Source organism: Mycobacterium colombiense (assembly GCF_001672755.1).
Lineage (GTDB): Bacteria > Actinomycetota > Actinomycetes > Mycobacteriales > Mycobacteriaceae > Mycobacterium > Mycobacterium colombiense_C.
Map to the genome: position 1 here is coordinate 54,688 of NZ_LZKI01000132.1, position 57,671 is coordinate 112,358.

General features: G+C 68.2%; 46 protein-coding genes, 3 tRNA genes and 1 pseudogene (2 of these 50 only partly in view). 20 read left to right on the forward strand and 30 right to left on the reverse strand.

The features are described 5' to 3' along the window. The 4 genes from A5708_RS18215 to A5708_RS18230 all read right to left on the reverse strand — a co-directional run. Positions 1 to 3,837 carry the 5' portion of a DNA-directed RNA polymerase subunit beta' gene (locus A5708_RS18215; RefSeq protein WP_065029956.1) on the reverse strand. 114 nt of this gene lie to the left of the window's left edge, so 3,837 of the gene's 3,951 nt are visible here — the first part of the coding sequence; its start codon is at positions 3,835 to 3,837; its stop codon lies beyond the left edge, outside the window. Positions 3,838 to 3,905: 68 nt separating this feature from the next. Beyond that, positions 3,906 to 7,424: a DNA-directed RNA polymerase subunit beta gene (locus A5708_RS18220; protein ID WP_155766065.1), complete on the reverse strand. Its 3,519-nt coding sequence runs from the start codon at positions 7,422 to 7,424 to the stop codon at positions 3,906 to 3,908. A 391-nt stretch (positions 7,425 to 7,815) separates the two neighbouring features. After that, complete coding sequence (locus tag A5708_RS18225; protein WP_065029958.1) at positions 7,816 to 8,826, reverse strand: ABC transporter ATP-binding protein; 1,011 nt, start codon at positions 8,824 to 8,826, stop codon at positions 7,816 to 7,818. A 182-nt stretch (positions 8,827 to 9,008) separates the two neighbouring features. Continuing rightward, positions 9,009 to 10,511, reverse strand: a complete 1,503-nt coding sequence (locus tag A5708_RS18230) for a carotenoid oxygenase family protein (protein WP_065029959.1) — start codon at positions 10,509 to 10,511, stop codon at positions 9,009 to 9,011. A 71-nt stretch (positions 10,512 to 10,582) separates the two neighbouring features. On the opposite strand from A5708_RS18230, the gene A5708_RS18235 reads away from it, so the two are divergent. After that, positions 10,583 to 11,266: a TetR/AcrR family transcriptional regulator gene (locus A5708_RS18235; protein WP_065030066.1), complete on the forward strand. Its 684-nt coding sequence runs from the start codon at positions 10,583 to 10,585 to the stop codon at positions 11,264 to 11,266. 48 nt (positions 11,267 to 11,314) lie between these two features. On the opposite strand, the gene rplL is transcribed toward A5708_RS18235, so the two are convergent. From rplL to A5708_RS18250, 3 genes are all read right to left on the reverse strand, one after another. Next, positions 11,315 to 11,710 (reverse strand): 50S ribosomal protein L7/L12, encoded by a 396-nt coding sequence (rplL, locus tag A5708_RS18240; protein ID WP_007767831.1) that lies wholly within the window; start codon positions 11,708 to 11,710, stop codon positions 11,315 to 11,317. Positions 11,711 to 11,752: 42 nt separating this feature from the next. Next, complete coding sequence (gene rplJ, locus A5708_RS18245; RefSeq protein WP_065029960.1) at positions 11,753 to 12,394, reverse strand: 50S ribosomal protein L10; 642 nt, start codon at positions 12,392 to 12,394, stop codon at positions 11,753 to 11,755. 248 nt (positions 12,395 to 12,642) lie between these two features. Beyond that, a complete protein-coding gene (locus tag A5708_RS18250; protein ID WP_065029961.1) occupies positions 12,643 to 13,083 on the reverse strand; it encodes a DUF1772 domain-containing protein in 441 nt (146 codons plus the stop codon). A gap of 65 nt (positions 13,084 to 13,148) precedes the next feature. Here A5708_RS18250 and A5708_RS18255 point away from each other — a divergent pair, with 65 nt between their 5' ends. Continuing rightward, complete coding sequence (locus A5708_RS18255; RefSeq protein WP_065029962.1) at positions 13,149 to 13,478, forward strand: winged helix-turn-helix transcriptional regulator; 330 nt, start codon at positions 13,149 to 13,151, stop codon at positions 13,476 to 13,478. On the opposite strand, the gene A5708_RS18260 is transcribed toward A5708_RS18255, so the two are convergent. Genes A5708_RS18260 through A5708_RS18270 form a run of 3 tightly spaced genes read right to left on the reverse strand, consistent with a single transcriptional unit; the run spans position 13,471 to position 19,188 of the window. Then, positions 13,471 to 14,391 (reverse strand): ROK family protein, encoded by a 921-nt coding sequence (locus tag A5708_RS18260; RefSeq protein WP_065029963.1) that lies wholly within the window; start codon positions 14,389 to 14,391, stop codon positions 13,471 to 13,473. The genes A5708_RS18255 and A5708_RS18260 overlap by 8 nt on opposite strands. A 4-nt stretch (positions 14,392 to 14,395) precedes the next feature. After that, the gene (locus A5708_RS18265; RefSeq protein WP_065029964.1) at positions 14,396 to 15,013 is read right to left on the reverse strand and encodes a DUF7158 domain-containing protein; all 618 of its coding nucleotides are present in this window, start codon (positions 15,011 to 15,013) and stop codon (positions 14,396 to 14,398) included. Further along, the gene (locus A5708_RS18270) at positions 15,010 to 19,188 is read right to left on the reverse strand and encodes an NEW3 domain-containing protein (RefSeq protein ID WP_065029965.1); all 4,179 of its coding nucleotides are present in this window, start codon (positions 19,186 to 19,188) and stop codon (positions 15,010 to 15,012) included. Before A5708_RS18270 ends, A5708_RS18265 begins: the two co-directional genes overlap by 4 nt. Before the next feature lie 55 nt (positions 19,189 to 19,243). Here A5708_RS18270 and A5708_RS18275 point away from each other — a divergent pair, with 55 nt between their 5' ends. The 7 genes from A5708_RS18275 to A5708_RS18305 all read left to right on the forward strand — a co-directional run bounded on the left by A5708_RS18275 (position 19,244) and on the right by A5708_RS18305 (position 26,237). Further along, complete coding sequence (locus tag A5708_RS18275; RefSeq protein WP_065029966.1) at positions 19,244 to 19,858, forward strand: DinB family protein; 615 nt, start codon at positions 19,244 to 19,246, stop codon at positions 19,856 to 19,858. Positions 19,859 to 19,899: 41 nt separating this feature from the next. Continuing rightward, complete coding sequence (locus A5708_RS18280) at positions 19,900 to 21,246, forward strand: ABC1 kinase family protein (RefSeq protein WP_065029967.1); 1,347 nt, start codon at positions 19,900 to 19,902, stop codon at positions 21,244 to 21,246. A gap of 68 nt (positions 21,247 to 21,314) precedes the next feature. Further along, positions 21,315 to 22,163: an alpha/beta fold hydrolase gene (locus A5708_RS18285; protein WP_419538337.1), complete on the forward strand. Its 849-nt coding sequence runs from the start codon at positions 21,315 to 21,317 to the stop codon at positions 22,161 to 22,163. An 88-nt stretch (positions 22,164 to 22,251) separates the two neighbouring features. After that, positions 22,252 to 23,112, forward strand: a complete 861-nt coding sequence (locus A5708_RS18290; protein WP_065029969.1) for a cyclopropane mycolic acid synthase family methyltransferase — start codon at positions 22,252 to 22,254, stop codon at positions 23,110 to 23,112. A 197-nt stretch (positions 23,113 to 23,309) separates the two neighbouring features. After that, on the forward strand, positions 23,310 to 24,206 hold the full coding sequence (gene mmaA4, locus A5708_RS18295; protein WP_065029970.1) for a hydroxymycolate synthase MmaA4: 897 nt from the start codon (positions 23,310 to 23,312) through the stop codon (positions 24,204 to 24,206). A 102-nt stretch (positions 24,207 to 24,308) separates the two neighbouring features. Continuing rightward, complete coding sequence (locus A5708_RS18300) at positions 24,309 to 25,007, forward strand: YciI family protein (protein WP_065030067.1); 699 nt, start codon at positions 24,309 to 24,311, stop codon at positions 25,005 to 25,007. Positions 25,008 to 25,010: 3 nt separating this feature from the next. Next, on the forward strand, positions 25,011 to 26,237 hold the full coding sequence (locus tag A5708_RS18305) for an RNA polymerase sigma factor (RefSeq protein WP_065029971.1): 1,227 nt from the start codon (positions 25,011 to 25,013) through the stop codon (positions 26,235 to 26,237). On the opposite strand, the gene rplA is transcribed toward A5708_RS18305, so the two are convergent. The 11 genes from rplA to A5708_RS18360 all read right to left on the reverse strand — a co-directional run bounded on the left by rplA (position 26,234) and on the right by A5708_RS18360 (position 30,933). After that, the gene (gene rplA / locus A5708_RS18310; protein WP_064951092.1) at positions 26,234 to 26,941 is read right to left on the reverse strand and encodes a 50S ribosomal protein L1; all 708 of its coding nucleotides are present in this window, start codon (positions 26,939 to 26,941) and stop codon (positions 26,234 to 26,236) included. The two genes, A5708_RS18305 and rplA, sit on opposite strands and share 4 nt — an antisense overlap. Positions 26,942 to 27,015: 74 nt before the next feature. Next, complete coding sequence (gene rplK / locus A5708_RS18315; protein WP_007767860.1) at positions 27,016 to 27,444, reverse strand: 50S ribosomal protein L11; 429 nt, start codon at positions 27,442 to 27,444, stop codon at positions 27,016 to 27,018. Positions 27,445 to 27,491: 47 nt separating this feature from the next. Continuing rightward, positions 27,492 to 28,289, reverse strand: a complete 798-nt coding sequence (nusG, locus tag A5708_RS18320; RefSeq protein ID WP_065029972.1) for a transcription termination/antitermination protein NusG — start codon at positions 28,287 to 28,289, stop codon at positions 27,492 to 27,494. A gap of 25 nt (positions 28,290 to 28,314) precedes the next feature. Continuing rightward, positions 28,315 to 28,761 (reverse strand): preprotein translocase subunit SecE, encoded by a 447-nt coding sequence (gene secE / locus A5708_RS18325; protein WP_065029973.1) that lies wholly within the window; start codon positions 28,759 to 28,761, stop codon positions 28,315 to 28,317. 95 nt (positions 28,762 to 28,856) lie between these two features. Continuing rightward, positions 28,857 to 28,929: transfer RNA gene (locus A5708_RS18330), tRNA-Trp, on the reverse strand. A 144-nt stretch (positions 28,930 to 29,073) separates the two neighbouring features. Further along, positions 29,074 to 29,574: a (3R)-hydroxyacyl-ACP dehydratase subunit HadC gene (hadC, locus tag A5708_RS18335; RefSeq protein ID WP_065029974.1), complete on the reverse strand. Its 501-nt coding sequence runs from the start codon at positions 29,572 to 29,574 to the stop codon at positions 29,074 to 29,076. Positions 29,575 to 29,577: 3 nt separating this feature from the next. After that, positions 29,578 to 30,006: a (3R)-hydroxyacyl-ACP dehydratase subunit HadB gene (hadB, locus tag A5708_RS18340; RefSeq protein ID WP_065029975.1), complete on the reverse strand. Its 429-nt coding sequence runs from the start codon at positions 30,004 to 30,006 to the stop codon at positions 29,578 to 29,580. Continuing rightward, positions 29,993 to 30,472: a (3R)-hydroxyacyl-ACP dehydratase subunit HadA gene (gene hadA, locus A5708_RS18345; RefSeq protein ID WP_065029976.1), complete on the reverse strand. Its 480-nt coding sequence runs from the start codon at positions 30,470 to 30,472 to the stop codon at positions 29,993 to 29,995. The genes hadB and hadA overlap by 14 nt, the downstream gene beginning before the upstream one ends. Before the next feature lie 48 nt (positions 30,473 to 30,520). Then, the gene (rpmG, locus tag A5708_RS18350; RefSeq protein WP_003898538.1) at positions 30,521 to 30,688 is read right to left on the reverse strand and encodes a 50S ribosomal protein L33; all 168 of its coding nucleotides are present in this window, start codon (positions 30,686 to 30,688) and stop codon (positions 30,521 to 30,523) included. Positions 30,689 to 30,734: 46 nt separating this feature from the next. Beyond that, positions 30,735 to 30,808 (reverse strand) — tRNA-Met (locus A5708_RS18355). Positions 30,809 to 30,860: 52 nt separating this feature from the next. After that, a tRNA-Thr gene (locus A5708_RS18360) sits at positions 30,861 to 30,933 on the reverse strand. A 199-nt stretch (positions 30,934 to 31,132) separates the two neighbouring features. Between A5708_RS18360 and A5708_RS18365 the strand changes: the two genes are divergently transcribed. From A5708_RS18365 to A5708_RS18385, 5 genes and pseudogenes are all read left to right on the forward strand, one after another. Next, a complete protein-coding gene (locus A5708_RS18365) occupies positions 31,133 to 31,846 on the forward strand; it encodes an MBL fold metallo-hydrolase (protein WP_065029977.1) in 714 nt (237 codons plus the stop codon). A gap of 69 nt (positions 31,847 to 31,915) precedes the next feature. Further along, positions 31,916 to 32,769: pseudogene (locus A5708_RS18370) on the forward strand (hypothetical protein). Further along, on the forward strand, positions 32,766 to 33,461 hold the full coding sequence (locus A5708_RS18375) for a crotonase/enoyl-CoA hydratase family protein (RefSeq protein WP_065029978.1): 696 nt from the start codon (positions 32,766 to 32,768) through the stop codon (positions 33,459 to 33,461). Before A5708_RS18370 ends, A5708_RS18375 begins: the two are co-directional and overlap by 4 nt. Before the next feature lie 59 nt (positions 33,462 to 33,520). Beyond that, entirely contained in the window at positions 33,521 to 35,962 is a 2,442-nt protein-coding gene (locus A5708_RS18380) for a molybdopterin oxidoreductase family protein (protein ID WP_065029979.1), read from the forward strand. Beyond that, complete coding sequence (locus A5708_RS18385; RefSeq protein WP_065029980.1) at positions 35,959 to 36,438, forward strand: hypothetical protein; 480 nt, start codon at positions 35,959 to 35,961, stop codon at positions 36,436 to 36,438. The genes A5708_RS18380 and A5708_RS18385 overlap by 4 nt, the downstream gene beginning before the upstream one ends. Positions 36,439 to 36,548: 110 nt before the next feature. Here A5708_RS18385 and cynS read toward each other — a convergent pair whose 3' ends face one another. From cynS to A5708_RS18400, 3 genes are read right to left on the reverse strand one after another with little or no spacing between them, the layout of a single operon-like run. Then, positions 36,549 to 37,016 (reverse strand): cyanase, encoded by a 468-nt coding sequence (gene cynS / locus A5708_RS18390; RefSeq protein WP_065029981.1) that lies wholly within the window; start codon positions 37,014 to 37,016, stop codon positions 36,549 to 36,551. 12 nt (positions 37,017 to 37,028) lie between these two features. Beyond that, complete coding sequence (locus tag A5708_RS18395) at positions 37,029 to 37,778, reverse strand: class I SAM-dependent methyltransferase (protein WP_065030069.1); 750 nt, start codon at positions 37,776 to 37,778, stop codon at positions 37,029 to 37,031. A gap of 51 nt (positions 37,779 to 37,829) precedes the next feature. Next, positions 37,830 to 38,345, reverse strand: a complete 516-nt coding sequence (locus A5708_RS18400) for a nitroreductase family protein (RefSeq protein ID WP_065029982.1) — start codon at positions 38,343 to 38,345, stop codon at positions 37,830 to 37,832. Positions 38,346 to 38,678: 333 nt separating this feature from the next. Here A5708_RS18400 and A5708_RS18405 point away from each other — a divergent pair, with 333 nt between their 5' ends. The 6 genes from A5708_RS18405 to A5708_RS18430 all read left to right on the forward strand — a co-directional run bounded on the left by A5708_RS18405 (position 38,679) and on the right by A5708_RS18430 (position 49,991). Beyond that, the gene (locus A5708_RS18405; protein ID WP_065029983.1) at positions 38,679 to 39,545 is read left to right on the forward strand and encodes a cyclopropane mycolic acid synthase family methyltransferase; all 867 of its coding nucleotides are present in this window, start codon (positions 38,679 to 38,681) and stop codon (positions 39,543 to 39,545) included. Positions 39,546 to 39,627: 82 nt separating this feature from the next. Continuing rightward, positions 39,628 to 42,930, forward strand: coding sequence for an exodeoxyribonuclease V subunit gamma (recC, locus tag A5708_RS18410; protein ID WP_065029984.1), 3,303 nt, complete (start codon positions 39,628 to 39,630; stop codon positions 42,928 to 42,930). Then, positions 42,930 to 46,232, forward strand: coding sequence for an exodeoxyribonuclease V subunit beta (gene recB / locus A5708_RS18415; protein ID WP_065029985.1), 3,303 nt, complete (start codon positions 42,930 to 42,932; stop codon positions 46,230 to 46,232). Before recC ends, recB begins: the two co-directional genes overlap by 1 nt. Positions 46,233 to 46,243: 11 nt before the next feature. Further along, on the forward strand, positions 46,244 to 47,944 hold the full coding sequence (gene recD, locus A5708_RS18420; protein ID WP_065030070.1) for an exodeoxyribonuclease V subunit alpha: 1,701 nt from the start codon (positions 46,244 to 46,246) through the stop codon (positions 47,942 to 47,944). 8 nt (positions 47,945 to 47,952) lie between these two features. Further along, positions 47,953 to 48,726 (forward strand): TVP38/TMEM64 family protein, encoded by a 774-nt coding sequence (locus tag A5708_RS18425; protein ID WP_065029986.1) that lies wholly within the window; start codon positions 47,953 to 47,955, stop codon positions 48,724 to 48,726. 20 nt (positions 48,727 to 48,746) lie between these two features. Then, positions 48,747 to 49,991, forward strand: coding sequence for an HNH endonuclease signature motif containing protein (locus tag A5708_RS18430; protein ID WP_065029987.1), 1,245 nt, complete (start codon positions 48,747 to 48,749; stop codon positions 49,989 to 49,991). A 119-nt stretch (positions 49,992 to 50,110) separates the two neighbouring features. Here the strand turns inward: A5708_RS18430 and A5708_RS18435 are convergent, their stop codons facing one another. The 6 genes in view from A5708_RS18435 to A5708_RS18460 are tightly spaced (at most 8 nt apart) and all read right to left on the reverse strand, a layout consistent with a single transcriptional unit that may run on beyond the window. Beyond that, positions 50,111 to 51,661: an MCE family protein gene (locus A5708_RS18435; RefSeq protein WP_065029988.1), complete on the reverse strand. Its 1,551-nt coding sequence runs from the start codon at positions 51,659 to 51,661 to the stop codon at positions 50,111 to 50,113. 3 nt (positions 51,662 to 51,664) lie between these two features. Continuing rightward, positions 51,665 to 52,798 (reverse strand): virulence factor Mce family protein, encoded by a 1,134-nt coding sequence (locus A5708_RS18440; RefSeq protein WP_155766074.1) that lies wholly within the window; start codon positions 52,796 to 52,798, stop codon positions 51,665 to 51,667. 8 nt (positions 52,799 to 52,806) lie between these two features. Next, positions 52,807 to 54,306, reverse strand: coding sequence for a virulence factor Mce family protein (locus A5708_RS18445; protein WP_065029990.1), 1,500 nt, complete (start codon positions 54,304 to 54,306; stop codon positions 52,807 to 52,809). Continuing rightward, the gene (locus A5708_RS18450; protein WP_065029991.1) at positions 54,303 to 55,853 is read right to left on the reverse strand and encodes a virulence factor Mce family protein; all 1,551 of its coding nucleotides are present in this window, start codon (positions 55,851 to 55,853) and stop codon (positions 54,303 to 54,305) included. The genes A5708_RS18445 and A5708_RS18450 overlap by 4 nt, the downstream gene beginning before the upstream one ends. Then, on the reverse strand, positions 55,850 to 56,881 hold the full coding sequence (locus A5708_RS18455; protein ID WP_065029992.1) for a virulence factor Mce family protein: 1,032 nt from the start codon (positions 56,879 to 56,881) through the stop codon (positions 55,850 to 55,852). Before A5708_RS18455 ends, A5708_RS18450 begins: the two co-directional genes overlap by 4 nt. Beyond that, positions 56,878 to 57,671, reverse strand: partial view of an MCE family protein gene (locus A5708_RS18460; protein ID WP_065029993.1) — the 3' portion only. 421 nt of this gene lie beyond the right edge of the window; the window shows 794 of its 1,215 coding nt (coding positions 422–1,215); its start codon lies beyond the right edge, outside the window; its stop codon occupies positions 56,878 to 56,880. Before A5708_RS18460 ends, A5708_RS18455 begins: the two co-directional genes overlap by 4 nt.

Here is a 57,671-nt window from a genome sequence, read left to right on the forward strand (position 1 = left end):
CCGGGCCTCCTCGGTCGGCTGCACCTGGATGTTGCGGTACCGGTTGATACCGGTACCGGCCGGGATCAGCTTTCCGATGATCACGTTCTCCTTCAGACCGTTGAGCTTGTCGCTGCGGCAGTTGATCGCCGCATCGGTCAGCACTCGCGTGGTCTCCTGGAACGACGCCGCACTCAGCCACGAGTCGGTGGCCAGCGACGCCTTCGTGATACCCATCAGCACCGGACGTCCGGCGGCGGGCTCGCCGCCCTCGGCAACCACCCGGCGGTTCTCCGCCTCGAACTCCGCACGGTCGATCAGCGAGCCGGGCAGGAACTCCGTCGAGCCCGAGTCGATGATGGTGACGCGGCGCAGCATCTGGCGGACGATCACCTCGATGTGCTTGTCGTGGATCGACACACCCTGTGCGCGGTAGACCTCCTGGACCTCGCGGACCAGGTGGATCTGCACCTCGCGGGGGCCCTGCACGCGCAGCACCTCGTGCGGGTCGGCCGAGCCTTCCATCAGCTGCTGACCCACCTCGACGTGGTCGCCATCGGACAGCACCCGCTCGGAACCGTCCTCGTGCTTGAACACACGCAGCCGCTGCCGCTTGGAGAGCTTGTCGTACACGACCTCTTCGCTGCCGTCGTCGGGAACGATGGTGATCTTGTAGAAGCGCTCACCGTCCTCGAGACGGACCCGCCCGGTGACGTCGGCGATCGGCGCCTTACCGCGCGGGATACGGGCCTCGAACAGCTCCTGCACCCGGGGCAGACCGCCGGTGATGTCCTCACCGACACCACCCTGGTGGAAGGTACGCATGGTCAGCTGGGTACCGGGCTCACCGATGGACTGCGCGGCGACGATACCGACCGCCTCGCCGATGTCGACCAGCTTTCCGGTCGCCATGGAGCGTCCGTAACAGGTCGCGCACACACCGGTACCGGTGGTGCACGTCAGCACCGAGCGCACCTTGACCGACGTGATGCCCGCGGCCAGCAGGGCCTCGATCTCGGGGTCACCCAGGTCCTCACCGCGCGGAACGACGACGTTGCCGGCCTCGTCGACCGCGTCGGCACCCAGAGTCCGTGCGTACGCCGAGGTTTCGATGTACGGGTCGCGGATCACGGTGCCGTCCGCCTGGCGCTCGGCCAGCTCGACGATGATGCCCCGCTCGGTCTCGCAGTCGTGCTCGCGGACGATGACGTCCTGGCTGACGTCCACCAGACGACGGGTCAGGTAACCCGAGTCGGCGGTACGCAACGCGGTGTCCGCCAAGCCTTTTCGAGCGCCGTGCGTGTTGATGAAGTACTCCAGCACGGTCAGGCCCTCACGGAACGAGGACTTGACCGGACGTGGGATGAACTCACCCTTCGGGTTGGTCACCAGACCCTTCATGCCGGCCAGCGTTCGCGTCTGGGTGAAGTTACCCGTGGCGCCCGAGTCGACGATCGTGATGATCGGGTTGTCGGCCGGGTAGTGCTCACGCAGCGCCTGGCCGACCTCGTCGGTGGCTTCCTTCCAGATCTCCACCAGCGCCTCGTTGCGCTCGTCGTGGTTCAAAGCACCACGCTGGAACTGCTTTTCGACCTTCTCGGCCCGCTCCTCGTACTGGTCGAGGATCTCCTTCTTGCGCGGCGGGACGAGCACGTCGGCCATCGAGACCGTGACACCGCTGCGGGTCGCCCAGTAGAAACCGGCGTCCTTGAGCTTGTCCACGGTCTGCGCGACCACGATCATCGGGTAGCGCTCGGCCAGATCGTTGATGATCGACGCCTGGACCTTCTTGTGCATCTGCTTGTTCACGAACGGGTAGCCCACCGGCAGCAGTTCGTTGAAAAGCACACGGCCCAAAGTGGTCTCGGCCATCCAGGCGTCGCCCGGCTGCCAGCCGTTGGCGCCGAACAGCTCGGCCTCGATCTCGGTCGGCGGACGCAACTGGGTCAGCCGCACCTTGATCTTGGCCCGCACCGACAGCACGCCGCGGTCGGACGCCATGATCGCCTCGGCCGGCGAGGAGTACACCCCGACCTCGGGCTCGTCCTTGGCGGCCGCCTTGAATTCGCCTTTGTCACCCTCGACCTCGGTGGTCAGGAAGTACAGGCCGGTCACCATGTCCAGACGCGGCATGGCGAGCGGGCGGCCCGACGCAGGCGACAGGATGTTGTTACTCGACAGCATCAGGATGCGGGCCTCGGCCTGCGCCTCGGCGCTCAGCGGCAGGTGCACCGCCATCTGGTCACCGTCGAAGTCGGCGTTGAACGCCTCACACACCAGCGGGTGCAGCTGGATCGCCTTGCCTTCCACCAGCATCGGCTCGAAAGCCTGGATACCCAGCCGGTGCAGGGTGGGTGCGCGGTTCAGCAGCACCGGGTGCTCGGCGATGACCTCCTCGAGGACATCCCACACCTGGGGACGCTGACGCTCCACCATCCGCTTGGCGCTCTTGATGTTCTGCGCGTGGTTGAGGTCGACCAGCCGCTTCATCACGAACGGCTTGAACAGCTCCAGCGCCATCAGCTTGGGCAGACCGCACTGGTGCAGCTTGAGCTGCGGACCGACCACGATGACCGAACGGCCCGAGTAGTCGACGCGCTTACCGAGCAGGTTCTGGCGGAACCGGCCCTGCTTACCCTTGAGCAGATCGCTCAGCGACTTCAGCGGGCGGTTACCCGGACCGGTGACCGGGCGGCCGCGACGGCCGTTGTCGAACAGCGCGTCCACGGACTCCTGCAGCATCCGCTTCTCGTTGTTGACGATGATCTCGGGCGCGCCGAGGTCGATCAGCCTCTTGAGGCGGTTGTTGCGGTTGATCACGCGGCGGTACAGGTCGTTCAGGTCCGACGTGGCGAACCGGCCACCGTCGAGCTGCACCATCGGGCGCAGTTCCGGCGGGATCACCGGCACCGCGTCGAGCACCATGCCCATCGGGGAGTTACCCGACTGCTGGAAGGCGGCGACCACCTTGAGCCGCTTGAGGGCGCGAAGCTTCTTCTGCCCCTTGCCGTTCCGGATGACGTCGCGCAGGATCTCGGCCTCGGCGTCGATGTCGAAGTTCTCGATCAGCTTCTGGATCGACTCCGCACCCATGGCGCCGGTGAAGTACTCACCGAAGCGGTCGATCAGCTCGCGGTAGAGGTTCTCGTCGACGATCAGCTGCTTGGGGGCCAGCTTGGTGAAGGTCGTCCAGATCTCCTCGAGCCGGTCCAGCTCGCGCTGGGCCCGGTCGCGCAGCTGACGCATCTCGCGCTCGCCGCCGTCGCGGACCTTGCGGCGGGCGTCGGCCTTGGCGCCCTCGGCCTCCAGCTCGGCCAGGTCGGCCTCGAGCTTCTGGGCGCGGGCCTCCAGGTCGGCGTCGCGCTGGTCCTCAATGGCCTTGCGCTCCACCATCATTTCGGCCTCGAGCGTCGAGAGCTCGTTGTGCCGCATCTCGTCGTCGACCGAGGTGATGACGTAGGCGGCGAAGTAGATGATCTTCTCGAGATCCTTCGGCGCCAGGTCGAGCAGGTAGCCCAGCCGCGACGGCACACCCTTGAAGTACCAGATGTGCGTGACGGGCGCCGCCAGCTCGATGTGGCCCATCCGCTCGCGACGCACCTTGGCGCGGGTTACCTCGACGCCACAGCGCTCACAGATGATGCCCTTGAACCGGACGCGCTTGTACTTGCCGCAGTAGCACTCCCAGTCGCGAGTCGGTCCGAAGATCTTCTCGCAGAACAGGCCGTCCTTCTCCGGCTTCAGCGTGCGGTAGTTGATCGTCTCCGGCTTCTTGACCTCGCCGTAAGACCATTGCCTGATGTCCTCCGCGGTGGCCAGGCCGATACGGAGTTCATCGAAGAAGTTGACGTCGAGCACGTAACTCCCTTTCCCCTTGCGGGTTTAGTTACCAATAAGAGGCTGGCTTGGCTGCAATAGGTTTGCCGCTAAGCCAGGTCCTCAACAGACGCAGATTCGTTGCGGGACAGGTTGATTCCCAGGTTCGCCGCCGCCCGCTCGAGGTCCTCGTCCTCGCCTTCGCGCAGCTCGATCGCCGCACCGTCCGAGGAGAGCACCTCGACGTTGAGGCAGAGCGACTGCAGTTCCTTGAGCAACACCTTGAAGGACTCGGGAATGCCCGGCTCCGGGATGTTCTCACCCTTGACGATCGCCTCGTACACCTTGACCCGGCCGACGGTGTCGTCGGACTTGATGGTCAACAGCTCCTGCAGCGTGTACGCCGCGCCGTAGGCCTGCATGGCCCAGCACTCCATCTCACCGAAGCGCTGGCCACCGAACTGCGCCTTACCACCCAGCGGCTGCTGCGTGATCATCGAGTACGGGCCGGTGGAGCGGGCGTGGATCTTGTCGTCCACCAGGTGGTGCAGCTTCATGATGTACATGTAGCCGACGGTCACCGGGTACGGGAACGGCTCACCGCTGCGGCCGTCGAACAGCACCGCCTTGCCGTCGCCGTTGACCATGACCTCACCGTCGCGGTTGGGCAGCGTGCAGGACAGCATGCCCTGCAGCTCCTCCTCCTTGGCGCCATCGAACACCGGCGTGGACACGATCTGGTCCGGCTGCGCGTGCCGCAGCTGCTCGGGCAGGTTGACCGCCCACTCGGGCGAACCGTCGATGTTCCAGCCGGACTTGGCCACCCACCCGAGGTGGGTCTCCAGGATCTGGCCGATGTTCATCCGTCGCGGCACACCGTGCGTGTTCAGGATGATGTCCACCGGGGTGCCGTCCGGCAGGAACGGCATGTCCTCGGCCGGCAGGATCTTGCCGATGACGCCCTTGTTGCCGTGGCGCCCGGCGAGCTTGTCGCCGTCGGAGATCTTGCGCTTCTGGGCCACGTAGACGCGCACCAGCTCGTTGACGCCGGCCGGCAGCTCGTCGTCGTCCTCGCGGGAGAACACCCGGATGCCGATGACCTTGCCGGACTCGCCGTGCGGCACCTTCAGGGAGGTGTCGCGGACCTCGCGAGCCTTCTCACCGAAGATCGCGCGCAGCAGCCGCTCCTCCGGCGTCAGCTCGGTCTCACCCTTCGGGGTGACCTTGCCGACCAGGATGTCACCGTCGCGGACCTCGGCACCGATGCGCACGATGCCGCGCTCGTCCAGGTCGGCCAGCACCTCGTCGGAGACGTTCGGGATGTCCCGGGTGATCTCCTCGGCGCCCAGCTTGGTGTCGCGGGCGTCGATCTCGTGCTCCTCGATGTGGATCGAGGTGAGCACGTCCTCCTCAACCAGCCGGTTGGAGAGGATGATCGCGTCCTCGTAGTTGTGGCCTTCCCACGGCATGATCGCCACGAGCAGGTTCTTGCCCAGCGCCATCTCACCGTTCTCGGTGCAGGGACCGTCGGCGATGACCTGGCCGGCCTCCACCCGCTCCCCCGCGTCGACGATCGGCGACTGGTTGGCGCAGGTGCCGTGGTTGGACCGCTCGAACTTGCGCATCCGGTAGGTGTGCCGGGTGCCGTCGTCGGCCATCACGGTGATGTAGTCGGCGGAGACCTCCTCGATCACACCGGCCTTGTCGGCCACGACCACGTCGCCGGCGTCGATCGCCGCGCGCAGCTCCATGCCGGTACCCACCAGCGGCGCCTCGCTGCGCACCAGCGGAACCGCCTGGCGCTGCATGTTGGCGCCCATCAGGGCACGGTTGGCGTCGTCGTGCTCGAGGAACGGGATCATGGCCGTGGCCACCGACACCATCTGGCGCGGCGACACGTCCATGTAGTCCACCTCGGACGAGGGCACGTACTCGACCTCGCCCGCCTTCCGGCGGACCAGGACGCGGGACTCCTCGAACCGGCCCTTGTCGTCGATCGGCGAGTTGGCCTGCGCCACGACGTGGCGGTCCTCCTCGTCGGCGGTCAGGTAGTGGATCTCGTCGGAGACCACACCGTCGACGACCTTGCGGTACGGCGTCTCGATGAAGCCGAACGGGTTGACCCGCGCGTACACCGACAGCGAGCCGATCAGACCGATGTTCGGACCCTCCGGGGTCTCGATCGGGCACATGCGGCCGTAGTGCGACGGGTGGACGTCACGGACCTCCAGGCCGGCGCGCTCACGGGACAGACCGCCGGGGCCCAGCGCCGACAGGCGGCGCTTGTGGGTCAGCCCGGACAGCGGGTTGTTCTGGTCCATGAACTGCGACAGCTGGCTGGTGCCGAAGAACTCCTTGATCGCGGCGACGACCGGCCGGATGTTGATCAGGGTCTGCGGCGTGATGGCCTCGACGTCCTGCGTGGTCATCCGCTCCCGGACCACGCGCTCCATGCGCGACATGCCGACCCGGATCTGGTTCTGGATCAGCTCGCCCACGGTGCGCAGCCGGCGGTTGCCGAAGTGGTCGATGTCGTCGGTCTCCACCGGCACCTCGGTGCCGCCGGGGACGGTCATCGTGGCCTGGCCCTCGTGCAGGCGCACCAGGTACTCGATGGTGGCGACGACGTCTTCCTCGGTCAGCGTCGAGCTGGTGATCGGCTCGCCCGCGTGCAGGCCGAGCTTTTTGTTGACCTTGTAGCGGCCGACGCGGGCCAGGTCGTAGCGCTTCTCCTTGAAGAACAGGTTCTCCAGCAGCGTCTGCGCGGACTCCTTGGTCGGCGGCTCGCCCGGACGCAACTTGCGGTAGATGTCCAGCAGCGCCTCGTCGGTGCCGGCGGTGTTGTCCTTCTCCAGCGTCGACATCATGATCTCGGAGAAGCCGAACCGCTCGGTGATCTGCTCGTTGGTCCAGCCCAGCGCCTTGAGCAGCACGGTGACCGGCTGGCGGCGCTTGCGGTCGATACGGACGCCGACGGTGTCGCGCTTGTCGACGTCGAACTCCAGCCACGCACCGCGGCTCGGGATCACCTTGACGCTGTGCAGCAGCTTCTCGGTCGACTTGTCGATGGTCTCGTCGAAGTACACGCCCGGCGAGCGGACCAGCTGGCTGACCACCACACGCTCGGTCCCGTTGATGATGAAGGTGCCCTTTTCGGTCATCATCGGGAAGTCACCCATGAAGACCGTTTGGCTCTTGATCTCGCCGGTGTTGTTGTTGATGAACTCGGCCGTGACGAACAGCGGGGCCGCGTACGTCATGTCCTTGTCTTTGCACTCGTCGACCGGCGCCTTGACCTCGTCGAAACGCGGGTCGGAGAACGACAGCGACATCGAGCCGGAAAAGTCCTCGATCGGCGAGAGCTCGTAGAGCACCTCTTCCAGGCCACCCACCGGAGTCGCTCCCGCCGCGGTCTCGCCGCGCGCGGCGGCGGCCTCACGCCACCGCGGCGCGCCGATCAACCACTCGAAGGAGTCGATCTGCACGTCAAGCAGACCCGGAACCTCGAGCGGTTCGCGGAGCTTGGCGAAGGAAACTCGGTTGGGCGCTCCAGGCACGGAGCCGTTTGAGGAACTTCCGTTAGAGGAACTTTGTGGGCGATCCGTCTTGCTCTGGCGGAAATCTGCCAAGATGCATCCTTCCAGCACCTCGTGCGACTCACGAAGACCGGGACCACCGGCCAGCTCGCCGCGAATTGTGTCGGTTCGGCCGGCGAACGATCTGTCCGGATCTCACGCGCAACTAGAACTAAGCCGCTTGAGGGGGCTCAGGCTTAGACCACGGTGTCAGGTGGCGGGTGAGGTGGGCAGGAGGTAGCCAGCGCAACGTCCAACAATAGCGCAGGACGGCGCATTCCTCAACTTCCCACTATCAGCAGTCCAGGGACATCGGCGCTGGCTGGCGTTTCGACTTTCCGCTGGATACATGCTGCCCAACAGACTGGCCCGTTTACGGCCCGCCGTCAAGAGGGCGGGCCGTCGTGTTACGCGGAGTTATCGCGAAACACGACGGGCCGGCCGGCTAGTCGCCGAACTCGTGGGTGCGGTACTTGTGGGTCCCTTCGAGGTCGTCGAGGATGGCGGCCTGAGCGTTCTTGGGCAGGGTGTGCAGGATCTCGCGGACGCGGGCCTGGCGGCGGCCGACGGCCTTGCGCTCGGGCATGCCGGGCGTCGCGGTGATCTGCGGCGGCACTCCCTCGATCTCCTCGACACCGCCGGCGTGGTGACCGGCGTCGAGCAGGGCCTGCTCTTCGGCCATGGTGGCCTCGTCCTTTTCCTCCGACATGCCGATCGGCCCGATCCGGCGACCGTTGAGGAACTGCCGCACCACCGGCTCGTCGCTGGTCAGCAGCACCTCGCGCGGGCCGAACATGACCAGCTTGCGACGGAACAGCATGCCCATGTTGTCCGGCACGGTGCGAGCGATGTTGATGTTGTGCGTCACGATCAGCACGGTGGCGTCGATCTGGGCGTTGATGTCGAGGATCAACTGGCTCAGGTACGCGGTACGGACGGGGTCCAGACCGGAGTCGGGCTCGTCGCACAGGATGATCTGCGGGTCCATCACCAGGGCACGGGCCAGGCTGGCGCGCTTGCGCATACCGCCGGAGATCTCGCCGGGGAACTTCTTCTCGTCGCCACCGAGACCGACGAGGGTCAGCTTCTCCATGACGATGTCACGGATCTCGCCTTCCTTCTTCTTGGTGTGCTCGCGCAGCGGGAAGGCCGCGTTGTCGAACAGGTTCATCGAACCGAACAGGGCACCGTCCTGGAACATCACGCCGAACAGCGTGCGGATCTCGTAGAGCTCCTTGGCCGAGCACTGCAGGATGTCGGTGCCGTCGATGACCACCGAGCCACGCTCGGGCCGCAACAGACCGATCAAGGACTTCAAGAACACCGATTTGCCGGTACCCGACGGCCCCAGCAGAACGCTGACCTCCCCGGCGGGGATTTCCAGCGTCACGTCTTCCCAAATCCTCGAGGAGCCGAAGGACTTCGTGAGTCCATTCACCTCGATAGCGACGCCCATGGGAAATCCTTCCGTCGAAACTCGTGCCCGCCACCTGCCCTTTTGTGTGGCATGAGTCACTGTAGCGCACGCCTGCCACACGGCAGCAGGGATGCGGGCGACAGCGGGGAAAAATTGACGGTCCTGAGATCAGCCGGAAGCCCGCACGGCACAACTTATTTGACGCGCGTGTTAGCCGAACGTTAGCCAGTTGGCGCCCAGTTGCCGTGGAAGCCCATCGGCACCCGCTGCGGCAGGTGCACGGTGGCCACCCGCTCGAGCGTCTGCGCGTCCAGCAAGAGCAATTGGCCCTCGTCGCTGCCGCGGTGATAGCCGAAGCCCATCAGGACACCGTCGTCTTCTGCACGGGCGGCGGGGTTTGGCACAAAGCACATCTCGCCGAGTAAAAGGCCCGCATCGAGGGCCGCGGCCGTACTCGATCCGGTCGCATAGTCGTGCTTGTAGAGCGCGGTGGACATCTGGGACGCCCCGTTCGACAAGTAGCCGCCGTCGGTGCCGATGGTGTAGCCGAATCGGTGCCGCCCGCCCAGCAGGCCCTCGTTGATGCGCGGGAACTCCTGCGGGCGATCGTCGCGGCGTTCGCTGGACACCGCCCCGGTCGTGAGGTTGACGGTCCAGCGGTCCAGCGTCGGCCGGCTGTCGCCGGGACCGCGCAGGTCGCGGTCGAACATCCGCGAGTAGCGGACCACGTCGAGCACCAAAACCTCAGCGCCACCGCGCATCTCGGAGTAGGCGTTGAGCGGGTGGTAGAGATAGCAGGGTTCGATGTCGAACCAGCGGACGTCCTTGTTGCCGCCCTCGCGCGGCATGACTCCGATGCGCGCCCGGTAGTCAGGATTCCAGCGGTACGGCATCCGATTGATCGGTTCGCGATTGCGGTTGATCATCGTGGTCATTGGACCGGGGACCCGGACGCGTCCGATCAACGACTGCATCACGAGCCGGGCGGGCAGACCCAGCCAACGCGGCACGTTCGCCGGCATCACCTGCACGGGATCGAACGTCACCGGCAGGTCGTAGATCACCACGTATTTATCGGTCAGCGAGAAGTCGTGCATCATCGGCGACCCTGCCACCTCGATGTCGACGGTGCGGCGGGCGCGGCCGGCGGTGTCGATCACCGAGTACTGCACGGTGCGCCCGCGGGTGAACGCGTAAGACACCGCGTGCAATTCGCCGGTGCGGGGATCGCGGTGCGGATGGGCGGTATAGCCCCCGAACAGGGTGCCGTCGAAATCGCACGGCCCCTCGGTGTCCAGTTCGTCGGTAAGCCGGTAATTCGCCCCGCCCCCCTCGACGAGCGCCAGCGTTTGCCCGGCATGGCTCAGCACATTGGTGTTCGGGCCGACGGAGAGCATCCCGGCGCGCGGGTTCAGCCCTTGCGGCCCCGCCTCGGCCAGCGCCCTGCAGACGTGCGCGGTGCGCACCCAGCGGTTGCGGTACCAGCGGGCCTGCCCGTCGCGCAGTGCCACCCCGTGCACCATGCCGTCGCCGCTGAACCAGTGGTAGACGGCCGGGTCCACCTCGGCCACCGGATTGGGCCCATTGCGCAGATAGCGGCCGTCGAGGTGTTCGGGAATGCGTCCGGTGACGCGCAGATCGTGCGCGGTGACTTCCGCGCTCACCGGCGCCAGAAAGTCCTCGAGGTAGGGGTTGCCGGGTTTGGCGGTTTCTGTAGTCACCATCGCTGAGCTCCTATAACATTGTTATTGCAGCGTTATTGGCACGGTACGCCGCCGATGAGAAGATGGCAACGATGACTTCAGAGGTTCAGCGCAGCGTTCGCGACGAAATGCTGCACGCCGCGGTCGGCCTGCTCGACGAGCACGGGCCCGACGCCCTGCAGACGCGCAAGGTGGCCGGCGTCGCGGGCACCTCCACGATGGCGGTGTACACGCACTTCGGCGGGATGCGGGGGCTGATCGCGGAGGTGGCCGAGGAGGGCCTGCGGCAGTTCGACGCCGCGCTGACGGTGCCGCGGACCGCCGATCCCGTCGCCGATCTGTTCGTCACCGGCGCGGCGTACCGGCGCTACGCCATCAGGCGCCCGCACATGTACCGGCTGATGTTCGGCAGCACCAGCGCACACGGCATCAACGCGCCCACCCACAACGTGCTGACGTTGACGGTCGCCGAGATCGAGCGGAGCTACCCCAGCTTCGCGCACGTGGTGCGCGGGGTGCACCGGTGCATGCTGGCCGGCCGGATCGAAGCCGGGGGCGGTGTGGAAAACGGTGTCGACGACGCGTCCGTCGTGGCCACCGCGGCCCAGTTCTGGGCGTTGATCCACGGGTTCGTCATGCTGGAGCTGGCCGGCTATTACGGCACCGACGACTCGGCAGTCGCACCGGTGCTTGGTGCGATGACTACGAATTTACTTGTCGCCCTTGGGGATTCACCCGAGCGGGTGGCGCAGTCGCTGCAGTCGGCCCGGCACTGAACGCACGAAACCCCCGGGACGGTGATCCCGGGGGTTTGCGCTTGCGACTTACTTGACGGTGACGGTGGCGCCGGCGGCCTCGAGCTTGGTCTTGGCCTCGTCGGCGGCCTCCTTGGCCACCTTCTCCAGCAGCGGCTTGGGGGCGCCGTCGACCAGGTCCTTGGCCTCCTTGAGGCCCAGGCCGGAGACGATCTCGCGGACCACCTTGATGACGCCGATCTTCTTGTCACCGGCGGCCTCGAGGATGACGTCGAACTCCGACTGCTCCTCGGCGGCCTCGGCGGGCGCACCACCGGCGGCGCCACCACCGGCGGCGGCAACGGCGACCGGGGCGGCCGCGGTGACCTCGAAGGTCTCCTCGAACTTCTTCACGAAGTCGGAGAGCTCCAGCAGGGTCATTTCCTTGAAAGCGTCGAGCAGGTCGTCAGTAGACATCTTTGCCATGGGTATGGGTCCTTCCTTGTTTTTCCAGGTTCGGGTTGGTTGTTATTCGGCTTCGGCCGGGGTTTCCGGCGCCTCAGCGGGTGCTTCCGAAGCGGGTTCCGGGGTGGCGTCCGCGGCGGGCTCCGCGGCTGCCGCGGGTTCTGCAGCAGCGGCGGGGCCTGCCGGAGCTTCGGCGGCCTTCTTCTCCTGCAGGGCGGCCGCGAGCCGGGCGACCTGCGAAGCGGGAGCGTTGAACAGCCCCGCCGCCTTGGCGAGGTTGCCCTTCATCGCGCCGGCCAGCTTGGCCAGCAGCACCTCGCGCGACTCGAGGTCCGCGATGCGCTCGACTTCGGCGACCGTGAGCGCACGGCCGTCCATGTAGCCGCCCTTGATGACCAGCGCCTTGTGGTCCTTGGCGAAGGTCTTGATGGCCTTGGCGGCATCGACCGGTTCCCCGGTGACGAATGCGATCGCCGTCGGGCCGGCGAACAGCTCGTCGAGCCCCTCCACCCCGGCCTCCGAAGCCGCACGCTTGACCAGCGTGTTCTTGGCCACCGAGTAGGTGGCCGCCCCGTTGAGCGAGCGCCGCAGCTCGGCCAGGTTGGCGACGGTCAGACCGCGGTACTCCGTGATCAGGGTTGCGGTCGACTCCTTGAACTGCTCGGCGATGTCTGCAACGGCGGTGGCCTTGTCAGCCCTGGCCATGCCTACCTCCTGAAGTGAAAGTCAATGCGACGTGTCGTCTCGATGCCCCCGAAGAACGACGAAAGCCCCGGCGCAGAAGCGGCCGGGGCGTAAAAGTACGCCGGCGCGAGCCGGCGCTGATGCCTCGTCCTCCTGCGTGGGCCGCCGGGATGCTCCCGGACCTTCAACCGATTGCTCGGTGACCGACGGTCTTCGGTGGATCGGCTAACAGAATAGCGTGGCCCGCGCGATCAGCCAAAACGGCGGGCTCAGGTGACGGCCAGGACCAGCAGGACGAACACCGCCAGCAGCAGGATCACCCGCACCCGGTGCCGTCGATCCCAGCGGGCGGCGAGCTCGCGGGAGAGCTCACCGGTGCTCGGCCACTTCGCGATGCGGTTGTTGATCGGCACCAGCAGGGCGAGGGTCAGCAGGATCACCGCGGCCATCAGTGCCGCGGCGATGCCGCAGAGCCAGTCGCGCTGCTCGCCGCGCTCCTGGATGGCGAGCGAGGCCACCAGCAGCAGGGTGACGGCATACCAGAACGGCATCGTCGTGCCCAGCGCCCGGGCGGCTCCGCCGCGGGCCGCCCGGAAGCCGTCGTCGGGCAGCCGGGCGATGAGCGGGTTGAAGAAGACCGCGACCGCCAGCTCCACGCCGACCATCAGTCCGGTAACCACGACCGCGACCGCGTCGATGCTGTTGTTCATGGCAACGACCTTGGCGGTTATGCTGACAAATATCAAGGTACTGACAAATTAGTCAGCGAGGTGTCGTGGCCGTATCCAAGAAGGAACTCAGCGACTGCCCGATCGATGCCGCGCTGTCGGTGATCGACGGCCGCTGGAAGGGCACCATCCTGTGGCGACTGTGCGACGGCCCGATGCGCACCGCCGAACTGCGGCGCAGCATCCCCGGCATCACCGAACGCATGCTCATCCGGCACCTGCACGAACTGGTCGACGCCGGGATCATCGAGCGCCACGACGCGCGCACGGTGCCGCCGTGCGTGCACTATTCGATTTCCGAATACGGCATGACGCTGGGGCCGGTGCTGGCGAGCCTGTGCGACTGGGGCCGAAAGCACATGCAACGGGTCAGCTGAGCATCGCGAGCCGGGCCGCGCCGATCAGGCCGGCCGCACCGCCGAGCTGGCCCGGCAGGACCCGCAGCCCGGACAAGAAGTCCAGGCCGGCGTATTCGGCGAGCTTCGCCCGCAGCGGGTCGAAGAGCAGCGGCCCGGATCTGGCGACACCTCCCCCGATCACCACGAGATCCAGATCGCACACCGCGCCGACCGACGCGATCATCGCGGCGAGCGCGTTGGCGCCCCGGTGAAATGCCTGCTCGGCCAACGGGTCTCCGGCCGCCGCCGCGGCCGCCAGGTCGCTCGCGCCGGCCTCGGGCGGCGCGGCCCAGCCGCTCTCCCGCGCCCGGCGCACCATCCACGGCCCGGATGCGACGGTCTCCACGCAGCCGTGACCGCCGCAGGTGCAGGGCCGACCGTCCAGTTCGACCACCACGTGCCCGACGTGACCGGCGTTGCCGGTGCGCCCCGAGTAGGGCACGCCGTCGAGCACCAGTCCACCGCCCACCCCGGTGGAGACCACCATGCCCAGCAGGAACCGGGCGTCCGGGGCCGCGTTCTTTCCCGCCCCGATCCACTGCTCCCCCAGGGCCATACAGACGCCGTCACCGGCCAGCACCACCGGCAGTCCCGGCACCGCCGCGGCGACCTTGTCGCGCAACGGGAACCGGTCCCAGCTGTGGATGTTGATCGGGCTGACGGATCCGCTGGGCAGATCGATGGGTCCGGCCGAGGCGATCCCGACGGCGCCGACCGGAGCGTCCGCCGCCTGCAGCGCGTCGGCGATCATCGCTTCGACGACGGCCCACACGTCGCCGGCGGCGGGGGTGACGGGGGTAGGCCGGATGGCGGTGTACACCAGTTTTCCGCCCGGATCCGCCAGCGCGGCGGCGATTTTGGTGCCGCCGATGTCCAGGCAGAGGGTGAGCATGGGCTCAGTGCCGGTGGGTGTTGTCGTGTTGGCGGGGGTCGCCGGGATGCTCGTAGCCGGGCGCCAGCTTCACCAGCGCGGCGCGGCGCGCGTCCAGCCACAACCGGAAGGCGCGCCGCCGTGCGGCGCCGCGCAGGTGCTCCTCGATCGCCGATCGCACCTCATCCAGCGGTGGAGCCGCCGATGCCGTTGTGCACCAGCCATCTTCGACCTGTTGCGTCGCGGCGAAGCGCAGCGGGTTGCGGGCGTGATAGGCGGCCACATCGGAGTCGGTCACCCGCACCTCGGCGGTGACGTCGGCGAACAGCGCCCGGGCGCGCGGATCGGCCAGCACGGCGGCGGCGACGCTGCCGATCTCGAGCCGGGCGGTGACGTCGGGCAGCAGTTCGGCCTCGGACGGCGCGCCGCGCGCGCTCAGGCCGCGCGCCTCGGCCTCCGCGGCGACCACCCGCTCGGTGACGATGAGCTGGGTCAGCCACCGCCGCAGCTGGCGGCCCTCGCTGGTGCCGCTGACGGGCAGGGCGGCCGCTCCCCGGCCGGCGCGCAGCCGCGCCTCGGCGGCGTCCAGGACGCCGGGCGAAACGGGCACGCCGGCAACGGTCGCTATCGGATGGATGCTCATGTCACCGTCACCTTCACCGCCGGCGAGTAGAGGAGTCGGCCGGCGCAGCCGATTCGCACCAGCGCCCACCACTGGCCGGGTTCCAGCCAGGCCGGCGGGGTCAGCTGGAAGCCTAGGTCGACCGTGCCGCGGGCGGGTAGCACCGCGCCGAGGGCGCCCGGACCCATCCATTCCCAGGTGCCCCAGGGGCTGATCAGGTGCGCCTCCAGCGCCAACTCGGCGCCGGCATGGCTGCCGACCGTGATGGTCACGGCGCCTACCTCGCCGGGTGCGAGCGTGACCTCGGTGGGTCCGTCGACGAGGTAGACCAGCTCGCCCGCTGCCCCGCCCACGGTCACCACGCAGACGTCCTCGACGGGCTGGCGCCAGGACACCGGGACCTCGTCGCCGGTGACGCGGAGTTCGGCGCGGACCGGGTAGCAGCCGGGTTCGGCGCCATCCGGGACCGACACCAGTACGTCTTTGTATAAGAAGTCGCCGCCGCCGAGGGTGACGGGCAACTCGGCGGGCCTGGCCTTCCAGCCGTCCGGACACCGGAGGGTGACGGCGCCGCGCAGCGCGGCGTCGGTGCTGTCGCAGGCCGCGGTGAGGCGCAGCGTCACCGCGCCGCCGGCCTCCGCGCTCGCCTGCTGCGGGTGCAGGTGGGCGACCGCCGGTAGTCCGCCGAGCGGCGCGGGGCCGCGATTGTGCAGCCAATACCGGGCGTACAGCGGCTGCGCGGCCTCGGCGTGCGGGGCCAGAACGGCACCGCCGGCCGCGGCCCGCGACGCGTCCACCCGGGCCAGCACAGTCGACACCTGATAGCCGTGCAGCTCGACCGCGGACACGGCTTCGGGGTGGGTTTCCAGCAGATCGGCGCGACGCAGGTCGCGCAGCGTCGCGACGTCGGAGTCGAGGACGACGGGGGTGCCGGCGCCGGTGGTCTCCACCAGGCGCAAGGCCACCGCGGTCGGGTCCACCGGCGCCGCGCGGCCCTCGGTGAGTGGGTTGCCTGCGGCCTTGAGGGCGCCCAGCTGTACCGATTCGGGCTCGACGCGCAGCAGCGATCCGGCCGGCGGCAGCGCGTCCCGTCGCCGGCCCGGTGTGACGGCGAGCAGCGGCTGAGAGAACTGCGCGCTGCGGGTGGGGATCCCGGCCCGCCGCCAGTCGCCCGCCCCGCTGACCAACGCGTAGTCGAAGGCGTGGGTCCAGTGCTGCAGTTGGAAGTTGGAGCCGTCCGGCGCGGTGCGGCGTGGGTCGTCGATCCAGATGCCCGACGGCCAGCCGGTGCACGACCGCATCAGCGCGGTGTGCAGGGTGCCCTCGGTGTCGACGGCGAAGCTGGGCACCCCGCGGTTGAGCAGGGCGACGGTGTGGTCTTCGAAAGCGTCCGTTCCTGAGGGTGATTGCTGCGTCACGGCGACCTCGGCGTCGCCGAGGTCGCAGGCCACCGCGGCGATCGCCGCCCGCAGGTCGTCGTCGTCGCGGCCGTCGATGATCAGCACCGGCAGCGCCCGCGGCGCACGCAGGTCGGCGTCGGGCACCCACACCGCGTCCAGCGACGTCTCGGCCGGCACCCACACCAGGGCCCGGCCGGTCGCCGCCAACTGGCGCTCCAGCTCGTCGGCGTACGCGGGAGCGTCGGCCAGCACGGCCGCGGCGAAGGAGCTGCGGGTGGGGCCGCCGAGCGCGATGCGCACGTCGGGCAGGTTCGAATCGACCTCGAGGTGGCCGTAGCGCGGCTTGCCGGCGGCGCTGCAGGTGGCCGTGACGCCGGCGCGCACCAGCGCGACCATCAGCTCCCGGGCCAGCGGCCCGGCCATCGCCTCGGTCGGCGACACCACCTCGGCGACCGACACGGCCCGCACGCCGGTGCCCGACACCCGGATCCGGGCCGCCGAGGAAAGGCCGAACCAGCCGTACGCCGGGTTGTCCAAGGTCCACAGGTGCCGGCCGGTGTCCACCGAGCGGGAGCCGCCGGGGCCGTCATGGAGCAGCGCGAAACCGCGGCCGACGACGGCGTCGCCCACCTCGCTGACCGGCATGGCGCCCGGCACCGGGCACGGCCAGCGCAGCCGCACCAGCTGATCGGCGCCGCTGAACTCGTCGACGGTGGTGCGGCAGTCCACGCGCGCGACGCCGCGCCACAGGGTCAGGGTCTGGGTGTAGCGCAGCAGCGTGCCGATCCGGCCGTGCACCACCAGGCGCTCACCGAGCGGCCCGTGGAAGGCCTGCACCCGCGCGGGCTCTTCGGACGAGCACACCACCGGCCCCTTGGGCAGCAGGTGCCACGGGCCCTCACCCTGGTTCGGGTGCGCCGGGTACTCCTCGTAAACCGCGAGCTCGTTGCCCAACCGGCCGGCGGCAATCAGCTCGCGGCCGTCCTGCAGCAGCGAGGCGACCCCGCCGCCACGCGCCGGGTCGACCCGGACGCGGTAGTGCTCGTTGGCGATCACCGATCCCGCCACCGGTTCCCAGCCGGCCGCCTCGCCCCGGCCGGGCCCGGGCTCCAGCCGGTACGCCCGCCACCCCAACGACGGCACCTCGCGCGCCAGCCAGCTGACCGACCGGCCGTCGTGCTCGACGTGCGCCGCCAGCTCGGCACCGTCGGCGTCGAGCACCCGCACCCGGGCGCCCAGCGGCCTGTCGAGGCGCGCGGTGACGATGTCGCTGCGCCGGCAGGTCAGCGGATTCCACACGATCACGTCGCCCTCGCCGGAACCGACCTCGCCGGACAGCAACGCCAGCGCGTTGTCGCGCGCCGCGCGGCCCAGCTCCCAGGCGTCGCGCCATCCGGTCAGCAGGTCGAGGTACACCTGGTCGGATTCCGAGCCGGTGATGGCGTCGTGGTGCGCGCCGTAGACCAGCTGCACCCACGCCTTGGCCAGGGCGGCCTGCGGGTATTCGGCGCCGGTCAGCACCCCGGCGAACACCGCGAAACGCTCGGCCTGCAGCACGGCGTTCTCGGCGGCCCGGTTGGCCTGCTTGGTGTCGATGTAGGACACGTCCTTGCCGGTGTAGATCGGGTTCATGTCCCGGGTCTGCGGTGACGGCACGCGGTCGCGCCGCGCCAGTTCGGCGCGCACCGCCGCGAAGAACTCGCACGGCAGCGCGCACACGAAGCGCGGCCAGGTGTAGCGGGCGGCCCAGTCGCGGTGGATGTCGGTGACCCACTTGTTCGGCGGGGTGTAGTCGGTGCCGACGGGCAGCAACACGTTACGGGTCAGTGCGACCTTCTTGAGCTGCTCGAACAGCTCATATGTGGCGTCCTCGGCCTCGCCCAGCGACGCCGCGGAGTCCATCCACCAGCCCGCCGAATAGTGCGCGGGCATGTAGTGGGTGAGCAGGCCGCGGCCCGACGGCGAGATCCACTCGAACTCGCTGGCGAACTGCATGCGCTCGACGTCGCCGCCCAGCGCCGGGCCCCACTGGTGGTGCGGTCCCCTGGCCCACGAACTCGACGTCAGGCCGGCGTCGGCGGCCATCCCCGGGAACTGCGGATCGTGGCCGAACACGTCCAGCTGCCACGCGGTGGCCGGGTTGGCCCCCATGATGTGACGCTGGAAACCCATGCCGTGCACCAGGTTTCGAATCGTCGTTTCCGGGCTGGTGAGGTTGGTGTTGGGCTCGTTGTAGGTGCCGCCCATCACCTCGACGCGGCCCTGGCCGATGAACCGGCGCAGGTCGGCCCGGTCCTCGGGGCGGGTGTCCCAGTACGGCTTTAGGTAGTCGACCTCGGCCAGCACGAACTTGTAGTCGGGGTCGCGGCGCGCCATCTCCAGGTGCGCGTGCACCAGGTCGAAGCCGTTGCGCTGGCGGGCCCGGCCCGGCGGGTCCTCGGTCCACTCGCTGGTATAGGCGCCCTGGGTGTTCCACCACACCGGGTCGTAGTGGAAATGGCTGACCATGAACATGGTCCAGCCGGGCTCGGCCACGGTGAACTCGAACGGCAGCCGCTGACCGCCGGAAAGCGCCCGCGCGGGCCGGCGCTGGCCGACGACGGCCTCGTCGACGCTCACCGCCACCTCAACGAACTCGTCCCCGGGCTCGGCCACCGCCCGCCCGCGCAGGCCGCGGCCGTCGATGCGGATCGGCGTGGGTTCGGCGCACTCGGACACGGTGACGCGGACCAGTTGCAGCGGCGCGTCCGGGGGCCCGACGAAGAGCTCGGTCGGCTCGGCCTTGGTTATTCGCATGCCGAAACCACCTGCATTACCGCACCTTACGGCGCGCGCGACCTAGGATCGACCAATGCCCGCCCTCGCCCCACCGGTCGCCGACGAACGCAGCGCCCTGCGCGAATTCCTGGCGTTTCACCAGAGCGCGTATTTCGCGGTCAGCCTCGGCCTCACCGACGATCAGGCCCGGTCCGCGCCCTCGGTCAGCGCGCTGTCGATCGGCGGGCTGGTCAAGCACGCGACCGGAATGCAGCACAGCTGGATGGCGCGCGTCGCCGCCGCACCGGACGCGCCGGCGAAAGACCCGCGACCCTTCGAACAGATCGCCGCGGAGTTCGCCGACCAGCATGTGATGCGGCCCGACGAGACGCTGGCCGGGTTGCTGGGGGCGTTCGAGGCGCAGAACGCGACCTCGCTGCGGCTGGTGGAGACCGCCGACCTGGACGCCGCCGTGCCCGTTCCGCACGACATCCCGTGGTTTCCGAAGAACCAGCAGGCCTGGTCGGTGCGCTGGGTGATCCTGCACGTGATCAACGAGCTGGCCCGGCATGCCGGGCACGCCGACATCATCCGGGAGACGATCGACGGCGCCACCATGTACGAGTTGATCGCCGCGCGGGAGGACTGGGCGATCGAGGGCTGGGTGCAGCCGTGGAAAAGCGGGGACAGCGGCGGGCGGCCGAGTTAGAGGATTGGGACTCATCCGTGCCGATTTGGCACACTGCACAGATGAGCTCCGCCAAACATCGAGAGGGCGCCAAGCTCGACCGGGTGCCGTTGCCGGTCGAAGCGGCCCGGGTTGCCGTAACAGGTTGGCAGGTCACCCGCACCGCGGCTCGCATCGTCACCAAGCTGCCGGGCAGGGGTCCGTGGCAGCAGAAGGTGATCAAGCAGCTCCCCCAGACCTTCGCCGACCTGGGACCGACGTACGTCAAGTTCGGCCAGATCATCGCGTCCAGTCCCGGTGCGTTCGGTGAATCGCTGTCCCGGGAGTTCCGCGGCCTGCTCGACCGGGTGCCGCCCGCCGACGCCGACGAGGTGCACAAACTCTTCGTCGAAGACCTCGGCGGTGACCCGTCGGAGCTGTTCGCCAAATGGGACGAGACACCGTTCGCGTCGGCGTCCATCGCGCAGGTGCACTACGCCACCCTGCACAGCGGCGAGGAGGTCGTCGTCAAGATCCAGCGCCCGGGCATCCGGCGCCGGGTCGCGGCCGACCTGCAGATCCTGAAGCGTTTCGCCCAGGCCGTCGAACTGGCCAAGCTGGGCCGCCGGCTCTCGGCGCAGGACGTGGTCGCCGACTTCTCCGACAACCTGGCCGAGGAGCTGAACTTCCGGCTGGAGGCGCAGTCGATGGAGGCGTGGGTGTCGCACCTGCACGCCTCCCCGCTGGGCAAGAACATCCGGGTGCCGCAGGTGTACTGGGACTTCACCAGCGACCGCGTGCTGACCATGGAACGGGTGCACGGCATCCGCATCGACGACGTCGCCGCCATCCGCAAGGCCGGCTTCGACGGCACCGAACTGGTCAAGGCGCTGCTGTTCTCGCTGTTCGAGGGCGGGCTGCGGCACGGGCTGTTCCACGGCGACCTGCACGCCGGCAACCTCTACGTCGACGACCAGGGCCGCATCGTCTTCTTCGACTTCGGGATCATGGGCCGCATCGACCCGCGCACCCGCTGGCTGCTGCGCGAGCTGGTGTACGCGCTGCTGGTCAAGAAGGACCACGCGGCGGCGGGCAAGATCGTCGTGCTGATGGGCGCCGTCGGCACCATGAAGCCGGAGGCCGAGGCCGCCAAGGACCTGGAGAAGTTCGCGACCCCGCTGACCATGTCGACGCTGGGCGACATGTCCTACGCCGACATCGGCCGCCAGCTGTCGACGCTGGCCGACGCCTACGACGTCAAGCTCCCCCGCGAGCTGGTGCTGATCGGCAAGCAATTCCTCTACGTCGAGCGGTACATGAAGCTGCTGGCGCCCAAGTGGCAGATGATGTCGGATCCGCAACTGACGGGCTATTTCGCGAACTTCATGGTCGAAGTCAGTCGCGAGCACTCCTCCGACGTCGAGGTTTAGGAGCTTCTCTGGTGCAGGTCCGCAAGGGGCATGCCATTTCCGGCGATCTGAAGCTGTACTACGAGGACATGGGCGACATCGACGACCCGCCCGTCCTGCTGATCATGGGGCTGGGAGCCCAGCTGCTGCTGTGGCGGGTCGCGTTCTGCGAAAAGCTGGTCGGCCACGGTCTGCGCGTCATCCGCTACGACAACCGCGACGTCGGCCTGTCCAGCAAGACGCAGCACCGCAGCTCGGGGCAGCCACTGGTGATCAGGCTGCTGCGGTCCTGGCTGGGTCTGCCCAGCCACTCGGCGTACCGGCTCGAAGACATGGCCGACGACGCCGCCGCCGTGCTGGATCATCTGGGCATCGAGGACGCGCACATCGTGGGCGCGTCGATGGGCGGCATGATCGCGCAGATCTTCGCCGCGCGATTCCGCAAGCGGACCAGGACTCTGGCGGTCATCTTCTCCAGCAACAATTCGGCACTGCTGCCGCCGCCGGCCCCGCGCGCGCTGCTGGCACTTCTCAAGGGCCCGGCGCCGGACTCGCCGCGCGAGGTGATCATCGACAACGCGGTGCGCGTCGGCAACATCATCGGCAGCCCGCGCTATCGGGTGCCCGAGGAGCAGGCCCGCGCCGAGGCCGCCGAGGGCTACGACCGCAACTACTACCCCCAGGGCGTCGCGCGGCATTTCGGCGCCGTGCTGGGCAGCGGCAGCCTGCGCCGCTACAACCGTGAGACCACCGCACCGACCGTGGTGATCCACGGCCGCGCCGACAAGCTGATGCGCCCGTTCGGGGGGCGCGCCGTCGCGCGGGCCATCGACGGAGCCCGATTGGTGACATTCGACGGAATGGGTCATGATCTTCCACAGCAGTTGTGGGATCAGGTGATCGGCGTGCTGACGAAAAACTTCAGCAGGGCCAGCTAGCCAAAAACACTCGGTAGAAACGCATCCCCGTGATTTTCCGTCCATGTCGCAGGGCTGTACGGTTGGCAGAGAAGGGTGGGTGTCTCAATTGGCCAAGCTGAAGCCATATTACGAAGAGTCGCAGGCGACCTACGACATTTCGGACGACTTCTTCGCGCTGTTCCTCGATCCGAACATGGTGTACACCTGCGCCTACTACAAGAACGACGACATGAGTCTGGAAGAGGCCCAGCTGGCCAAGATCGATCTGGCGCTGGACAAGATGCAACTCGAGCCGGGAATGACGGTGCTGGACGTCGGCTGCGGCTGGGGCGGCGCCGTAGTCCGCGCGGCCGAAAAATACGACGTGGACGTCATCGGGATCACGCTGAGCCGCAACCACTACGCGCGCACCAAGGCGAGGCTGGATGCGATCCCGACGAAGCGGCGCACCGAGGCTCGGTTGCAGGGCTGGGAAGAGTTCGACGAGCAGGTCGATCGGATCATCAGCTTCGAGGCGTTCGACGCATTCAAAAAAGAACGCTGGCCCGCGTTCTGGGATTGGGCCTACAAGACCCTTCCCGAAGGCAGTCGAATGTTGATGCACAGCATTTTCACGCATCCGCAGAACTACTGGCACGAGCACGGCATCACGATCACGATGTCGGATCTGCGATTTTTGCGCTTCCTCGGCAAGGAAATCTTCCCCGGCGGGAACATGTGCGGCGAACCCGATATCGTCGACAATTCCCGGGCCAGCGGATTCTCGCTCGAGCACACGCAATATCTGCAGCCGCATTATGCGCGGACGCTGGACTCCTGGGCGGCCAATCTCGCGGCCAATCGTGAACGCGCCATCGCCATCCAGTCCGAAGAGGTCTACGACCGCTTCATGCGCTATCTGACCGGCTGCGCGGAGCTCTTCCGCAAGGGCATCTCCAACGTCGCGCAGTACACGCTCACCAAGTAGCGCCCGGGCTGGGTGGACGCGAACCAGTCCACCCTGCAAAAGTAGACTCCGTATCCGCGGTCGGGCCCGCGACGCGCACCCGTACCCTTTTCGAAAATACGCCTCGACGTTGGGTATCGTTGCTGGTCAAACGCGACCCCTCCGATGCGTGCGCGGGTTGTAGGAAGTGAACCTCATCGGAGGAGAACAGGACGAACATGGCTGAGCAACCGACTAGCCCGACGAAGACGCGGACGCGTTCGGAGGACATCCAGGCGCATTACGACGTTTCCGACGACTTCTTCGGCCTGTTCCAGGACCCCTCGCGGATCTACAGCTGCGCCTACTTCGAGCGCGACGACATGAGCCTGGAAGAGGCCCAGTACGCCAAGATCGACCTCAACCTGGACAAGCTGGACCTCAAGCCGGGCATGACCCTGCTCGACATCGGCTGCGGGTGGGGCACCACGATGAAGCGCGCCGTCGAGCGGTTCGACGTCAACGTCATCGGCCTGACGCTGTCCAAGAACCAGCACGCCCGCGCCCAGGCGCTGCTCGATTCCACGGACACCGGCCGCTCCCGCCAGGTCCGCCTGCAGAACTGGGAGGACTTCAACGAGCCCGTCGACCGCATCGTGTCGATCGAGGCCTTCGAGCACTTCGGTCACGAGAACTATGACGATTTCTTCAAGCGGACCTTCGACATCATGCCCGACGACGGCCGGATGACCGTTCAGAGCAGCGTCAGCTACCACCCGTACGACCTGGCCGCCCGCGGCAAGAAGCTGAGCTTCGAGACGGCGCGGTTCATCAAGTTCATCGTCACCGAGATCTTCCCGGGCGGCCGGCTGCCGTCCACCCAGATGATGGTCGATCACGGCGAGAAGGCGGGATTTATTGTGCCCGAGCCGCTTTCGCTGCGGCCGCACTACATCAAGACGCTGCACATCTGGGGCGACACACTCGAGTCGAACCGGGAGAAGGCCATCGAGGTCACCTCCGAAGAGGTCTACAACCGCTACATCAAGTACCTGCGCGGCTGCGAGCACTACTTCGGCGACGAGATGCTCGACGTCAGCTTGGTGACCTACCTCAAGCCGGGCGCCTCGAACTAGTCGGCCTTATTTTCGCGCCGCCCGTCGGATTGGCGCTGCGCGGTTCGTCGAGTAGGTAGAGAGTGGAGCACACGGCTTCGCTCACTACCGGAGGTGACGAACATGCAGTACTTCGCCTTGTTGATCAGCAAGGAACAGGACCGTACGCCCGACGATGCCGCCACCGCGATGGCGGCCTGGGAGAACTTCCACGCCAAGGCCGCATCGGCGATCAAGGCCGGTGACGCGCTGGCCCCCGCGGCGGCCGCGGCGGTGATCAACGGCGGCCCGGACGCGCCGACCGTCACCGACGGCCCCTTCGCCGAGACCGCCGAGGTGGCGTGCGGCTACTACGTCTTCGAAGCGGACAACCTGGACGAGGCCCTCGCACTGGCGCGTGACGTCCCGATCGCCGCGTTCGGGGCGGTGGAGCTGTGGCCGGTGGTCCAGTCGATCGAGCCGGCGCGCAACCTGACCGGCAACGACTGGCTCGCGCTCCTGCTGGAACCCCCCGCCACCGCGCACACGCCGGGCACCCCCGAGTGGGAGGCGGTCGCCGCCAAGCACGCGGATCTGCACGCCGCCGCCGGTGATCACGTGCTGGGCGGTGCCGCGTTGCACGACCGTTCCACGGCGACGACCGTGCGGGTGCGCGATGGCGAGGTCCTCATCACGGACGGGCCCTATGTCGAGGGCGCCGAGATCGCGACCGGGATCTACCTGCTGGGCGCCACCGACCGCGACGAGGCGATCAAGATCGCGTCGATGATCCCCGCCTCGACCGTGCAGGTGCGCCAACTGGCGGGCATCTCCAGCCTGTAGCGAATGGCCGACCTGGACGGCGTCTTCCGCCGGGAATGGGCCCCCGCCGTGGCCGCGCTCGCGCGGTGGTCGGGTGACCTCACCGTCGCCGAGGACGCCGTCCAGGAGGCCTGCGCCGAAGCGCTGCGCACCTGGCCGCGCGACGGCGTGCCCGAAAGCCCGGGCGGCTGGCTGGTGACCGTCGGCCGCAACCGCGCCCGGGACCGGCTACGCCGCGAATCGGTGCGCCCCGGAAAGGAATTGGCGGCTTGGAGAAGCAACGTGGACGACATCAGGGCGCGCACCGATCGCACCGATCCGCATCCGGTACGCGACGACGAGTTGCGGATGATGTTCACCTGCGCCCACCCGGCTCTGGACCGGCAATCCCAGTTGGCCCTGACGCTGCGGTTGGTGTCCGGTCTGACCGTCGGCGAGATCGCTCGGGCGCTCCTGCAGACCGAGGCGGCCGTCGGTCAGCGAATCACGCGCGCCAAGAACAAGATTCGGCACGCCAACATCCCGCTGCGGGTGCCGCCGGCCGAGTTGCTGCCCGAGCGCACGCCGCACGTGTTCGGTTGCGTGTATTCGGTCTTCACCGAGGGCTACTGGTCGACAGCCGGTCCGTCGGCCATCCGCGACGACCTGTGCGACGAAGGGATCCGGCTGGGCGCCGAGCTGTGCGCGCTGCTGCCCGACGAGCCCGAGGCGCACGCGCTGTCCGCCCTGATGCTGCTGCACGATTCGCGGCGCGCGACCCGGGTGGACGACACGGGAATGCTGGTGCCGCTGGAGGACCAGGACCGGCGCCGATGGGACCGGGGGCGCATTTCACGCGGGCTCGAGCGGTTGCGTCGCGCCCAGGGCTCGACGGGCGCCTACCTGCCCCAGGCCGTGATCGCCGCGCTGCATGCCACGGCACCGTCCTGGGAGCGGACCGACTGGGTGACCATCTGCGCCGCCTACGACCGGCTGTTCGGATTGACCGGCTCGCCGGTGGTGGCCGCCAACCGGGCGCTGGCGATCGGGTTTCGCGACGGGCCCGACGCCGGCCTGGCCGCCCTGGAGAAGGTGGCCCACGATCCGCGGCTGACCCGGTCCAACCTCGTCGCGACCGTGCGCGCCGACCTGCTGCGGCGCGCGGGCAGACCCGCCGATGCGCTGCCCTGGTATCGAGAGGCGTTCCAGGCCAATGGATCCGACCCCGGCCGCGCGTTTCTGCGGCGGCGCATCGTCGAGTGCGGGGGTTAGGACTCGGAGAAGTTGCGGGTGACGGCCGGGTCGACCGGGATGCCCGGTCCGGTGGTCGTCGAGACCACGATCTTGCGCAGGTAGCGACCCTTGGAGGCGGACGGCTTGAGCCGCAGCACCTCGTCCAGCGCGGCGCCGTAGTTCTCGGCCAGGGCCTTCTCGTCGAACGAGGCCTTGCCGATGACGAAGTGCAGGTTGGCCTGCTTGTCCACCCGGAAGTTGATCTTGCCGCCCTTGATGTCGGCCACGGCCTTGGCGACGTCGGGGGTCACGGTGCCGGTCTTGGGGTTCGGCATCAGGCCGCGGGGACCGAGCACGCGGGCGATGCGACCGACCTTGGCCATCTGGTCCGGGGTCGCGATCGCGGCGTCGAATTCCAGCCAGCCGCCCTGGATCTTCTCGATCAGGTCGTCGCTACCGACGATGTCGGCGCCGGCGGCCTGGGCCTGCTCGGCCTTGTCGCCGACCGCGAACACCGCGACGCGGGCGGTCTTGCCGGTGCCGTGCGGAAGGTTGACCGTGCCGCGGACCATCTGGTCGGCCTTGCGCGGGTCGACGCCGAGCCGGATCGCCACCTCGACGGTGGAGTCCTGCTTGCTCGACGACGTCTCCTTGGCGAGCTTGGCCGCCTCCAGCGGGGAGTAGAGGTTGTCGCGGTCCACCTTCTCGGCGGCGGCGCGGTATGCCTTGCTGTTCTTGCTCATTGATTAATCCAATCTGGTGTTGGGTCGTGGTTAACTCGGGCCGAAGCCAGCCCTCCCACGGTCTTTGGCGGTTATTACTCGACGGTGATACCCATCGACCGGGCGGTGCCGGCGATGATCTTGGCGGCTGCGTCGATGTCGTTGGCGTTCAGGTCGGCCTTCTTGGTCTCGGCGATCTCCTTGACCTGGTCCCAGCTGACCTTGGCGACCTTGGTCTTGTGCGGCTCGGCCGATCCCTTGCCCACGCCGGCGGCCTTGAGCAGCAGCTTGGCGGCGGGCGGGGTCTTGAGCGCGAAGGTGAAGCTGCGGTCCTCGTAGACCGTGATCTCCACCGGGATGACCTGGCCGCGCTGGTTCTCCGTGGCAGCGTTGTATGCCTTGCAGAACTCCATGATGTTGACACCATGCTGACCGAGCGCGGGCCCGACCGGCGGCGCCGGGTTGGCCTGCCCCGCCTGGATCTGAAGCTTGATCAGCCCGACGACTTTCTTCTTCGGGGCCATGAGATTGTGCTGTTCCTTCCTGGTTTACGCCGGGCGTATGCGCCGGTTTAGAGCTTGGAGACTTGGCTGAAGGTCAATTCGACCGGGGTTTCGCGGCCGAAGATCGACACCAGCACCTTGAGCTTCTGCTGTTCGCCGTTGACCTCGCTGATGGTGGCCGGCAGCGTCGCGAACGGGCCGTCCATGACCGTCACCGATTCGCCGACCTCGTAGTCGACCTCGATGGCCGGGCGTTCCAGCCCGCCGACCTCGGCGGCGGCGGCCGTGGTGGCCGCACCCTTGGCGGCCTTCTTCGTCGCGCCGCGCGGCAGCAGGAACTTCACCACGTCGTCGAGCGTCAGCGCCGACGGACGTGAGGTCGCCCCGACGAACCCGGTGACGCCCGGGGTGTTGCGCACCGCGGCCCACGAGTCGTCGGTCAGGTCCATGCGCACCAGGATGTAGCCGGGCAGCACCTTGCGATTGACCTGCTTGCGCTGACCGTTCTTGATCTCGGTGACCTCTTCGGTGGGCACCTCCACCTGGAAGATGTAGTCACCGACGTCGAGGTTCTGCACACGGGTTTCGAGGTTGGCTTTGACCTTGTTCTCGTATCCCGCGTAGGAGTGGATGACATACCAGTCGCCGGGCTTGCTGCGCAGCTCCGCCTTGAGCGTGGCGGCCGGGTCGGCCTCTTCGGCCGACTCGTCGGGCGCCTCGGCGGCCTCGGTCGTCTCGTCGGCGGCCTCGTCCGCAGTCGCCTCGGTGACCTCAGTGGCCGCAGAGGTGTCCGTGGCCTGCGCCTGCGCGGCTTCGTCCACGTCGACCGCTTCACCCGCGGACGGGTCACCGTCGAAGGTAGTCACGGTTTGAGTCCTCTCTGTCACTCGCTCAGCCGAACACCAAGAGCACCAGCTTGGTCAGGCCGAAATCCGCCAGGCCGACCAGCGCCACCATGAAGGCCAGGAAAGCCAGCACAACGGAGGTGTAAGTGAGCATCTGCTTGCGGTTGGGCCAGATGACCTTCCGCATCTCTGCAACGACCTGCTTGAGGTAGTTGTAGACGAACACGAAGGGGTTGGCCCGATGGTCGCCGACCCTGGTCTTTGCGGCCTTCTTGGCTTTGGCGCCCTTCTTGGTCTTCTCCGGCGCCGCGGCCTCGACGTCGTCCGCCGACTCGGCGTCTTCGCCGGCCTCGGCGGCCCGCTGCCGGGAACGCTTGCCCGTGGGGCGCTGTGGCCGCGTCACCACCGCCGTCCGACCGCCGCTCGCGCGGCCGTCCTCTTTGTCAGTGCCGTCGCTTGCGGCGTCGTTGGCAACGTCGCCTTCGTCGCTCACCGCATGCTCCTTTGTTTGCTCGTACTTCGCGAACCGTCCCGCCTGTGGTGGGAACTTTCTTCCAGTGTCCACCATGCCAGGACGTTCGCCATTAGCAGGGGCGACAGGACTTGAACCTGCAACCTGCGGTTTTGGAGACCGCTGCTCTGCCAGTTGAGCTACGCCCCTTCGCGGTTGGCAGGCCAACCTGCGCTTACCTACCGGGGCCTACATGACACGCGCGCCTTCCGATTGCTCGACTCACGGAAAGCGCGCTAATGCTGGGAAAACCCCGAGGACCGAGTGTACATCGACGCGCGAGTCAGATACTAATTACGCCGTTCTGACGACCTGGCCGGACTCCGGGTCCCAGCGCAGGTTCGCGGAGTTGTCGGCGTACTGACTCATCAGCGTGGTGTAGGCCTCCAGGACCACCTCACCTCGATCGTTGGTGCAGATGTTCTTGGTGACCACGATGTCGGCACCGAAACGCTCGTCCACCGATTGGATCTCCATCCGCGCCCACAGCTTGTCGCCGGCCTTGATCGGCTTGGAGAACACGAACCGCTGGTCGACCTGGACGATCACCAGCGTCTCCATGCCGATGTCGACGTGCCGGAAGAAGTCCAGCTGGACCAGCTTGGCGAAAATCGTCCCGAAGGTCAGCGGCGCGACGATCGCGTCATGACCGAGGTCGGCGGCAGCGTCTTCCTCGAAGTGGGCCGGGTGCCGGTTCTTGATGGACAGTGCGAACTGGCGCAGTTGTTCCCGCCCTACAACAAAGTAGTCCGGGTAGCGCCAGATCATCCCCCTGATGTCTGTTTTGAGCGCCATCGGCTATGCGAGTATTGCGGACGCGATGGCCCTGCCGAAGATCTTCTTGCCGCCGGTGGTGGCCGTGAGCGCGATGGTCACGGACTTGGTCTCGGGATCGGCGGACTTGACCCGGCCGTTGAAGACCAGTTCGGCGCCCTTCCCGTCGTTGGGCACCGGCACCACGGCGGTGAACCGCACGTTGTACTCGGTCACGGCACCCGGGTCACCGATCCACGCGGTGACGTAGCCGCCGCCGATGCCCATGGTCAGCATGCCGTGCGCGATCGCGGTGTCCAGACCGACGACCTTGGCCATCTCGTCGTCCCAGTGGATCGGATTCAAGTCGCCAGAGACGCCCGCGTAATTCACCAGATCCTGTCGGGTCAGCGGGTAGGTCTTCTCCGGAAGCAGGTCACCCACCTTCACGGAGCTGAACTCACGCAGTGGCATCAGTAAATCCCTCTTCTCCATCCTCGCCGGCACGGCCCGCCAGGGTCGTGTAGGTCTCTTGCACGACGTCACCGGCTTCGTTGGTGATGACATTCTTGGTGACGATGATCTGGGTGCCGTGCGACACCCGCACCGAGTCCACGTAAACGTCGCAGTAGAGCTTGTCCCCGGCGACGAGCGGGGCGAAGTACTTCAGCACCTGGTCGACCTGAACGATCTGGGCGTCGTGGACGGCGATGTTGGCGTACTTGAAGAAGGCAGTCTGCGCCTGGTAGCCGAACACGCAGACGAACGTCAGCGGGGCGAGCAGTCCCTTGTAGCCGAGTTCGGCCGCCGCCTTCTCCTCGAAGAACCAGGCGTCGTCGTTCTGCACGGCCGTCGCGTGCTCGCGGATCTTCTCCCGCTCCACCTCGTAATGATCGGGGTAGCGGTAGTGCATCCCCACGATGTCTTCGGTTAACGGCACGGTTCTTAAACTACCTAGTCAATCGGATTAAACGCCCGCGGGTGACCGCTAGCGTGTCTCCCGATGCGCCTGGTGCTTACCGCAGTTGGGGCAGAACTTCTTCAGCTCCAGCCGGTCCGGGTCGTTCCGGCGGTTTTTCTTGGTGATGTAGTTACGGTGCTTGCACACCTCGCATGCCAAGGTGATCTTCGGCCGTACGTCGGTACTGGAAGCCATGACGGTTCTCTCTCGATTCCTTCAAAAAAGCTGTGCTGTTGTGTTGTAGCGATGGCCGGACTCGAACCGGCGACCTAACGATTATGAGTCGTTCGCTCTAACCGACTGAGCTACATCGCCTCTGGCCACCCCTTTTGGGGTCGGGGCCGCCACGCCTGCTCGGCGTCCGCCGAGCCCCCTAACGGAATCGAACCGTTGACCTTTTCCTTACCATGGAAACGCTCTACCGACTGAGCTAAGGGGGCCGTTCACCCGAAGCGAGCAGTCCGCGCGGGCCTAAAAGAGGGTACAGCCTGGCTCGCAGCGGAACCAAACCACGGGTATTGCGGAGCTCCACCGCCGGTGCGGTTGCCACCTTCTTCCTCATGCGCCGACGGTGCCCACCGGATAGCGGCCGAGCCGGGCCCGAAACGGCGGTGCCGCGCGGGGTCCTAGTCTGGTCACGTGCCCGAGGACCGGCTGTACTTTCGTCAACTGCTCTCCGGTCGCGACTTCGCTGCCGGCGACATGATCGCGACGCAGATGCGCAACTTCGCCTACCTGATCGGCGATCGGCAAACCGGTGACTGCGTGGTCGTCGACCCGGCCTATGCCGCAGGCGATCTGCTCGACGCGCTCGAGGCCGACGGCATGCACCTGTCCGGGGTGCTGGTGACCCACCACCACCCCGACCACGTGGGTGGATCGATGATGGGGTTCGCGCTGGCCGGCCTTGCCGAACTGCTGGAGCGGGCACCGGTGCCGGTGCACGTCAACACCCATGAGGCACTGTGGGTTTCGCGGGTCACCGGGATAGGCCTGGGCGATCTGACCCCCCACGAGAACCATGACAAGGTCAGCATCGGCGACATCGAGATCGAGTTGCTGCACACCCCGGGCCACACGCCGGGCAGCCAGTGCTTTCTGCTCGACGGCCGTCTCGTCGCCGGCGACACGCTGTTCCTGGAGGGCTGCGGGCGCACCGATTTCCCCGGCGGGGACTCCGACGAGATGTACCGCAGCCTGCAGCGGCTCGCGACCCTGCCCGGTGACCCGACGGTTTTTCCGGGCCACTGGTATTCGGCGGAGCCCAGCGCCTCGCTCTCGGAGGTCAAGCGTTCCAACTACGTGTACCGGGCCTCGGACCTTGGTCAATGGCGGATGCTGATGGGCGGCTGAGCTTCCCAGGATCGCTCGGTCACGACCATTCGGCGGCCGCCCCTGTGATATAAGCGGAGGGTGGATTCCATGGGTTGGATCCAGGACAGCTGGCATGATGTCACGCACGTCGGGTCCAGCACCTGGATAGCGTGGGCAGCGTGGGCGGCAATCGTCCTGGCGATCGTCACGCTGATCTTCACCAACAGCCAGATCAACCGCAATCGCCGCGCCGCGGCCGAGCAGACGCGCCCCCAGGTCGCGATGTTCATGGAGCCGCATTCCGCCGACTGGCACGTGATCGAACTCGTCGTCCGGAACTTCGGCCGCACCGCGGCCTACGACATCGGGTTCTCCTTCGTCAATCCCCCCACGGTGGCCGAATACGAGAACGCCACCGACGGCTACGCCGACGTCATCGAACTGCGGCTCCCCCGCGAGCTGCCGATGCTGGCGCCCGGCCAGGAGTGGCGCATGGTGTGGGATTCCGCGCTCGACCGCGCCGAGATCGGCAGCGGCATCGAATCCCGCTTCACCGGCGCCCTGACCTACTACGACCGGCCCAACCATTCGCAGGGCCGGCGGTTCTGGGAGCGGGAGCGCTCGCCGCTGCACAACGACGTCGTGCTGGACTGGGACGCCCTGCCGCCCGTCCAGCGCATCGAGTTGATGACCACCCATGATCTGGCGAAGCGGGAGAAGGAGAAGCTGGAGCTGCTGCGCGGCCTGCTGACCTATTTCCACTACGCCAGCAAGGAAACCCGCCCCGAGGTGTTCCGCAGCGAGATCGAACGGATCAACGCCGCGGTACGGGAAACCCAAGACAGATGGCGCACCCGCCAACTCGACGAACCCACCGATGTGAGCCTGCGCTGGAGTAACGCCGAAGACGAACTGGGCAAACACCACAGCCAGCCCGCCTGACGGCAAGGAGCAACCGATGAACGCCCCGGTCCACTACAGCATCAAGGACTCCATCGCCGTCATCAAGATGGACGACGGCAAGGTGAATGCGCTGGGCCCCACCATGCAGCAGGCCCTGAACGACGCGATCGACACGGCCGAGGCGGACAACGCCGGGGCGCTGGTGATCACCGGCAACGACCGGGTGTTCAGCGGCGGCTTCGACCTGAAGATCCTGACCTCCGGGGAGGTGCAGCCCGCGATCGACATGCTGCGCGGCGGGTTCGAGCTGGCGTATCGCCTGTTGTCGTTTCCCAAGCCGGTGGTGATGGCCTGCACCGGCCACGCCATCGCGATGGGGGCGTTCCTGTTGTCGGCGGGCGATCACCGGGTGGCCGCGCACGCCTACAACATCCAGGCCAACGAGGTCGCGATCGGCATGGTGATCCCCTATGCCGCGTGCGAGATCATGAAGCTGCGCTTGACACCGTCGGCCTACCAGCAGGCCGGTGGCCTGGCCAAGACCTTCTTCGGTGAAACCGCGCTCGCCGCAGGCTTTATCGACGAGATCGTGCTGCCGGAGGTGGTGGTCGACCGCGCCGTAGAGGCCGCGCGGGAATTCGCCGGCCTGCATCAGCACGCGCACGCCGCCACCAAGTTGCGCACCCGGGCGGACGGCCTGGCGGCCATCCGCGCCGGCATCGACGGGATCGAAGCCGAATTCGGGGTGTGAGCCGCTGAGGGCGTCCGCCCCAGCCGGTTTCGCCGGCCGCTGCCGGGGAAGTCACCGGCATGGCCATAGATCGCATCGCGGATCCCTGGGGAACGCGGACTCCCTACGGACCCGGCACGCGGTGGCCGGAACGGGTCGACACCTACCTGGCCGACGGGGTCACCGCCGAGTCGGTGGATCGCTGGGTGCAATCGGCCGCGGTGTTGCACTCCAACGGCGACGGCCTGGACATCGCCGTCAAGGACGGGCGGATCGTGGGGGTGCGCGGGCGCGCCGTCGACCGGGTCAACCACGGGCGGCTCGATCCGAAGGATCTGTACGGCTGGCAGGCCAACGCCTCGGCTGACCGGCTCACCACACCGATGATCCGGGACCGCGGCAAGCTGAAGCCGTGCGACTGGGATACCGCGATGCAACGAATCGTGGACCACACCAAGGACTTACTCGACGGCTACGGCCCCAGCTCGATCGGTTTCTACACCTCCGGCCAGCTGTTCGCCGAGGAGTACTACACCCAGGGGGCCATCGCGCACGGGGCGATCGGCACCAACCACGTCGACGGCAACACCCGGCTGTGCACGGCGACGGCGGCCGAGGCGCTCAAGGAATCGTTCGGCTGCGACGGGCAGCCGGGGTCCTACACCGATGTCGACCACGCCGACGTCATCGCGTTGTTCGGGCACAACGTCGCCGAGACGCAGACGGTGCTGTGGGCGCGGATGCTGGACCGGCTGGCCGGCGAATCGCCACCGGCGATCATCTGCGTCGACCCGCGGCGCACGCCGGTGGCCCGGCACGCGACCGTTCACCTGGCGCCGCAGCCGGGCACCAACGTCGCGTTGATGAACGGCCTATTGCACCAGATCATCGCCCACGGCTGGATCGACCGGGACTACATCGACTCGCACACAGTCGGTGTCGACGAACTACGCGGCCGGGTCGAGGAGTTCCCGCCCGAGCGGGTCGCCGAGATCTGCGGTGTGGCGGCCGACGACATCCGCCGCGCGGCACGGCTGCTGGGCACGGCCGAACGCCTGATGTCCACGGTCCTGCAGGGCTTCTACCAGTCCCACCAGGCCACCGCGGCGGCCGTGCAGGTCAACAACATTCACCTGGTGCGCGGCATGCTGGGCAAGCCGGGCTGCGGGGTGCTGCAGATGAACGGGCAGCCGACCGCGCAGAACACCCGCGAGTGCGGCGCCAACGGGGACCTGGCCGGCTTCCGCAACTGGTCCAACGACTCCCACGTCGCCGAGCTGGCGGAATTGTGGAACCTGGACCTGCTGCAGATCCCGCACTACGGCCCGCCGACGCACGCCATGCAGATGTTCCGCTACGCCGAGGAGGGAACGCTGCGGATGCTGTGGGTCACCGCCACCAATCCCGCGGTGTCACTGCCGGAGTTGCGGCGGATCCGCGACATCCTGTCGCAGGAACGACTGTTCCTCATCGTCCAGGACATCTTCATGACCGAGACGGCCGCGCTGGCCGACGTGGTGCTGCCCGCCGCGGCGTGGGCGGAGAAGACCGGTGTCTTCACCAACGCCGACCGCACCGTGCACCTGTCCGAAAAGGCCGTGGAGCCACCGGGTTCCGCGCGATCCGACCTCGACATCTTCCTGGACTACGCGCGACGGATGGACTTCCGCGACTCCGACGGCCAACCGTTCCCGCCCTGGACGGATGCCGAGTCGGCGTTCGAGGCGTGGAAGAAGTGCACCGCGGGCCGCCCGTGCGACTACACGGGCCTGACCTATGACAAGCTGCGGGGCGGCAGCGGCATCCAATGGCCTTGCAACGCAGAGCATCCCGACGGAACCGAACGGCTCTACGCCGACGCGAAGTTCTGGTCGACCCCCGACTACTGTGAGGCATACGGCAAGGACCTGATCACCGGCGCGCCATTGCAGCCCGACGAGTACCGCTCGATGAACCCCTTCGGCAAGGCCGTCATCAAGGCGGCCGAATACGTGCCCCCGCACGAGCGGCCCAGCTCCGAATTTCCGTTCGCGTTGATCACCGGTCGCACCGTCTACCATTTCCACACCCGCACCAAAACCGCTCGGGCGCAGCAACTTCAGCAGGCCGCCCCCGAGGTGTGGGTCGAAGTGTCCGAACGCGACGCCAAGCGGCTGGGAATCGGCGAGGGCGATCTCGTCGAGGTGCAAACGCCGCGCGGCCGTGTCGCGTGCGCCGCGCGCATCTGCGGCATCCGCGAGGGCGTGCTGTTCGTTCCCTTCCACTACGGCTACTGGGACACCGACGGCAAGACCCATCACCGGGCCGGCAACGAAATGACGCTGACCGATTGGGATCCGGTCTCCAAGCAGCCGATCTACAAGACGGCCGCCGCCCGGCTGCGCAAGGTCGGCGTGAGGCCGCCGGACCGGAACGGGCAGGCGCCGACCACCGCGGCACCATTCAACGGGCCGGTGCCCGCGACGGTGGGCGGCGAGTTGGCCGGCGTCACCGAGGTCGTCGCCACGGGAGGACGGCCATGAAGCTGAAGTTGGCGATCCGCGAGCTGCACCGCTCCGAACGCAAGCTGGCGCACGAGTTCAACGTGGTGGCCGCGCGCCACCACAGCGACCAGGACATCCATCACCTCGCCCGCGACATGGCCCGCTGGTCGCAGGAGCACGTCGGCGAGCTGGCGCGGCACGGCCGCCACTACGGCCTGCGCCTGTCCGCCGACCCGCGCACCACCGCGATCACCGGTTTCGTGCAGTCGCGGATGAGCGGCCTGCTGCGGCACCGCCCTGAGCCGGGCCTGGCGCTGCTGGCCGACCTGCGCCGGCTGCACCGGCTCTCGGCGGGCGTCTCGCTGGATTGGGAGCTGCTGGCCCAGGGCGCGCAGGCCGCGAAGGATTCCGAACTGCTGAGCCTGACGTCGCGCTGTCACCCCGCGACGCTGCGCCAGATGCGCTGGGCCAACGCGATGCTCAAAGAGCTTTCCCCACAAGTCTTGATGAACTGAAGCGGCGAACGCGGTGGCCGCCACGGGCCGCCACCGCGTTCCCTTCGCCTCCTCGCGTGCCAGTCTGGCACGCGCGCGCCGTGCCGTCACGCCACTTTGGCGGCCTCTCGTCAGTCCTGCGCCTCGACCCACTGATAGGGGAGGAATTTCCCGTCGAACGTCACCACGACCCGGTCGCCGGACGGGTGCGGCTTGCGCTGGACGTCGAGGCTGAAGTTGATGGCGCTCATGATGCCGTCGCCGAACTGTTCGGCGATCACCTCCTTGAGTGCGCCGCCGTACACCTGCAGGGCCTCGTAGAAGCGGTAGATGGTGGGGTCGGTGGGGACCGCGGTGGGCAGGCCGCCGCGCATCGGGGCGGCGGCCAGTACCGGCACCACCGCGTCGTCCAGCTTCAGCTTCTCCGCCAGAACCTTGGCCTGCTCCACCGGGATCGGGTGCTGGCCGAGCAACGCCGCCGTGGTCCACAACAGCGGCCGGTCGATCGCATCGGCCAGCTGTTGCCACGTCAGCCCCTCGCGCAGCCGGGCGATGACGACCTGTTCGGTGATTTCGGTTCGGTTCATGGCCCCAAGCATGCCCGCCGGATCTCACTCCGGCTTGGTTGCGGTGACCAAGCGCGTGGAGAACCAGGGGCCGCCGTACCACATCCGCCAGCCGGCGTTGCGCCGGCGCACGTCGCGCCAGCCGAGTTCGCGCAGCCGGGCGGCGTGTTGGCGCGTCTCCCACAGGTCGGCGATGGCGAGCCGGCCCCCGGGCCGCAGCACGCGCACGGCTTCGTCGAGCGCGCGGCGCCGGCCGGCGTGACCTGGAATGTTGTGGATGGCCAGGTTGCTCACGATCACGTCGACGCTCTCGTCGGGCAGCGGCAGCGCGGTCATGTCGGCGGTGTGCAACTCGATGCGGTCGGCGACGTGTTCGGCCACCGCGTTGGCCAGCGTGGCCTGCTCGGAGTTGCCGGTTTGGTCGGCCTGCCACAGGTCGACGCCGATCGCGCGGCCGCGCGGCAGCCACTTGGCCGCCGCCAGCAGCACCGCGCCGCGCCCGCACCCGAGGTCGAGCACCGTTTCGTCGCCCGCGAGCCGCAGGTCGCGCAGGACCCGTTCCCAGACAACGAATTTCCCGGCCCGGGTGGCGTACATGTACAGGATCACCGCACCCGCGACCCCGGCGGAGGACACGGCGGCCAACGCCGCCCAAAGCCGCCTGCCGCGCGCCCAGCTGATACCCGCGAACACGGCCAGGGCGGCGGCTTGGGCGCCGATGCCTATCGCCTGCGCGCGCGCCGAGAGGGTGTGAAAGGAACCGTCGACCCCGTAATCGCCCTGGTGGTCATGCACGCCCATCACCTTACGACTCGACAAGTCGCCGAAGGTTTTTCGCGGTGGGAATCACCAACGGCCGTGGTGCACGACCTCGGCGAACGGCCGCCGGTTCGGCTTGCGGATCGGGGTGAGCGGGCGATCGGCGGGATAGCCGACGCCGAGCAGGAAGGCCACCAGATATTCGTCGGGCACGCCCAGGATCGCGCGCGCCTTTTCCTGGTCTCCCACCGACGAGTGGCCGGTGCCGATACCCAGGTCGGTGGCGGCGATCATCATCGCCATGGTGGCCTGCCCGACGTCGTAGTTGTCGGTGACCACGCGGCGCTCGTCGGGTGGCACCGGGACCACGATGGCGATCGCGGCCGCGGCCCCGGCGATGTGACCGGCGCCCCGCCACACCGTCGACAGCTCGGCCAGCTGGTCACCGTCGGTGACGATGACGAAGTCCCACGGCTGACGGTTCTTGGCCGACGGCGCGCGCCAGCCGGCCTCGGCGATGCGGTCCAGGTCCTCGGCCGGTACCGGCTTCGGTTGGTACTCCCGCACGTTGCGACGTGCGCAGAGCGCGTCCCAAGCTTCCATCTGGCTCCCTCCAGCGACTGTTTTCCGGATAAACCGGCGTAGGATCGGGTGAATTCCCAGGCAGGGATTGCGCGTTCGCCCGTAGTCTAGCTCCGGTAAGTGTGAGTAAACGGGCGCCAACGCAGCCAAACACCTTGGGCCACAAGTAAACACGATATTTTTTTTGCGAGGGCGGCCGCCACCGCGGTGGCCATGCGACGCCGGATCGATCCAGTTTGCGCGGGCTGCCGCTCGGGTTTGATCGCCACGTTTCCGGGAAGACGTGGTGAACCAATCGAGCGGCCGTCTCGTGGACAACTGAATGGCCCCGACTCAGAAAGGCGGGTATCCGCCGTGGCAGAGCACCTGACGCCGCACTTCGAAGAGGTACAGGCCCATTACGACCTGTCCGACGACTTCTTCCGGTTGTTCCTCGACCCCACCATGACCTACAGCTGCGCATACTGGGATCGCAACCGGGACATCTCGCTCGAAGAGGCGCAGTTGCGCAAGATGGATCTCTCGCTGGGCAAGCTCGGTTTGCGGCCGGGCATGACGCTGCTGGACATCGGCTGCGGCTGGGGCGGCACGATGCGCCGCGCGCTGCAAAACTACGACGTGAACGTCGTCGGCCTGACCCTGTCGGAACACCAGGCCGCGCACGTACAGCAGCTCTTCGACAGCATGAACACCGAACGCAGCAAGCGGGTGCTGCTGCACGGCTGGGAAGAATTCGACGAGCACGCGGACCGGATCGTCTCCATCGGCGCGTTCGAGCACTTTGGCTACGACCGCTACGACGACTTCTTCGCGATGGCCTACCGCACCCTGCCCGAGGACGGGGTGATGCTGCTGCACACCATCACCATGCTGACCCCGGAGCAGATCGTCGAGCGCGAACTGCCGATGACCGAGGAGCAGACCAGCTTCAACGAATTCATCGCCAGCGAGATCTTCCCGGGCGGTCAGCTGCCGGCGATCGAGATAGTGGAGTTCCACGCGTCGAAGATGGGGTTCAACCTCAAGCGCAGGCAGTCGCTGCGGCTGCACTACGCCCGCACCCTCGACCGCTGGGCCGAGGCGTTGCAGGCGCGCCACAGCGAGGCCGTCGAGATCCAGTCCGAAGAGGTCTACCAGCGCTACATGCGATATCTGACCGGCTGCGCCGACGCGTTCCGGGCCGGATACATCGACGTCAACCAGTTCACGCTGGCCAAGTAACACCGGGCCCGCCCGTCGGGCGACACACTGCGCGGCCGTAGCGCCCACCCGCGTCGGTGTTCGGGTTTATCGTGACAGCGCAATGCCGCTTCATCTGCACCGTGCCGAGCGCACCGATCTGTTGGCCGACGGTCTCGGCGCCCTACTGGCCAACCCGCTGACCGACCCGTTCGCCACCGAACTCGTCGTGGTCCCGGCGCGCGGCGTGGAACGCTGGCTCAGCCAGCGGTTGTCGCACGTGCTCGGTGCGCGCGGCGGCGACGGAGTGTGCGCCGGGGTGGCGTTTCGCAGCCCGGGCTCGCTGATCGCCGAGATCACCGGCACCGCCGACAACGATCCATGGTCACCGGACGCCCTGGCCTGGCCCCTGCTGGAGGCGATCGACTGCTCGCTGGACGAGCCTTGGTGCCACGCGCTGGCCATGCACGTGGGCCACTTCCACACCGGGGCGGAGGCCGAGCTGCGGCAGGGCCGCCGATACGAGGTGGCGCGCCGGCTGGCCGGACTGTTCGACTCCTACGCGCGGCAGCGCCCGCAGCTGCTCGTCGACTGGGCCAACGGCGACCCCGGTGCTCTCGACGAGGACCTGCGCTGGCAGCCCGAGCTGTGGCGGGCGCTGGTCGCGCGGGTCGCCGCCGACCCGCCGCATGTCCGCCACGCCAAGACCATCGAGCGGCTGCGGGAGGCGCCCAGCGACCTGCCACCGCGGCTGTCGTTGTTCGGGCACACCCGGTTGACCCGCACCGATATCGAGCTGCTGGAGGCGGTGGCCACCCACCACGACCTGCATCTGTGGCTACCGCACCCGAGCGAGGTGCTGTGGCGCGCGCTGGCCGGCACCCACGGCGCGATCCCCCGGCGCGACGACGTCAGCCATCGCGCGGTCTCGCATCCGCTGCTCGCGACGCTGGGGCGAGACCTGCGCGAACTGCAACGCGGCCTGCCGGCGGATCCCGCGACCGACGACTATCTGGCCGGTGCCGCTCGCCCGGACACGCTGCTCGGCTGGTTGCAGTCCGACATCGCCGCCAATGCCGTTCGCCCACTTGGCCGCACGATCGCGGCCGGCGACCGATCGGTGCAGATCCACAACTGCCACGGCCCGGCCCGCCAGGTCGACGTGCTGCGCGAGGTGTTGCTCGGGTTGTTGCAGGACGACCCGACGCTCGAACCGCGCGACATCCTGGTGATGTGCCCGGACATCGAGACCTACGCGCCGCTGATCATGGCCGACTTCGGCCTGGGCGACGTGGTGCACGGCGCCCATCCCGCCCATCAGCTGCGAGTGCGGCTGGCGGACCGCTCGCCGATCCAGACCAACCCGCTGCTGGGGGTGGCCGCGCAACTGCTGACCCTGGCGGCCGGCCGGGTGACGGCCAGCGAGGTGCTCAACCTGGCCCAGGCCGCGCCGGTGCGCGCCCGGTTCGGGTTCACCGATGACGACCTCGAGGCCATCACCCGCTGGGTCCGGCAGGCGAACATCCGGTGGGGGCTGGATCAGCAGCATCGGCGGCCCTATCGCGTCGACTTCGTGCACAACACATGGCGTTTCGGCATCGACCGGATACTGGCCGGCGTCGCGATGTCCGACGATTCGAACGCGTGGATAGACGCGACGCTGCCGCTCGACGACGTCAGCAGCAACCGCGTCCAATTGGCCGGCCAGTTCGCCGAATTCGTCGCACGGCTGCAGCACACCCTCGACTCGCTCACCGGCACCAGGCCGCTGACCGAATGGCTGGCCGCGCTAACCGAGGGCATCGCGCTGCTGACGCGGGTCCGCGATGCGGACGAATGGCAGACCGGTCAGGTGCAGCGCGAGTTCGCGCAGACGCTGGGTCAGGCCGGGTCCCGGGGCGACATCGCGTTGCGGCTGGCCGACATTCGCGCGCTGCTCAGCCAGCGCCTCGCCGGTCGTCCGACGCGGGCCAACTTCCGCACCGGCACCCTGACGGTGTGCACCATGGTGCCGATGCGCTCGGTGCCGCACCGGGTGGTGTGCCTGATCGGCCTGGACGACGGGCTGTTCCCGCGCCTCGGCATCGTCGACGGTGACGACGCGCTGGCCCGGTGCCCGATGACCGGGGAACGCGACATCCGTTCCGAGGACCGGCAATTGCTGCTCGACGCGATCGGCGCGGCCACCGAGAAGCTGGTGATCACCTACACCGGTGCCAACGAGTATTCGGGGCAGCCGCGCCCGCCGGCGGTGCCGCTGGCCGAACTGCTGGACACGCTCGACGTCACCACCGTGACGAAGGTGCGTGACCGCATCGTCGTAGAACATCCGTTGCAGCCGTTCGACATTCGCAACGTCATTCCCGGCGGCCTCGTCCCGGACGTGCCGTTCAGTTTCGACCCCACGGTGCTGCGCGCGGCGCGCGCAACCACCGGCGACCACGGCGAACAGCCGAAATTCATCTCGGCACCGCTACCGCCACCGCCGGCCGGCGACGTCATCCTCGCCGACCTGGTCGGCTTCTTCAAAGACCCGGTGAAGGGCTTCTTCCGCGCATTGGAATTCACGCTGCCCTACGACGTCGACGGCGTGCAGGACGCCATGCCCGTCGACATCGACGGCCTCGAGGAGTGGACCGTCGGCGACCGGATGCTGGGCGACATCCTGCGCGGGATGACCCCCGACGACGCGCGGCAGGCCGAGTGGCGACGCGGCACGCTGCCACCGGGTCAACTGGGCTGGCGCAAGGTCACCGAGATCCGCGACCAGGCCGCCCTGCTGGCGAGCGAGGCGCTTCGCCATATGCGCGGGGACCGCCCGCTCGGTGCGTCCGCCCATGACGTCGACGTCGATCTCGGTGCTGGGCGGCGCCTCACCGGCACGGTGTCGCCGGTGTACGACGACCGCCTGGTGTCGGTGACGTATTCGCGGCTGGACGGCAAGCATCTGCTCGAATCGTGGATCCCGTTGCTGGCGTTGGTCGCTCACGACCCCGGCCGGGACTGGGCCGCGGTGTGCATCGGCCGCATGCGCCGGGGCGCCGGCACCCGCACCGAGGGGCTGGGTCCGCCGCGCGACGGTGAGCACGCCATCGAGTTGCTGCGCGAGCTGGTGGCGATCTACGACGCCGGACGGCGTGAGCCGATTCCGTTGCCCATCAAGACGTCCTATGCCTGGGCCGCCGCCCGCTACGAGGGCGAGGACCCGGTGGCCGAGGCGCGGTACCGATGGAAATCCAGCGACCGCTTCCCGGGCGAGGACCAGGCCCCGGCGCACGCCCGGGCGTGGGGCAAGGGCGCGCCGCTGGACGAGCTGATGCAGCCGGTGCGGCCGGGCGAGGAGTGCGACGGCGAGGACAACCGGCTCGGCGCCTACGCCGCGCGGGTCTGGCTGCCGATGCTGCGCGCCGAGCGGAAGCCGATCTGATGGAGCGCTTCGACCTGTTGGGTGCGCTGCCGGCCGCACGCTCCACCACCGTGCTGGAGGCCAGCGCGGGCACCGGCAAGACCTTCGCGTTGGCCGGGCTCGTCACGCGGTACATCGCCGACGGAGCCGCGACGCTGGACCAGATGCTGCTCATCACGTTCGGCCGGGCCGCCAGCCAGGAGCTGCGCGAACGCGTGCGCTGCCAAATCGTAGACGCCGTAAAGGCTTTCGCAGATCCGTCGACCGTGGGCGACAACCAGGTGGTGGCCTACCTGTTGGACGGCACCGACGAACAGCGCGCGGCGCGCCTGCAGCGCCTCCGCGACGCACTGGCCGGCTTCGATGCGGCGACGATCGCCACCACCCACCAGTTCTGCCAGCTGGTGCTGCGCTCGCTCGGCGTCGCCGGGGACACCGCGGCCGGCGTGACGCTACTGGACAGCCTCGACGACCTGGTGACCGAGATCGTCGACGACCTGTACCTGGCCCACTTCGGCCAGGAGCGCGACGACCCGCCGCTGCACTACCGCGAAGCGCTGCGGCTCGCGCGCGAGGTCGTCAAGAATCCATCGACCCAGCTGCGCCCGCTCGACCCGGATCCCGACTCGCGCGCGGCCGCCAGCGTCAGGTTCGCCAATGATGTTCTGGCCGAGCTGGATACGCGCAAGCGCCGGCTCGGGGTACTCGGCTACGACGACCTGCTGATCCGGCTGGCCGACGCGCTGGCCACCGACGACTCCCCCGCCCGGGTGCGCATGCATCAACGCTGGCCGATCGTGATGGTCGACGAGTTCCAGGACACCGACCCGGTGCAATGGCAGGTGATCGACCGCGCCTTCAGCGGGCGCTCCACCGTCATTCTCATCGGCGATCCGAAGCAGGCGATCTACGCGTTCCGCGGCGGCGACATCGTGACCTACCTGCGAGCGGCCGAGACGGCAGGTGCGCGCAGGACGCTGGACACCAACTGGCGCAGCGACTCCGCGCTGCTGCAGCGGCTGCAGGTGGTGCTGCGCGGCGCCCAACTCGGTGACCCGGCGATCGTGGTGAACGACGTCGACGCGCATCACCGCGGTCATCGCCTCGCCGGCGCGCCGCACAACGAGCCGTTCCGGCTGCGCGTGGTCGCACGGAAGACGCTGGGCCGCCGCGGTGTTCAGAACCTGCCGATCGACCAGGTGCGCGAGCACATCGGCGCCGACCTCGCGTCGGACATCCGCGCGCTGCTGGCCAGCGGTGCCACGTTCGCCGGGAGACCGCTGCAGGCCCGGGATATCGCCGTGATCGTGGAGAAGCACCGCGACGCGCACGCGTGCTTCAAGGCGCTCTGCGCCGCGGGCGTGCCCGCGGTCTACACCGGCAACTCGGACGTGTTCACCTCCGAGGCCGCCGAGGATTGGCTGTGCCTGCTGGAGGCCTTCGATCAGCCGCACCGGCCCGGGATGGTGCGGGCGGCCGCGGCGACGATGTTCTTCGGCGAGACCGCCGAAACGCTGGCGGCCGGCGGCGACGCGCTCACGGACCGGATCGCGAAGACCTTGCGGGAGTGGGCCGGTCATGCCCGCGAGCGCGGCGTGGCGGCCATCTTCGAGGCCGCCCAATTGACGGGCATGGGCAACCGCGTGCTCGCCTGGCAGGGCGGTGAGCGGCACATGACCGACCTGGCGCACGTCACCCAGCTGCTGCAGGATGTCGCGCACCGCGAGCACTACAGCCTGCCCGCGCTGCGCGATTGGCTGCGCCGGCAGCGTGACGAGCGCAGCGGCGCGCCCGAGCGCAACCGCAGGCTGGACAGCGACGCCGCGGCCGTGCAGATCATGACCGTGTTCGTCAGCAAGGGGCTGCAGTACCCGATCGTGTATCTGCCGTTCGCGTTCAACCGCAACACCCAGGACAGCGATGTGGTGTTGTTCCACGACGAGGACGGCACGCGCTGCCTGCACGTCGGCGGCAAGGACAGCCCCGACTTCAAAGCCGTTGAGCGGCTTGGGCGTAAGGAGGACGCCAGCGACGACAGCCGGCTGACCTACGTCGCACTGACCAGGGCGCAGGCCCAGGTGGTGGCGTGGTGGTCACCGGCGTACTACGAACCCAATGGCGGCCTGTCGCGGCTGCTGCGCGGCCGCCGGCCCGGCGAGCCGGTGGTGCCGGACCGATGCGAGCCCGCCAAGATCTCCGACGACGACGCCATGGACCGGCTGCGCGAGTGGGAGGCGGCCGGCGGGCCGGTCATCGAGGAGTCGCTGGTGGCCCCGGCCCCGTCGCTGCCCGCCGGGCCGGTGCCCGGACGCCTGGAGAATCGCCACTTCCATCGCGGCATCGACACCGGCTGGCGGCGCACCTCCTACTCCGGCCTGATCCGGGCGGCGCAGACCAGCGGGGTGAGCAGCGAACCCGAAATGGGCGAACTCGACGACGAAGCCGGCGACATTCCGTTGGTGTCCCCGGCATCCGGGCCGGACGTGCCCTCGCCGATGGCGGACCTGCCGGCCGGGGCCACGTTCGGCACGCTGGTGCACGCCGTGCTGGAGACCGCCGACCCGTTCGCCCCGGACCTGGCCGCCGAGCTGCAGACGCAGATCCGGGCGCACGCGGCGTGGTGGCCGGTCGCCGCCACACCGGAGGAACTGGCCGCGGCGATGGTGCCGATGCATGACACGCCGCTGGGCCCGTTGACGGGCGGCATGACGCTGCGCCAGATCGGATTGTCAGACCGGTTGCGCGAGCTGGATTTCGAGATCCCCCTGGCCGGCGGTGATCGCCGTTCGACGGCGCCGGATGTTCGGCTCGCCGACCTGGCGCCGCTGTTGCGCGAGCACCTGCCGGCCGATGACGTGCTGGCCTCGTATGCCGACCGGCTGGCCGAGCGCGGGCTCGGCCATCAGTCGCTGCGCGGCTACCTCACCGGCTCGATCGACGCCGTGCTGCGCGTTCCCGACGGCGCGGGACATCGCTTCGTGGTGGTGGACTACAAGACCAACCGGCTCGGCGACCCGGAACGCCCGCTGACCGCCGCCGACTACGACCGGTCACGGATGGCCGAGGCGATGCTGCACTCGGACTATCCGCTGCAGGCGTTGCTGTATTGCGCGGTGCTGCATCGGTTTTTGCGGTGGCGGTTACCCGACTACGACCCGAGCCGGCACCTCGGCGGCGTGCTGTACCTGTTCCTGCGGGGCATGTGCGGCGCGCAGACCCCGGTGCTCGACGGCCACCCGGCGGGCGTCTTCGGTTGGCGGCCGCCTTGGGCGCTGATCGCGGCCCTGTCGGACCTGCTCGACGCCCGGGGCGTGGCCGCGTGACCGTGGAAGTCATGTCCGCGACCGGACTGCTGCGCGCATTCAGCGATGCCGGTGTGTTCGAGCCCGCTGATGTCCATGTGGCGCAACGGCTTACCTCGCTCACCGGCGAAACCGATGAGCGGGTGGCACTGGCGGTCGCCCTGGCGGTACGCGCGCTGCGGGGCGGCTCGGTCTGCGTCGACCTGCGCGCTCTGCCCGCCCAGGCCGGCGCGGATGACGAGCTGCCCTGGCCGGACGCCGACGACTGGATGGCGGCGGTGCGGGCCAGCGCCCTGCTTAGGACGCCACCGGTGCTGCGGCTGCTGGGCGACCTGCTCTACTTCGACCGGTACTGGCTCGAGGAAGAGCAGGTCTGCGCCGACCTGCTGGCCCTGTCGGCGGCCCCGGTAACCGTCGAATCATCCAGCTACGAACGGCTTTTCCCGTCCGGCTACGAAGAACAGCGGGCCGCCGCCGAGGTCGCGGTGGCGCAGGCGCTCACCGTGCTGACCGGCGGCCCCGGCACCGGCAAGACCACCACGGTCGCCCGCCTGCTCGCCCTGCTGGTCGAACAGGCGGAGCGCGTGGGTCTGCCGCGGCCGCGGATCGCGTTGGCCGCGCCGACCGGCAAGGCGGCCGCCCGGCTGGCCGAGGCTGTGGCCGCGGGAAGCGAGGAGCTCACCGCGGTGGACAGGGCCCGCCTGACGGGGCTGTCGGGAACCACGCTGCACCGCCTGCTCGGTCCCCGGCCGGATACGTCGGTGCGGTTCAAGCACAATCGCGGCAATCGGCTGCCGCATGACGTCATCGTGGTCGACGAGACGTCGATGGTGTCGCTGACCATGATGGCGCGGCTGGCCGAAGCCGTGCGGCCGGACACCCGGCTGATCCTGGTCGGTGACCCCGACCAGCTGGCGTCGGTGGAAGCGGGCGCGGTGCTGGCCGACCTGGTGGACGGGCTGGCCGCCCGCGACGACGTGCGGGTGGCGGCCCTGCGCACGCCGCACCGGTTCGGCACGTCGATCGGCGCCCTGGCCGAGGCGATCCGGGTCGGCGACGCGGACCGCGTCGTGCGGTTGCTGACGGCCGGCGGCGAACACATCGAGTGGGTGGATTCCGAGCGCCCGGCCGAGCGGCTGCGCGAGGTGCTGGTCGCCCACGCGTTGCGGCTGCGCTCGGCCGCCCTGCTGGGCGCGGTTGCCGAGGCGCTGGCCACACTCGACGAGCACCGGCTGTTGTGCGCGCACCGCGAGGGACCATACGGCGCGGCGCACTGGAACACACTGATGCAGAAGTGGATTGGCGAAGCGACGGGCCAGCCTACCTGGTCGCAGTGGTACGCCGGGCGCCCCCTGCTGGTGACGGCCAACGACTACGGGCTGCGCCTGTACAACGGCGACACCGGCGTGACTGTGGCGGGTGCGGACGGCCTGCGCGCGGTCGTCGCCGGGGCCACCGGACCGCTGGACTTCGCGACCAGCCGCCTCGGCGAGGTGGAGACGATGCACGCCATGACCATCCACAAGAGCCAGGGCAGCCAGGCGGATGAGGTGACGGTGTTGATACCGCCGGAGGATTCGCGGTTGCTGACGCGGGAGTTGTTTTACACGGCGGTGACCCGGGCGAAGACCAAGGTGCGGGTGGTGGGCCCCGAGGCGTCGGTGCGCGCGGCGATCGAGCGCCGCGCGGTGCGGGCCACCGGGCTGCGGCAGCGGCTGCGGGCATTCAGGTGACGGCGCCCATGGACGACGACGCTGTGGAACCCGCATCGCGGCCGGCCGCGGAACCGGCATCGCGGCGGGCTCACATCGCGCGGCTCGCGGCGTTCGCCGCGTTCCTGGGCGCGGTCTTCTATCTGGTGGCCGTCGCGCGGGTGATCAACATCGACGAGATCCGCCGCGTCGTGTCGGCGACCGGGCCGGCGGCGCCCCTGACCTACGTGGTGGTCTCGGCGGTGGTGGGCGCGTTGTTCGTGCCGGGCTCGATACTGGCCGCGGGCAGTGGGTTGCTGTTCGGTCCGGTGCTCGGCGTCTTCGTGACGCTGGGCGCGACGGTGGGCACCGCGATCGTCGCGAGTTTCGTCGGCCGGCGCGCCGGCCGCGACAGCGCACGCGCATTGCTGGGCGCGGCGCGAGCCGATCGCATGGACGCCCTGATCGGACGCGGCGGCCTGTGGGCGGTCGTCGGGCAGCGCTTCGTCCCCGGCATCTCGGATGCGCTGGCCTCGTACGCGTTCGGGGCGTTCGGAGTTCCGGTGTGGCAGATGGCCATTGGCGCGTTCATCGGCTCGGCCCCGCGCGCGTTCGCCTACACCGCGCTGGGCGCCTCGATCGGGAACCGGTCCTCGCCCTTGGCCTACGCGGCGATAGCGGTGTGGTGCGTCAGCGCGATCGTCGGCGCGTTCGCCGCGCATCGTGGCTACCGGAAATGGCGTGGGCACGCGCATCGCGACGAGGACGACGGTGCGCCAGAGGCGAATTCGGAAGCCGGATCGGGCGGCACAGATTTGTCGTAGGTGGCTGCGATGATGACACCATGTCTTCGACCGCATCCGCTGGCGCCGTGCGCCCCAGCGAGCGCCTTGAGGTGCTGTTCGAGGAGCTGGCGGAGTTGAGCGGCCAGCGCAATGCGATCGATGGGCGCATCGTGGAGATCGTGGCCGAGATCGACCGCGACGAGCTCTGCGGCGTCACCGGCGCGCGGTCGGTGCCGGCGCTGGTGGCGTGGAAGACCGGCTGCTCGCCGGCAAACGCGCACACGATCACCGCGATCGCGAGCCGGCTGGAGGAGCTCCCGCGCTGCGCTGAAGGCATGCGAGACGGCCGGCTGTCGCTGGACCAGGTCGGCGTTATCGCGACGCGCGCCGGTAAGGGATCCGATGAGCACTACGCGCAGCTGGCGCGCTGCGCCACGGTCACTCAGCTGCGCACCGCGGTGAAGCTGGAACCGCGACCCGAACCCGAACCCCGGCCCGAGCCCGAACGCTCGATCACCACGACCACCAACGAGCACGGTAGCTGCTACCGGATCACACTTGGCCACCATGACGCCGCGAAGTTCGACGCCGCCTTGGCGTCTCATCGTGATGCGCTGATCGCCCAGTGGAAGCACGATCACGGCAATTCCCATGGCGCTTCAGGTCAGCGGCCCCCATTGCCCAGCACCGCCGAGGCGTTCATGCGCCTGGTCGAAGCTGGTTGGGACGCCGAGGCGGCCCGCCGGCCACACGGGCAGCACACCACCGTGGTGGTGCACGTCGACGTCGAGCAGCGCACTGCGGCACTACATTTGGGCCCGTTGCTCACCGACGCCGAACGCCGTTACCTGACGTGTGATGCCACGTGTGAAGTGTGGTTCGAACGTCACGGCGAGGTTGTTGGCGCGGGCCGGGCGACCCGGCTGGTCAACCGGCGGCTTCGCCGCGCGCTGGAGCATCGCGACCGCATGTGCGCGGTGCCTGGCTGTGGCGCCACCCGTGGTCTGCACGCCCATCACATCCGACACTGGGAAGAAGGCGGCCCCACGGAATTGGCCAACCTGGTGCTGTTATGCCCTTTTCATCACCGGCTGCACCATCGCGGCGTCATCACCATCACCGGACCCGCCGACGCTCTGTCTGTCACCGACAGCTCTGGGCGATTGCTGAGTCCGGGATCGCTGGCACGCCCACCGACTCAGCCCCCGCCCGCGGTGGCGCCCTGCCCGGGGCCTACCGGTGAGCGGGCCGACTGGTGGTGGTACGAACCCTTCCAACCCCAACCGCCACCGACCAACAACTAGCCCGGTTACCGGGGCCGTTGGGGTATCAAGGAATTCGTTCCTACCACCCGCTGATTACCGCGTCGTGGACATCGGGGGCGGTAGCTTTACCCGCACAGCCGACCGACCGTCCGCCCTTGTCAGCCCGCCGGCCCCAGCATCTTCTTCCAGCCCTCGTCACCGATGGTGGCCGAATTCGCAACCGAATACACCACACCGTCGGGACCCACGACCAAGCCGCTGCGCACGTCGTAGAGTGCCGCGGGCGGCGCGCTCGGGGTGTAGGTGCACGGGTTGGGCTGCTGCCCGTTGCACAGCACGGCGCCCGATCCCGGACGCTGCAGTGGGTCGCTGATCGGCGGTGGAGTACCCGGCAACCGGTCGGCGGGCAGCGGGTTGAGGCCGTTGTCGACCGACGGTGCCGGGATCACCAGGCCCGGTTTCACGGGCTGGTCACAGCGCGCGCTCGGTGCCGGGCAGGTCAGTATCTGATCGGGGTCGCCGTACCAGGGGTTGGTGCCGGCCGGCACGTAGGGTTCGGTGCTGCGGCACTCCCGCGGGGTCGCGGCCCGCTTGTCCGGCACATCCACGCACGGGTAATTGCGAGCTCCGCGAACGACATTCGTCGCATCCATCGGGATCTTGCAGTAGGTGCCGGCCGGCAGCGGCGCGGTGCTGGTATCCGCCGGCGCGCGCCACTGCGACGCCGGCAGGAAACCGGTCAGGCACGGCGGTGGCTGGTTGAGCGATACCGCGCCGACACCTAGCGCGGCCTGCCCCGGCGATTGCGCGGTCACCGACTGGGCGATCGCCCCCGACTGCGGCAGGAACACCAGCGCCTGCTCGACGCCGTTGTGATAGCGCTTGAGCATGTCGATCACGACCTCGAGATTGGCCAGCGTCTGCGGCAACGAATCCCGCACGCCGCCGAAGGTGGCGTTCACCTGCGCGGCCGTCGGCGCCGCGTTGGCCAGAATGCTGCGCACCGACCGATCCTGCTGCGCGGTCTGCGCGGCCAAGGTGTTCAGGTTGGCGGCCCAACGCCCAATCGTGTCAGCGGATTCGGCCTGGCTGTCGATGATGGGCGCCGAACGTCCGATGATGTCGTCGACGTCGCCGATACTGCCGCGGAAGTCGTGCGCGATCGCCTGGGTGGCGTCCACCAGGCGCCGAAGCGACGGCCCCAGCCCGCCCACGGCCTGCGACGCCTCGTAGAGCAGCGAGGCGACCTTGTCTTTGGGCAGCACCACCAATCCACGGTTGGCGGCATCCAGGGCGGGACCGATCTGGCTGGGCACCGTGCTCCTGGTGATCGTCTGGCCATCCGCCAGATACGGGCCGCGGTTGGCGGTCGACACCAGGTCGAGGTACTGCTCGCCCACCGCCGAGACCGAATGCACATTCGCCGACGCGTCGGCCGGTATCTGATAGCCGTCCTCGATGCTCATCGTCGCGCGAGCGCCGCGCTCGGTCGGCTCGACACCGGTGACCTTGCCGATGGTGATTCCCCGGTAGGTGACGTTGGCCGTTCGATACAGGCCCCCGGACTGCGGCAACTGGGCGTACAGGGTGTAACGACCGACGCCGACCAGGCTCGGTATCCGCAGGTAGTACCAGCCAAGGACCACCACCGCGGCCACCGCCACCGCCGTCAGCAGCACCAGCTGCGTTTTGATCATGCGGGGCAACATCTTTCACTCACCCCTTTCCACCAGCGGCCCGCCCGGGGCGTCGTTCGGGTTCGGCGTGTAGCGGACATCCGGGATCATGGTGTTCGGATCCCGGCCCCACGACTGCTCGAGCGCGCGCAGTGCGCCCGAAAGTCCGGTACCGGTGAGAATCGTGTTGTCGATGGTGGACAGTGTCAGGTCGAGCGCGGCGGAGACGTTGACGTAGTCGCCGCGGATCACCTGGTTGACGTCGTCGATGTTGAACGGCGCGGTAAGGCCCAATTTCAGCGCACCGGCCACGAACGGGGAGGCCGGGACGAGTTGGCCCAACGGTCGTTGCAGCGAGAGCAGGCTCCGGTAGAGATTGGGCCGGGTATCGGCCAGCGCCCGGTTGGCGGCGCTGCTGAACCGACCCAGGGATTCGGTGGCGTCGGCGAACAGTTCTCGGGTATCGGCGAAATGCTGGATCAGCGGCGGGATGTCGGTCAGCACCCGGTCCAGCGTGTCCTTGCGGTTCGCGAAGATGGTCAGGAGTTCGTTGCTCGAATCGATCGCACCGGTGAGGTCATCGCGTTGGCGGCTCAATTCGGAGATGAAAGTGTCCAGCCGCCCGAGGAATTCGCGAATCTGCTCGGCGTGACCATCGAGGATGTTGACGACCTCGGTCTGGATCGCGTCGAGGTTCGCGATGCCACCGCCATTGAGGATCACCGCGACGCTGGCCAGCGTCCGCTCGACGGTGGGATAGGCCGAGGAATCCTTCAGCGGGATCGTGTCGCCGCTCTTCAGGCGTTGCGCGGATGGGTTTTTCGGCGCGGCCAGCTCGATGTGCTGGGTGCCCAGCAGGCTGGTCTGGCCGATCTTCGCGGTCGCATTCGCCGGGAGCTGCACGCCCGGATCGAGATCCAGCCTCAGCGTGGCGATCCAATTCTTCAAAGTGATGGCCCGCACCGTGCCGACCCACACGTCGGCGACCCTGACGCGGCTGTTGGTGTTCAACGCCAGCGTGTCCGGCATCTGCACGTAGATCGTCATGTGATCGGCCCCGGTGCCGTGGCCGACCGGCAGCGGCACGTCGGCGATGCCCCGCCAATTGCAGGACGTCAACATCGCGGCGACCAGCAGCAACACCAGCCCGCGGCGGGCGGCCCCGATCATCCGGCGCGTCACTGGCCCGGTCCCGGCCGTGCGGGTCTCGAAAACCACGGCGGGGCAGCCGGATTCGACTCACCGTAGGCATTCGGCGGTCCGGACGAGTTCACCCCGGGCGGCGGTGGTGCGGCGTCTTGACCCCCCATCAGCTCGGTCAGGGATTCGGGCGTGAGCATGTCGGCGGTGAACGGCTGGACCTGCGTGCCCTGCATCCCGGGCGCGACCACCCACCCCGGCTCGTGGTTGCCATGCGAGAAGGGGGTGTCGCGCGAAAAGATCCCCGGAACGGTGGTGTCTTTGTATCCGGGCGGCGGGTGCAGCCGCTCTTCGGAGTACGCCACTTCCTTGGGCAGGGTGGCCGCGGAGTTGAACGGGTTCAGGCTGGCCGGAGGGTAATTGAATTTGATGGCATCGAGCACCGGGGCCAGATACTGCGCGCACAGTTCGGCCGAATCCTGATAACCGAGCCGGCTGCCGGCCTGGATGGCGCTGCACAGGAAGTGAATGGGGTTGGCGAAGTTGGGAAACACGAACAAGCCGACCAGCGAGCTGTGGGCGGGCTGGTAGAGGTTGTTGAAGTTGCCGGCAAAGGTGGGGAGCACGTGCAAGGCGGTTTCCAGGCCATCTCGCGGCTCGGGTTGCAGGATCGTGGTGGTCACGTCGCCGAGGTTGTCGACATCATGGGTCAGGATGGAACTGTTGTCGTTCAAGAACTTTCGAGCAGCATCGAGGACGTCGTCGAGGTGGGTGATGGTGTCGGCCACCTGGTGATCGGATTTGGTGAACCAGTCGGTGAACTGGGCCAGGTTGACGTTGAGCGCGACGAACTGTTGCTTGTGCTGATACAGCGCGGTGACGAACTCGGCCAGGCTCTTGGTGATGGCGACGAAGTCCCCTCGGCCCTCGTTGAGCGCGGTGAGCGCCTGCGACAAGCTGTTCAGGGTGTCGTTGACCTGCTTGCCCTTGCCGGCCAGGTTGTCGGCGGCCGATTCGATGACGTCGCCGAACGGTCCCGCCGGCTGCCGGGGTGTCGGGCCGAGCTGCCGCAGGATCCCGTTGATGGAGTCGCGCAGCTGATCCCACTCGACGGGCACCTGGGTGCGCTCGATCGGGATGATGTCGCCGTCGTGCAGCACCGGTCCCCCGGTATACGGCGGTGACAACTGGATGGTGCGCGAGGCCACCAGGCTGGGGTTGAGGATCGATGCGGTGGCCCTCGCGGGTACCCGGTATTTGTTGTTGTAGTGCAACGTGACTCGCATCTTGTCGCCGACCGGCTCGATCTTGTCGATCGAGCCCACCCGCACTCCCATGATTTGAACCCTGTCGCCCGGGTAAAGCGCGAGGGTCTCGGAGAAGTACGCGACGACGGTGGTCGTGCTGAGTTTCCGGTAGAGCTGAACTCCGGCGGCCGCCGCGGTGAAGACGAAGACCGCCGCCAGCCCCGCGACCACCAACACCCGGGCGGACACCTGGGGCAATCGCAGGTTGCGGATGTCGAAGATGGTGCTCATCGGTCGCTACCCCCTGTCGCGTCGGAGGTGACGAACGGCGCCGGAAGTTGGGGCCCCGGGCCCGGTGGCGCCGCCGGCGCGGCGGGCAGTATCGGGGCGAAGCTCGACGGGGGCGGGGTCGGACCGGCCGGTCGCAGGTTTTCGGTACGCGCTCCGGGTGGGGCGTGCGCCGGGAGCGGAACCGGAGTGCCGGGAACGTCCGGCGGGGCCTCACCCGGGCGACCCGCGCTCGGGATGCCGGCGGTCGGCGGCGGCCCGTCGGGGTTGGGCTGCGACGCCTCCACATCGAGCGGGGCCGGGAAGCCGCCGGGGACCGGACCGTAGGGGCCCTGACCGGAAAGTGCGCACGGCAACGGATTTCCGGGCCGTGGCGGGCCGTCGGCGGTCGGCGTGTACGAACACGGCGATCCCGGTGGGACGGCCGGCCCGGGGTGGTCCGGGGTGCCCTCCAGCACCGGCGGCCCCGGTGGTGGTGCGCCATTGGGGAATCGGGTGCCGTTGGGGTCGGGCCAGCGGAACGCCGGCAGTCCGGCGCTGCGCCAGAAGTTCTCGGGGTCGATGCCCCGCTTCTTGAACGCCGCATCGACCCACGGCTGAAGGACTTGGTAGGGAAGCAGATTCGCCACGATCGCCTTGAAGAACGGTCCGGACGCGACCGCTTCGGTCAGGGACGCGGTGTATCTGCTGACCAGCACGAGCACGTCGGACAGCTCCTTTTTGCGCTTGACCAGCTCGTCGCTGACCGTGCCCAACTGCTGCAGCACATGGTGCGCGTTGGGGTTCTCCTTGATGAATCCGGACACCTGCGTCGACACCGCCGACACGTTGCTCAGCAGGATGCTCAGCGCCTGGCTGCGCTGCCGGAACGCGGTGAGCAGGGTGTTGGCGTTGACCAGGAGACCGTCGACCTGTGGGCTTCGGTCACCCAGTACCCGGGTGATCTTGTCGGCGTTCGTCAGCAGTTGCCTGATCTGGTCGTCGCGATGGCCGATGGTTCCGGAGAACTTGGCCACGCCGTCGAGGGCGGCCTTCAGGTGCGGCGCGGTCTGATCGAACGTCTCCGACAACACGTTCAGCGACCGCTTGACGACGTCGATGTTCCAGTCCGTCGCCGCCTTCGTGACATCGACGAACGCGTCGTAGATCTGGTAGGGCGTCGTGGTCTGGGCGGAGGGAATTATTCCGTTGGGCTGCAATGGATCCGAGCCACGTGGCTGGATCGCCATGTTCTTGCGGCCGAGGAAGGTGTCGGTGCGGATCGCGGCACGGCTCTGCGTCCCGATCGTCTTGCCGGGCATCGAGAAGCCGACCAGGACCCGGTCGCCGCGGATCACCAGCGAGCTCACCAATCCCACGTTCACCCCGGCGATTTCCACCTTGTCGCCGACGTTGATGCCCCCGGTGTCGGCGAATTGCGCATAGTAGGTCGGCGTGGCGAACAGCATCGGCACGCTGGTGAAGCTCTGTCCCACACCGATGATGAGCAGCGTCACCAGCGTGCCCATCAGGCCGACGCGGGTGCGGTTGAACTCCGTCAGCGTTCTCATTGCGGCGTGCACCTCCCGGTCGGCTGGCCGAAAAGCTTGATCGTGCGCACCGGCCCGCCGGGCTGTAATCCATTGACTTTGATCGAGATGTCACACAGGTAGAAGTTGTAGAAGTCGCCGTAGATGCCGCCGGCCCGGCCGATGACGCGGAACGCGCCCGGCAGCTTCTCCAGCACGTTGTCCAGGGTCGGCAGATCGTTGATGAGTGACTGCTGGATGCCCTCGAGCTGTCCGAGGGTGCCGTGTAGCGACGGCCGGTCCTCGCTCAGCAGAGCTGCTACCGTTCCGGCCGCGTCGCTGATGTGTGCCGCCGCCGCGGCCAGCGGATCGGCCCGGTCCTTCAGGCCGGTGATCAGCAGCTCCAACTTGTCGACCGTTCGGTCGAACTCCTTCTCGTGCTTGACGGTCGTGGCCAGCACGGTGTTCAGGTTGTTGATCACTTCGCCGATCGCCTTGTCGCGGTCGGCCAGCGCCGCGGTCAGTGATGCGGTCTGGTCCAGGATGTCGTTGATGGTGGCGCCCTGTCCCTGAAACACCGTGATGATCGACTGGGCGATGCTGTTCACCTTGTTGGGGTCCAATGCCTTGAACAGCGGCCGGAACCCGCCGATCAGCGCGTCGAGGTCCAGCGCCGGCTGGGTGCGCTCGAGCGGGATCTCGCCGCCCGGGGGAAGCCGTCGGCCGCTCGCGCCGTGCTTGAGCTCCAGGTAGCGGTCACCGATCAAATTGAGGTAGCGGATCGACGCGGTCGTCGCCTGATCCAGCGGCAGCGTCCGATCCACGTTGAACTCCACCAACACCCGCGTGTCCCCGTCGGTCAACGTCACCTTCGAGACCTTGCCCACCTCGACGCCGGACGCGCGCACGAACTGCCCGGCGCGCAGCCCGCTCGCGTCGGTGAACACCGCGGAGTACCCGGTGGTGCGATCGAATCGCACCTGACCGAACACGACGATGATCATCACGGTGAACAACGCCAGCACGGACCAGAAGACCCCGAGTTTGACTGCGGTACCGGTGATTTTCATGGGTTGATCGTGTTCTCCCCGTACTGGCGGCCCCAGACGAATTCGGTGGCCAGCGGCTGGCCGAGCTCGAAGTGGTTGTAGGGCGCCAGGCTGGCGCCGGTGTCCATGACCAGATACGGCGCGGGCCATAGATCCCGGGTGATCTTCTGCCAGCAGCCCGGCCGCCCGCCGGGGCCGCCGTGCGCGTTCACCCGCGGCAGATTGTCCGGATACACATAGGGGTTGGGCGCACCGATGATCGATCCGGCCGCCGCCAACGAATAGCCGTTGCCGCCGGCCGCTTTCGCGACTTCCGGGGCGGCGTCGTGGAAATTGCGGATCATGCAGAACAGTTCGGGGCTGTAGGTGTCGAGGAGGTCGGCGGTGGGCACCAGGTCCGCGGCCCCCCGCGCCAGGTACTGCCCGCCCTTGGCGAAGATGTCTTCGCCGTTGTGGCCCACGCCCACCGCCGCCAACAGCGCGGCGTCCAGGTCGCCCTGTTGGCGGGTCAGGGTCCGGGCGGTGGTCACCGCGTTACTCAGAAATTCCCACAGGTCGGGTGAGGCCTTGGTGTATACCCGGGCCAGGTCCGTCAAGCGACGCAGGTCGTAACGTATCTGCGGCATGCGCGGATTCAACTGCGCCAGAATCTCTTTGCCGTTGATGATCGATTCGCCGAATTTGCCGCCCAGCCCGTCCAGCGCCTGCGCCAGCGCGGACAACGTTGCGTTGAGCTCGATCGGACTCACTTTCTCGGCTATCGAAGTGACCGTCTCGAACAACGTGTTGAATTCGGTGGTCACCGACCGCG

What these genes read in the sequence shown, in the direction of transcription:
- A5708_RS18250 (WP_065029961.1), bottom strand. Translation starts at nt 13,083, where the DNA reads ATGAACAACAGCATCGACGCGGTCGCGGTCGTGGTTACCGGACTGATG.
- A5708_RS18285 (WP_419538337.1), top strand. Translation starts at nt 21,315, where the DNA reads ATGGGCGACATCGACGACCCGCCCGTCCTGCTGATCATGGGGCTGGGA.
- rplL (WP_007767831.1), bottom strand. Translation starts at nt 11,710, where the DNA reads ATGGCAAAGATGTCTACTGACGACCTGCTCGACGCTTTCAAGGAAATG.
- cynS (WP_065029981.1), bottom strand. Translation starts at nt 37,016, where the DNA reads ATGCTTGGGGCCATGAACCGAACCGAAATCACCGAACAGGTCGTCATC.
- A5708_RS18385 (WP_065029980.1), top strand. Translation starts at nt 35,959, where the DNA reads ATGAAGCTGAAGTTGGCGATCCGCGAGCTGCACCGCTCCGAACGCAAG.
- rplK (WP_007767860.1), bottom strand. Translation starts at nt 27,444, where the DNA reads ATGGCCCCGAAGAAGAAAGTCGTCGGGCTGATCAAGCTTCAGATCCAG.
- A5708_RS18375 (WP_065029978.1), top strand. Translation starts at nt 32,766, where the DNA reads ATGAACGCCCCGGTCCACTACAGCATCAAGGACTCCATCGCCGTCATC.
- A5708_RS18260 (WP_065029963.1), bottom strand. Translation starts at nt 14,391, where the DNA reads ATGCTCACCCTCTGCCTGGACATCGGCGGCACCAAAATCGCCGCCGCG.
- mmaA4 (WP_065029970.1), top strand. Translation starts at nt 23,310, where the DNA reads ATGGCTGAGCAACCGACTAGCCCGACGAAGACGCGGACGCGTTCGGAG.
- A5708_RS18235 (WP_065030066.1), top strand. Translation starts at nt 10,583, where the DNA reads ATGACTTCAGAGGTTCAGCGCAGCGTTCGCGACGAAATGCTGCACGCC.
- A5708_RS18230 (WP_065029959.1), bottom strand. Translation starts at nt 10,511, where the DNA reads ATGGTGACTACAGAAACCGCCAAACCCGGCAACCCCTACCTCGAGGAC.
- recD (WP_065030070.1), top strand. Translation starts at nt 46,244, where the DNA reads ATGTCCGCGACCGGACTGCTGCGCGCATTCAGCGATGCCGGTGTGTTC.
- A5708_RS18275 (WP_065029966.1), top strand. Translation starts at nt 19,244, where the DNA reads ATGCCCGCCCTCGCCCCACCGGTCGCCGACGAACGCAGCGCCCTGCGC.
- A5708_RS18380 (WP_065029979.1), top strand. Translation starts at nt 33,521, where the DNA reads ATGGCCATAGATCGCATCGCGGATCCCTGGGGAACGCGGACTCCCTAC.
- rplA (WP_064951092.1), bottom strand. Translation starts at nt 26,941, where the DNA reads ATGAGCAAGAACAGCAAGGCATACCGCGCCGCCGCCGAGAAGGTGGAC.
- A5708_RS18445 (WP_065029990.1), bottom strand. Translation starts at nt 54,306, where the DNA reads ATGAGCACCATCTTCGACATCCGCAACCTGCGATTGCCCCAGGTGTCC.
- A5708_RS18280 (WP_065029967.1), top strand. Translation starts at nt 19,900, where the DNA reads ATGAGCTCCGCCAAACATCGAGAGGGCGCCAAGCTCGACCGGGTGCCG.
- A5708_RS18270 (WP_065029965.1), bottom strand. Translation starts at nt 19,188, where the DNA reads ATGCGAATAACCAAGGCCGAGCCGACCGAGCTCTTCGTCGGGCCCCCG.
- A5708_RS18455 (WP_065029992.1), bottom strand. Translation starts at nt 56,881, where the DNA reads ATGAAAATCACCGGTACCGCAGTCAAACTCGGGGTCTTCTGGTCCGTG.
- recC (WP_065029984.1), top strand. Translation starts at nt 39,628, where the DNA reads ATGCCGCTTCATCTGCACCGTGCCGAGCGCACCGATCTGTTGGCCGAC.
- A5708_RS18425 (WP_065029986.1), top strand. Translation starts at nt 47,953, where the DNA reads ATGGACGACGACGCTGTGGAACCCGCATCGCGGCCGGCCGCGGAACCG.
- A5708_RS18430 (WP_065029987.1), top strand. Translation starts at nt 48,747, where the DNA reads ATGTCTTCGACCGCATCCGCTGGCGCCGTGCGCCCCAGCGAGCGCCTT.
- hadB (WP_065029975.1), bottom strand. Translation starts at nt 30,006, where the DNA reads ATGCCACTGCGTGAGTTCAGCTCCGTGAAGGTGGGTGACCTGCTTCCG.
- rplJ (WP_065029960.1), bottom strand. Translation starts at nt 12,394, where the DNA reads ATGGCCAGGGCTGACAAGGCCACCGCCGTTGCAGACATCGCCGAGCAG.
- recB (WP_065029985.1), top strand. Translation starts at nt 42,930, where the DNA reads ATGGAGCGCTTCGACCTGTTGGGTGCGCTGCCGGCCGCACGCTCCACC.
- A5708_RS18225 (WP_065029958.1), bottom strand. Translation starts at nt 8,826, where the DNA reads ATGGGCGTCGCTATCGAGGTGAATGGACTCACGAAGTCCTTCGGCTCC.
- A5708_RS18440 (WP_155766074.1), bottom strand. Translation starts at nt 52,798, where the DNA reads ATGATCGGGGCCGCCCGCCGCGGGCTGGTGTTGCTGCTGGTCGCCGCG.
- A5708_RS18305 (WP_065029971.1), top strand. Translation starts at nt 25,011, where the DNA reads ATGGCCGACCTGGACGGCGTCTTCCGCCGGGAATGGGCCCCCGCCGTG.
- A5708_RS18435 (WP_065029988.1), bottom strand. Translation starts at nt 51,661, where the DNA reads ATGTTGCCCCGCATGATCAAAACGCAGCTGGTGCTGCTGACGGCGGTG.
- A5708_RS18400 (WP_065029982.1), bottom strand. Translation starts at nt 38,345, where the DNA reads ATGGAAGCTTGGGACGCGCTCTGCGCACGTCGCAACGTGCGGGAGTAC.
- A5708_RS18300 (WP_065030067.1), top strand. Translation starts at nt 24,309, where the DNA reads ATGCAGTACTTCGCCTTGTTGATCAGCAAGGAACAGGACCGTACGCCC.
- A5708_RS18450 (WP_065029991.1), bottom strand. Translation starts at nt 55,853, where the DNA reads ATGAGAACGCTGACGGAGTTCAACCGCACCCGCGTCGGCCTGATGGGC.
- hadC (WP_065029974.1), bottom strand. Translation starts at nt 29,574, where the DNA reads ATGGCGCTCAAAACAGACATCAGGGGGATGATCTGGCGCTACCCGGAC.
- rpmG (WP_003898538.1), bottom strand. Translation starts at nt 30,688, where the DNA reads ATGGCTTCCAGTACCGACGTACGGCCGAAGATCACCTTGGCATGCGAG.
- A5708_RS18265 (WP_065029964.1), bottom strand. Translation starts at nt 15,013, where the DNA reads ATGAGCATCCATCCGATAGCGACCGTTGCCGGCGTGCCCGTTTCGCCC.